The organism is Bacillus sp. L75 (genome assembly GCF_003676355.1).
In the GTDB taxonomy this organism is placed as follows: Bacteria; Bacillota; Bacilli; order Bacillales; family Bacillaceae; genus Bacillus; species Bacillus velezensis.
Genome location: NZ_ML064913.1, coordinates 1 through 56,414, shown reverse-complemented (window position 1 = coordinate 56,414; position 56,414 = coordinate 1). Strand labels below are relative to the sequence as shown.

Genomic DNA, 56,414 nt, shown 5'->3' with positions numbered 1-56,414 from the left:
GGCCGGAAAATAAGCGGGCTTTATATGTAATTCAATGTCAGCCGGTTTCAGCCGTTTCAGTAATCTGCCCCGCAGCAGCCGGTCTGTTCCCGAAGTGCTGACAGGCACAATCGGGAGGTCGAAACGAAGGGCCAGTTCCTCCGGATTGATTTTGCCGTCTTCGGACAGAATCAGACTTTGCCCTTTTTGCAGACGGACTTCCGCCTCATGAAGCACTGCATCCCGGCTGTCTCCGCCACAAATGACACCCATCAGCCGCAGCCAATTTCCGAGAAACGGCATCCGGAAAGCTTTCTCGCCAGCGATAAAACCAGCCGGCTCTTCAAGATGTCCCGCAAGCAGCAGAAGATCAGCCGGGCGCAATCTGGGATGCACATACAATACGGGGCCGTCCGGTATCGGCTGATCATGATGAATGCCGATTGCCGATCCCGACACGTCAATGCAGCCTCTCATAAAGGCTTTCGGCCGCTCATACACCAGCCTCATCTGTTTTTGAAAAGAAAGCCGCGGGTCAAGCTCTTTTTGATTGATATATTCCTGAATATTTTTCATGAACATAAATACAACGTACATCACAAGGCAGCCGTAACGAATCAATTCTTGTCCCCCTGCTTAAACTTTCTCGTATACAAGGTACTCATAATCGTAAGGGTTTTTTTCATCTTTTACTCCCTGTTTGCGGGATGTCAATTCCCATTCAGCTTCATTAAATTCCGGAAAAAAACGGTCTCCTTCAAAGACATGGTGAATTTTTGTCATGTAGAGTCTGTCCGCATAAGGAAAGAGCGCACTGTACAGCTGGGCGCCGCCGATCACAAAGCATTCTTCATCCGCCGGGATCAGCTTGAGCACTTCCTCAGCCGAGTCGGCGGTAATACAGCCCGGGAATAAAGATTCGTCCCGTGAGGTTACAACGATGTTACGCCGGTTCGGAAGCGGGCGTCCGATTGATTCAAACGTTTTCCGCCCCATTACAATGGTGTGGCCCGTCGTCACTTTTTTGAAATATGCGAGATCATCGGGAAGGTGCCAAGGCAGATCGTTATCTTTCCCGATCAGCCGGTTTTCATCCATCGCAAAAATAAACGAAATCATACGCTGACAGCTCCTTTTATGTGCGGATGCGGGTCATAATCCTCAATGATAAAGTCTTCAAACGTAAAATCAAAAATAGAATCAACATTTCGCGCAAACCGCAGTTTCGGCAGCGGACGGACATCCCTTGTCAGCTGCAAATTCACCTGCTCCACATGGTTTTGGTAAATGTGGACGTCTCCGAATGTATGAACAAACTCACCCGGTTCAAGCCCCGTCACATGCGCGATCATCATTGTTAAAAGCGCATAAGACGCAATATTAAACGGCACGCCGAGAAAGACATCCGCTGAGCGCTGATAAAGCTGACACGACAGTTTTCCGTCCGCGACATAAAACTGAAACAGGCAGTGGCAAGGCGGAAGCGCCATATGATCAATTTCGCCGACATTCCAGGCGCTGACGATTAAACGTCTGGAATTCGGGTTTGTCTTGATGTCATGAATCAGCCGGGAGATTTGATCGATGGTCTCGCCGTCCGCTCCGCGCCATGAACGCCATTGAGAACCGTAAACCGGTCCGAGCTCTCCGTTTTCATCCGCCCATTCGTTCCAGATGCGGACTCCGTTTTCCTGAAGGTAGCGGACATTCGTATCTCCTTTTAAAAACCAAAGCAGCTCATGCGCGATGGATTTAAAATGGAGCTTTTTCGTCGTAAGCATCGGGAAACCTTCCTGAAGGTTAAACCGCATTTGGTAGCCGAACGTGCTGATCGTACCCGTTCCCGTACGGTCTCCTTTTTTTTCTCCGTTTTCTAACACATGACGGCACAAATCTTTATATTGTTTCATTTTTTTCATCCTTTTAAAGTAGTCTTTTAGTAGTGTAACACAATAAAAAATCATTTCTGCAAAATTTCTCAGAAATGATTTTTTTATTTCTTCTCGCTATTACACGCTCATCCAGTCAGGCGGCGTATTGCGGTCCCAGTAAATGCTGCCGAGCTCATGATGTGATTGAAATCCGTCTTCAGCGGTATGGTAATGAAAATTAAACCAGTAGCCGTCTTGCGGAGGATGATCCCGGCGGACGTGGAACCTTAAAAGATCTTCACCCGTCAGCCTGTTATACACATGAAAAATTTTTTCAGTTTTTCCGGCCGACGGTTTGCTGGAAATAACCACATCCTGATACGCTTCATCATCTTGAAACTTGGCTAAATGTCCTGTGATCACATCTTCGATTTTCGGCAGAATTTCACTTCTGTAATCATCTTCAATGACCGGAGAGATTTTGCTGCCGAATTTTAAAAATGATTGATTTTCAGCATCACCGAGAAGCTGCTGCTGATACGATTGAAACAGTAATTCAGGCTCCCGCCCTGCCTTCTCTTCTCCCGGCAGAGCGTGTTCATCATAAAAAGCGGTGTAATCATTCTGCTCAAGACTGCTCGACTGTCCTGAAGGCTTGTCTGTCATCAAAGCAGCCGGAGGAGACACGAGTCCGAACGTTACAATGGTAAACAGAACCACAAGGGTCTTTTTCATCCACAATTTCATGACAGATTGTTCCCCTCTGTTTTATTGTCCTCTTTTCCTTTATTTTAGCATAGATGAAAGCGCGGCGTCATGTCCGGCAGCGTATTATCATGCAATATGGGAAATTGGTAACTGTGACCGAGCGGATAAACCGCTTACAATAAGAAGGAGAAAAAGGAGGGGATGAGATGATTAACGCTTTATTTGCGACTGTATCACTTCTCACGCTGCTTTATTTTGTCGTTATGGAAATCACTGATTAACGAAAAAGAAGCCCAAGATATCATGAGCTCACATGGATGACACCAAAGTGGAAAAGCGCCGTCTTTCTTTTCAGCACCTTGAAGCCGTATCGTTCAAACCGCGGGCTTTTCCAATGGTCTTTAAGCACTACGCATTTTTTCGCCGCCCGGACGGCTTGCGTGATGCACTCTTCGTTAAAACCCTCTTCTGCCAGCGCGCGGAGTGGTGCAATGCCGTCTGACGTTTCAACAGGTTCGTGAAACATCGGGTCAAAATAAATGACATCTACCGATGAATCAGGAAGCTCCCGCAAATAATCGGCGCAGTCGGCATGTTTGACCTGAATGCGTTTCATGGCGGTTTGGAGCTGCTCCATTCCGGTTTCCCACGTTTGAAGTCCTGTTTCAACAAGCAATGAGACAAGCTTGTTTTTCTCCAGGCCGATGACTTGTCCGCTTTTTCCGACTGCCAGGCTTGCCAAAATCGCATCGGATGCCAGCCCGAGCGTACAATCTAAAAAGGAATCCCCTTCGCGTAATCCGGCTGCTTTTAACAACGGCTCGGCTTCCCCTCTCAAAAACCGCTTTGCGCGGAACATCGCTGTATTCGGGTGAAAAAAGAACTTCTCCCCTTGCTTCGTGTAAAGTTCGAACCGTTCCTTTCCGATGACTAAAAGATCGCTAGCCGCTCGTTCCAGCATTTTTTCAATGGGCTGTTTATTGCGGCTGCAGTAAGTATCACCCAGCCTGACACTGAGTGACTGCGCTGTGTGTATCGTATATTCGCTTGGTCGGTAACTCGTTGTGATCATCTTTTTCTCCAAAAAGAAAATGCCCGGAATTCGGGCATTTCAGCAGTGCGCATCGAAGGCATCCGTCAGATTTTTCATAATTTCCTCCATGTCATGCCCTTCGATTTCGTGACGGGGAATAAAATGAACGACCTCTTTCCCTTTTAACAGCGCCATTGATGGCGAGGAAGGTTCCTGCCCTGTAAAGTATTCACGCATTTTTGCAGTTGCGTCTTTATCTTGACCGGCAAATACGGTAACCGTATGATCAGGCGCTTTTTCATGCTGTAAAACAGCCTGAGTCGCAGCCGGACGGGCAAGACCGGCTGCACAGCCGCACACGGAGTTGACAACGACCAATGTCGTGCCCTCTGCCTGTTCCATAAAGCTTTCTACTTCTTCAGCAGTCGTTAATTCCTGAAAACCCGCACCCGTCAGCTCACGGCGCATCGGCACGACCAGCTGGCGCATATATTCTTCATAAGCCATTGACATAAAAAAGCCCCCTCTAAAATCCTTATATGAAGTCAAGGATACTATAGAGGGGGCCGGAATTCAATTGTTCAGGCCTCTGTTTTATATTTTCATGATTCCGCCCGTATTGGCGCTTGTTACGAGTTTGGAATACCGGGCCAGATATCCTGTTTTTACTTTCGGCTCGAAGCCTTTCCATTCGGCCTTGCGTTTTTCCCATTCTTCTTCAGGCACTTGTACGTCCAAAATCCGTTTTTCTATGTCAACGATGACATGGTCGCCGTTTTCTACGAATGCGAGCGGGCCGCCTTCAGCCGCTTCAGGCGATACGTGCCCGATTGAAAGGCCCCGGGACGCTCCTGAAAAACGGCCGTCTGTAATAAGCGCCACTTTCGGGCCAAGCCCCATTCCGACAATCTGAGACGTCGGAGCGAGCATCTCCGGCATGCCCGGGCCGCCCTTTGGCCCTTCATAACGGATAATGACAACATCTCCTTCTTTTACTTTGCGGTTTATAATGCCTTCAAGCGCGGCATCCTGGGAATCAAAGACGACAGCGGGGCCTTCATGTCTTGTAATCCCGTCCTGCACCCCGCCTGTTTTGATAATGGCGCCGTCCGGAGCCAGATTCCCAAACAGGACGGCCAAACCGCCTTTTTCGGTAAACGGATTGTCAAGCGGATGAATCACGTCATAATCCTTTACTTCATGACCCGCAATTGTTTCTCCGAGTGTGCGGCCTGTTACAGTCAGCGCGTCAAGATGAAGCGCCCCTTCTTTTTTCGCCAATTCATTAAGGGCAGCCGACACACCGCCCGCTTCGTGCAGATCTTCAATGAAGACGTCCGAGGCCGGCGCCAATTTCGATAAGTGAGGCACTCGTTCAGCCACTTCGTTAATGCGTTCTAAAGAGTACTCAACCCCAGCTTCATTGGCAAGCGCAAGCGTATGAAGCACTGTGTTGGTTGAGCCGCCGAGAGCCATGTCTAACGCAAACGCGTTGTCAATCGCTTTTTCGGTGACGATATCGCGCGGCTTAATGTCTTTTTTGATGGTCTCCATCAATTGGGCCGCTGATTTTCTCACAAACTCTCTTCTCTCCGGTGAAGTTGCTAGAATTGTTCCGTTGCCCGGAAGCGCCAGACCGAGCGCTTCAGACAGACAGTTCATGGAGTTTGCCGTAAACATGCCCGAACAAGATCCGCACGTCGGGCAGCCGAACTGTTCCAGCTCCTGCAGGTCGCTTTCACCGATTTTCCCGGCTTGATATGCGCCGACGCCTTCAAATACTGAAGAAAGCGAAATTTTGCGGCCGTCGCTTGTGCGGCCGGCTGCCATCGGCCCCCCGCTGACAAAAATGGTCGGAATATTAATCCGCATAGCCGCCATCAGCATTCCCGGCGTAATTTTGTCGCAGTTCGGAATGCAGACCATTCCGTCAAACCAGTGCGCCGAGACGACCGTTTCAACTGAATCGGCAATGATTTCGCGGCTCGGCAGCGAATATCTCATGCCGATATGCCCCATTGCGATTCCGTCATCTACTCCGATCGTGTTAAATTCAAAAGGCACACCGCCCGCTTCCCTGATTGCTTCTTTTACGATTTTTCCAAATTCCTGCAGGTGAACATGCCCGGGAACGATATCGATGTATGAATTACAGACCGCGATAAACGGCTTACCGAAGTCCTCTTCTTTTACGCCGGCAGCGCGAAGAAGGCTGCGGTGCGGCGCTCTGTCAATTCCCTGTGTGATCATGTTGCTGCGTAATTCTGCCATGGTGATCCCCCTACTGTTTTTAGACTGTGCACTATTTTTAAAATTTTCAGTTTATTCTAGGGCGCGTTCTGCAAATTTTACAGTGTCTTTGCCCTGTCTCGCTTTTCTATTCTTTCTGTATTTCGATAAAAACCCTCCAACAATTAATATTGTACTTACTATATAGAGTTTTGAATCATTTTTCAACAATATTCTAAATAATTTTTATAAAAAGTGAATTCAAATAAAAAAGGTGCATGGGCGCACCTTTTTGTTATAACTGTTCTTTTTTTCTGCTTTCAGTCATCTGTTTCCAGACTGAACCTTTCGCCTCTTCTCCGTGCTCAATCCGTTCAATCGCCATTTTGACTTGCAGGCTGACTTCGAATTCCGGATCGTCTTCCGCCGCTTTTAATGCTTCCAGCGCGCTTTCATCGCCGACCTCATATAAAAACATGGCCGCGCGCCAGCGCACGAGCTTGCTTGAGTCACTGAGCGATTTCGTCATGGCCGGGATGGCGCTCGCATCGCCAAGATCCGACAGACAGTCACCCGCCGTCCTTCTGACCGTCACCGTTTTGTCTTCAAGCGCTTTGTATAACAGCGGAAGCACAGACGGCTTTTCGATCATTCCCAAATAAACGACGGCTTGTCTTCTGATCGAAGTCTTCGGATCATACAGCGCCTTTTCCAATACTGGTAAATCGTCTTCATCCGGATCCATTTGCTCAAGATGGGCATAGCGCTGTTTCCAGTCTTCATCATCGAGCATGTCCAAAGTCACTTTATAAGCTTTCCGCTGCACTGCAGGTTTGGCCTCACCCTTTTGCTGTGCGGCTGCTTCTGTCAGGCGTTTGAGCCGCTCATCACTGTAGGCGGCCTGAAGCTCTTCTGTGACATCGTGTCCGATTTCGGTAAAATCCCCGAAGCGCACGCCTTGTTCTTTCCAAGCCCGCTCAAATACAACATTTGAAGCTTCGGAACGCAGCTTTAAGATGGCTTCTTGGAAACGTTCCGGAAGGCCGAAGCGCTCTTCACGTTCGCCGTCCGTCAATTTGACCTGCATCGGGATTCCGCTGAACATTTGTACGAAAACCTTCACTTCACCGAACGATTCCTGTTCAGAACGGCTCTCAGACTGCTCCGTATGTTCCATTCCGAAGGCGGAACGGACCTGAGGCAGAATTTCCTTCCAGTCAAAACGGGCGTTTCTCTCCACAGCCAGGAAATCGGCAACGTGATAAACGCCCTTTACTCCTTCGATGTTTAAAATATCACGTACGACAGCCGGAGCATCATCTGCCTGACCGGGCTTGTAATTGTTGCTTTTCCCTGCCGGAAGCTCTTCAGTCAAAATCACTTTCATCGTGTTCGGACTCGGCGTCGGTTCTATTGATTTAATCTTCATATTGGTCCTCCTATGCGCAATCTGACACTTATTCTAACATAGTCGGCACAAGCGTTCTATTGCGCCGCTTAGCTTTTGCAAATGCCGGCCTCTTTTTGGATACGGGCGGCGAACTGCAAAAGAAATTGATGCCGCTCCTCTGCTAAACCGGCCCCCGCTTTTGTATTCATTAAGCCTTTAAGCTTGATTAATTTATCCTCTATATGGGCCAGCACACTTGTTTGAGTTCCGTACATCGGGTGACCCTTCGCCCCGGCAAACATAAAAGCCCTGCCGATGCCCGCTGCGCCGATCGCATCAAGCATGTCTGCATCCTGAACAACTTTCCCCTCCAATGAAAGCGGCCGCTTTATCAGCAGTTCCCTGTGTCTGAATGACATTCTCGTGATAATATCCGCGATCTCCTGAATGGAGCCATCCGCAATGTTGAAAGCAGCCAGCCGTTCTGTCACTTCGCCTGCCGTCAGCCTTTCGCTTTTTTCGAGCTTGGCGTCAATCAGATCATGAACCAGCGCGGCCGTCTCAGTGATAAATAAGTCGGCGCCTTCTTCTTTTGCAATGTACACAGAAAGTTTTGCGACCCGGGAAATATGAAGCCAGTCATGGCCCGTTCGTTCATTGATAAGCTTTTCTCTGACCCAATTCCTGACGCTTTCCAGCTGCTCTTTTTCGTTCATCGTATCACCTCTTATCGGGCCAAAAGCCTCTGCACCGTATCTTCAAGCTCTTTTGGGTTGACGTTCGGTGAAAAACGCCCGGTGACTTCACCGTTTCGGTCCACGATAAACTTAGTGAAATTCCATTTGACCGCTTTTGTGCCGAGCATCCCCTTCGCCTGTTCCGTCAGATATGTGAAGAGAGGATGAGCGTCTGCTCCATTGACATCAACTTTCGCAAACATCGGGAATGTGACTCCGTAGTTTTTCACACAGAAATCTTGAATTTCCGCTTCGTTTCCAGGTTCTTGGTTCATGAATTGGTTGCAGGGAAATCCCAATATTTCAAGACCTTCCTCCCGATATGTATCATAGAGCTCCTGAAGCTGCTTGAGCTGGGATGTGAACCCGCATTTGCTTGCTGTATTCACAATGATCATCACCTTGCCTCTGTAAGCCGATAGCGTCATGTCTTCGCCTGTTATGGTCCGTACGTTTATATCGTAAATTGTCATCTGCGGCCCTCCTTTTTACATTCTTCATTTATTTTACCTGTTTTACACTGCAAAACAAACGGCAACCGCTTTTTCCTTCCACTTAACGGAAAACGTTTTTTTCGAGGAACCAAACGGCTCTTTACCCGTCATAATAAAGAGCCGCTCCGAATTTATGCCTATTTGCCGCTTTTATCCCCGTCATTATGCGTTAAATGCGGTTTATTACGCCGGGATGGATTGAAAAATGGCTTAAAAATTTCTATAATGAAGAAAATTAACGGGGAATAACGGAGGTGGCATGTTGCCTATTAATATACCAAATCACCTGCCCGCTAAGCAGGTGCTTGAAAGTGAACACATCTTTGTAATGGATGAAAGCCGGGCTTTTCATCAGGATATCCGGCCGCAGAAGATCGTGATTTTAAATCTGATGCCGAAAAAAATCCAAACGGAAACCCAGCTCCTCAGGATGCTTGGGAATTCACCTTTACAAGTTCACTTTACGTTCTTAATTCCGAGCACACATACTCCAAAAAATACGGCAAGGCAGCATCTGGATGAATTTTATACGGATTTTTCCAGCATCCGCCACAAACGGTTTGACGGAATGATTATTACCGGGGCTCCGATTGAGCACCTGCCGTTTGAAGATGTTTCTTACTGGGAAGAATTGAAGGAAATCATGGAATGGAGCAAAACGAATGTCACTTCAACCCTCCATATCTGCTGGGGCGCTCAAGCCGGTTTATACTATCATTACGGCATTGAGAAAGTGGAGCTGCCGAAAAAAATCTTCGGTGTGTTTGAGCATACCGTTCTTAAAAAACATGAGAGATTGGTAAGAGGATTTGACGAGCTATACTATGTGCCCCACTCACGGCATACAGATATTAATACGGAGCAGCTGCAATCGGCTTCGGATCTGGATGTGCTCAGCGTTTCAGAGGAAGCGGGGGTCTGTTTAATCGTTTCAAAAGACGAAAAACAGATTTTCTTAACGGGTCATCCGGAATATGATACCGATACGCTACTTCAGGAGTATGAGAGAGACATAGAGAGAAATCTTTCAAACGTAGAAGCTCCTAAGCACTATTTTGCGCCCGGCGGGAAAGAACCTGTTAACCGCTGGAAAGCTCATGCAACGTTATTGTTTATGAATTGGCTGAATTATTACGTATATCAGGAAACCCCGTATGAATGGGATTAATTTTTGTTTTGAGTGATACGGTGACAAAAATATGATAAAATACTCTTGATTCAGTATGCGTATAACAAAACTTTAAAATAATGGAACATATCAATTAAATTTAGTTTAAATATGTTGCCGCGCTTATTATAAAATGATGCACTTGTGTTATGTTTATCTATAGACAATAACTCCTTACGATGCATGAAGCTTGCTTGTTGTTGATTACATTGAGGTGAATTTACTTGAATACCAATAAAAAAGTATTAATTTTGACTGCAAATTACGGAAACGGGCATGTTCAAGTGGCCAAAACGCTCTACGAACAGTGTCTGCGTCTCGGCTTAGATGTGACGGTTTCCAATTTGTATCAAGAGTCAAATCCGATTGTTTCAGAGGTTACTCAATACCTTTATTTAAAAAGCTTCTCAATCGGGAAACAGTTTTATCGTTTGTTTTATTACGGAGTTGACAAAATCTATAATAAACGCAAATTCAATATTTATTTTAAAATGGGAAATAAACGTTTAGGCCAGCTCGTCGAAGAGCATAAGCCGGACATTATTATCAATACATTTCCGATGATTGTCGTACCGGAATACAGACGGAGAACCGGAAAAGTGATCCCGACGTTCAACGTTATGACCGATTTCTGCCTTCACAAAATCTGGGTTCATGAAAATGTTGATAAATATTATGTCGCCACAGATTACGTGAAGGAAAAACTGATTGAAATCGGCACTCACCCGAACAACGTAAAGATCACGGGCATTCCCATCAGGCCTCAATTCGAGGAATCGATGCCGAAAGAGCCGATTTATAAAAAATACAATCTCTCTCCCGACAAAAAAGTTCTTCTTATTATGGCGGGAGCGCATGGTGTGCTGAAAAACGTAAAAGAACTGTGCGAAAATCTCGTTCATGACGATCAGGTGCAGGTTGTGGTGGTATGCGGCAAAAACAGCTCGCTGAAAGAATCCCTCAGCAGCTTGGAAGGTGACAATGCCGACCGGCTGAAAGTTCTGGGCTATGTAGAAAGAATTGACGAGCTGTTCCGTATTACAGACTGCATGATCACGAAACCGGGCGGCATCACACTGACGGAAGCAACGGCGATCGGAGTACCCGTTATTTTGTACAAACCGGTTCCCGGACAGGAAAAAGAAAACGCCATTTTCTTTGAAGATCGCGGTGCGGCTGTCGTGGTCAACCGCCACGAAGAAATTTTAGAGTCGGTCACCTCCCTTCTTGCGGATGAGGAGAAGCTGAACCGGATGAAGGACAATATTAAAAGCCTTCACCTCCCCAACTCTTCTGAAGTCATTTTGCAGGACATTATAAAAGAATCTGAAATGATGGCCGGGAAGGCAGATATGGCATTATCGTAAAAGAAAAGCACACGAACGATTCGTGTGCTTTTTGTTTTTTTCCGGTTAAGCTTTGTGACTGGAAAAATAAAGATAAAAAATAGGGAGCGGCTGCTTGACGTCCGCTCCCATATGGTGTATAGTTGAACCATCATTTAACAACGTTTACATACGTACGGTTGGATGATGACAAAATTTTTTTTAGCACGAAGGTGCTACAGTACTAGGAGGAATTAAGCAATATGCAAAACGGTAAAGTAAAATGGTTCAATAACGAAAAAGGATTCGGCTTCATCGAAGTTGAAGGCGGAGACGACGTATTTGTTCACTTCACTGCTATCGAAGGAGAAGGATACAAATCATTAGAAGAAGGACAAGAAGTTTCTTTTGAAATTGTCGAAGGTAATCGTGGACCTCAAGCTTCTAATGTTGTAAAACTCTAAACTCAATACATGTTGATCAGATGACAAATAGAGGAGAGGCGTATGCCTCTCCTATTTGATTGCCGTCTGAATCTCAATTGCAACAAGATTCTGCTTGCAGCGCTGCTCGATTTCTTCAATTTGTTTCTCCATTGACGGCATTCCTTTTTTTGCCATTTCCGCTAAACTTCCCAAATCACCGTATATTTCTTTAAATGTCTGCTGAAGGATTGTTTTTAAATCTTTATCATTCACGGCTGGTTTTTCCCTTCTCTCCCAAGATACCCTGAATAATAGTAAATAAGCCCTAATTAATCAGGTTCAATAGTTATATCGGCTTATTTTCTATATTTTTTTCTATTTTCCGTACATATTTCTAAAAAAAATCTCCAAACTATTTGCGGAGGTGTTTTTTAATGGACTCTGAATTTTTTCCAAACGGACTGACGGATAAACGCCAGCTTGAATTAGCGGTGGAAACGGCCCAGAAAACAACGGGAGCGGCTACCCGGGGCCAAAATTCAACTTTGGTGGAATCTGCTTACCAAGCGATTCAGGATGCCAGAACGATGTCACAATCCAGTGAACTGCAAGCTCTCGACCAGGGTTTTCTGCAAAAGCAGCGAATGCTTCTCGACGATTGCCAGCATCAGCTCGATGAATTCGAAAAATAAAACCGCAGAAGCTGCGGTTTTATTTTTTATTGATTTGTCAGCACCTTGCCGTAGGCTTTCAGCTTCTCCCCCACTGTGCATTGGTTGATGCAGAAAGAATGAGCGTGCGTTTTTCCAAACTCTTTGCGGAAATGCTTTTTTACGAAACAGTCTTTGCAATATTCATCCTGAAGCTCTGTCAATTCTTTATAAATGCTTTTTTTATCCAATATCAGTCATCTCCGTTACCTTCTAATGTTATGCGGCTTTCAATCTGCCGGTCCGAGAGAATTTTTCTGGCAAGGTCATCCGCTTCTTGATTTTCCTTTCGGCTTACGGCTTCATATGTCGGTGTCAGCTTTAAGGATTCGAGCAGCGCTTCAATTTTATCCAGCCATTCGTTTTGCGTTTCATCATAACACGGCCAGCTGCCGTCAAGCTGATGCAAAACGACGAGGGAATCCCCTCTTATCGTGATTGAATTTCTGCTTGCGCCAAGTTCCTGCACTTCCTTAAGCGCTTCGTATAAAGCGGCATATTCCGCCTCATTGTTCGTCTGAAGCGTTAAGCTTTTGTTTTTCCGTATGCGGTATCGCTTGCCGCCGAGAGAATAATACACGACAATTCCGAGTCCGGCGCGTCCGCTTGTTTTGTCAAAGCCGCCGTCGAAATACACTGTAATGTCGTCAGGTTCGTGCGCAAGCTCTTCAGTAAGCTTTTCTAATTCTTTAAGCGTCCAGCTCGCGCCTTTTTCATCCTCAAAATAAATGTCTTTTATATAAGGAAAGCGGCTGACTTCTCTTGCAAGCATGCGCGCTTTCGGAACGGTCAGCCAATCTTCGGAAAAAAACGCGACAGGGCCTGTTCCTTTTGCTTCTATTTCGATATACGGCTTAAGATTCATTGAAATCACCTTACCATTCATTAGTTGACGGGCGTGTGCTATAATCAAACCATTCTCAAATTGAAAGGAAGTCAGCAGGTTTTGTTTAACGATGTGTTATGGATCTTATTTGCGGTCATTCATTTTATCATTGTTCTTCTGTTTTATAAAGGATTTGGCAAAACGGGCCTATTCGTATGGATCGGTTTCGCCACGGTGTGCGCCAACTTGCAGGTTGTCAAAACAGTCGAGCTGTTCGGGCTTACGGCGACACTGGGAAATATCATGTACGGCACCGTTTTCTTCGCAACGGATGTGCTGAATGAAAAATACGGTCCCAGGGAAGCGCGCAAAGCCGTCTGGCTCGGGTTTTCCACTCTACTCGCTTTGACATGCGCCATGCAGGGGGCTCTTTTATATAAACCGGCTGCATCAGATATCGCACAGCCTGCCCTTGAGACGATTTTCGGTTTTCTGCCGCGTGTTGCGCTCGGAAGCCTCTTGGCTTTTATTTTCAGCCAAACGATAGATGTTTATGTATATTCAGCCATTCGGAGAATCTTTCCTTCAGACAGGCTTCTCTGGCTCAGAAACAGCGGAAGCACGGCGCTCAGCCAGCTGCTGGATACATTTATCTTCACTGCCGTGGCCTTTATCGGCGTTTATTCCGCGGGAGTATGGTTCAGCATCTTCATTTCAACTTACCTGATTAAATTTGCGGTATCACTCATTTCTGTCCCTTATGCGTATGCGGCAAAACGAATGACACCGAATGGAGAGTGACGGATGATGCCCGCTGAAATTTATGTAGACGGTGCAAGCGCCGGAAACCCGGGCCCGTCCGGTATCGGTATTTTTATTAAACATGACGGGAAAACAGAATCTTTCTCAATTCCGATCGGCGACCAATCAAATCAGGAAGCTGAATTTCTCGCTTTAATTGAAGGAATGAAGCTGTGTGCCGCCCGCGGATATGAGTCCGTGTCATTCCGGACGGATTCGGATATCGTGGAGCGGGCCGCAGATCTTGAAGCGGTTAAAAACAAGGCTTTCCAGCCGTTTGTTGACGAAATCATCCGCTTAAAGTCCGGATTTCCATTGTTTTTCATTAAGTGGATTCCCGGCAGACAAAACCAAACAGCCGATCAGCTTGCAAAAAAAGCGATTCGGCTGAATAAATAACCGGAATGAAATTGCGTCTCACTGTTCATCCTACAAATGAGGTGAACAGCTATGAGAAAAGAAAATAAAGGCCAGCTGACCGGGGGCGTGAATCCTCAGGGAAATATGGAAGGAAATGCGCATAAAGACCCGAAATCAGCCCTTGAAAACAACGCAAAAAAAAGCAATACAAAACGCTAGAGGGATCAGCTTATCTCTCTGGCGTTCAGCTTTTCGAGCATCCTTTCAATTCCTTTTATCTGATGACGTCTCAGCATTAATGCAGCCTCTTCCATCTTTAATGAAAAAAGCGCTTCTTCAAGCGTACAGACTAACGGCACCTCGCAATGTATTTCAGCAAGCTGCCTTGACAGCTCCAATTCTTTCAAGCTTTGCTGAATTTTCGTTTGCTGGCCCTTCGGCAAGAGAGCGAGGCTTTCTAATAACCGGTCTATGTTTTGATATTCACGGATCAGCTTGTACGCCGTTTTTTCCCCGATCCCTTTAACGCCGGGATAGTTATCGCTCGTGTCTCCCATCAGCGCCTTAATGTCAATCAGCGCTTTTGGCGGAACTCCCGTTTCTTCTCTGAATATCTCATCTGTATATACCTTATAATTGCCGATACCCTTTTGCAGCAGCGCTACTCGAACTTGATGATTCAGCAATTGAAGCAGATCTTTATCACCCGTTACAATCGTAATTTCCGCTTCCCCGGAAAATAGGGCAGAAAGCGTACCGATACAGTCATCCGCCTCATAGCCTTTTATGCCGATGTTTAAAAAACCGAGCTCTCGCGCTGCTTCTTTCGCTAGATCAAATTGCGGAATCAGCTCTAGCGGCGGTTCACTTCTGTTGGCCTTATAATCTTGAAACAAATCATTGCGGTACGTTTTGCTTCCCATATCCCAGCAGCAGACGACATGTGTGGGCTGAAACGTATCAACCGCCGTAATAAGATGCTTTAAAAAACCGTTGACGCCGTTTGTGGGAATTCCGTTTTCATTTATCATAAAATTGCGATGAACGGCCGTCGCGAAAAACGAGCGGAACAAAAGCGCCATGCCGTCAACGAGCAGTAATTTATTATTCATATATCGAAACTCCTTTTTATTCAATGTTCCTATTTTACCAAAGAAGGCGGTAAAAAAACAGCATCCCCCCATTTGGAAGATGCTGCCGTCACGTTATTCACCGTGTCTTTTATTGCTTGCCATCAGCTTTTCAGCTTCACGGCCGGCATAAGAATCAAATTTCTGTCCGAAGCCGTTTTTCTTTTTGGCATTGTTATTCTGCTGAGCATTTCTGTTTCCCAGTTTTGTTCTGCCCATGGTCATATCCCCCTTTAGAGAAGATACGGATAGTATGTACAGCAAGCGCTGATGACACACGCGGCAGGTTCATCCATTACTGTCTGCTGACGAATTCTTTCACCATCTCTTCACTTACGAATCGTCTTTGCGGCACGATGCCCTTTTTCGCCAGCTGGTTCATTTTTGCGGTGATGCCATTGATGGCATCTGTCGTGAACGGTTTATTCTGTCTGCATTTTACAATTGCTTCTTCAATGGCCTGTTCACGCTCATAATCAAGCTGTACAAATGTTTTGACGTGCTGATGCTGTTTTGCGGAATGTGCTGAAATTGCTTTATGGACTTCTGACATAAAAGGTTTCATCTCGCTTTTTTTCATTTTAGTCTACCATGACTGTTATCTGCCCGCCAACCGGATTTTTAAATTTTCAGCATTTCATCTTTCTTTTTCCATGCTTTTTCGGCTTCGTAAAGGTGTTCAATTTCCCTTGCACTCGTATTTTCCGCAAGACCTTGTAAATAAGTGTCCCGCTGCTCGCGGATCTGGGACAGGCTTTTATCCGCCATGTCTTCTTGCAGACGGCGCACCTGCTCAGCATATCGCTCTGAAAGGCTTTCTTTCTCCTGCTCAAGCCACTTTTCTGTCACTTTTTGCAGGCTGAGCCTGAGCCCTTCTACAAACGCTGCTTTTCCGTTCTGTTCAAAAAACTGCTTCGGTGATTTAACTTCCTTTACGTGATGTGAGAATGCCGAGACGTCAATGACCGGAGCGACCTCTTTCAGCTGAACGGCAAATTCGTTTTCACCGCTCACATAAATGGAGAAATTTCCGTCTTCCATAAGCTTCTTCTGACAGTTTTCCATCCATTCCTCAGTCATATGACGCTCAATAAAACCGGTCATCCGGATATCGAGCGTTTTCAGCTCTTGAATATATTCAAAACGGAATTCCTTGAGCGCTTCATTCAGCGCCGCTGATATATTTTGTTTCCAATCACCGTTTTGAAGACCCGGATGGAAGGCGGTTTTCAGCATATCATTCGCATAAAACGTCAGGCGATGTTTAATGTGATAGAGCTGTTCTTTCGTATCTTTCATCACTTTTCGAATGATGACCTCAGACGTACGGCGCTTTGAAATGTCAGCGAGAGCTTTTTCATAGGAAGACTCCAGACGCTGTTTCTTTTTCTCTTTTTCTTCTGCCGACTGGTGAAGAGATTCGTGAAGCTGTTCCACCATATCGCACAATTTGCCCGCCTCTGTTTTCAGCTGGGCGCAGCTGGCCCTCATTACATCTTCCTCAATAAAGTGCTCAAGCCCGGTTCTTACATCAGAGAACCTGTTATAAAAAGCTTCTTTTTTACCCGCAAGCTCTTCTTTACTTGAAACATGATATAATTTCGGCCGGTTAATTCCCTCTTTTGAGAGTTCTGAGCGGACATAGTCTTTGACGGTTTCCAGCTCGCTTTCGGTTTTGGCCAGATCGGCGGCGTTAATGACAAAAAACATTTTATCCATGCCGAATGATTCTTTGACGAGGCCGAGTTTCTTCAGAAAAGACCTGTCTCCTTTTGAAAAAGAATGCTGATAGTACGTCATATAAAAGAACGCGTCAGCATCTTTTATATATTGAAAGGCAAGTTCCGTATGGCGCTTGTTTATACTGCTTGCTCCCGGCGTATCAACAATGGTGATGCCTTTTTGCGTGAGAGGCGAATCATAATACACGGTGACTTCTTTTACGCAGCAGGCCGTTTTTTCTTCGGCTGCGTACGGTTTTAAATCTTCAACCGGCACCGTCAGTGTCAGCCTTTGACGGATCTGTTCTTCGTACGTATCAAACGCCTGCAGCATCGTCTGAATCACCGGGATGAGTTCATCCGGAATTTTTCCCTTTTTAATGGCATAATTCCATCTCTCTTTCAGTGAACGCCCCTTTACATCAGCGTCTTTCAGCTCAGTCAGCTGAAGCATTTCAGCGTCCAGCTCCTCCTCCGTTTTAAAAACGATCTCCGCAGATTTATGCGGTTTGCCGTCTTGCGGTTTCGTTATTTTGTTGATCGTAGCCGTTGTGGGCGTCGGTGATGATGGCAGCACGTATTCACCGACAAGCGCATTTGCAAATGATGATTTACCGGAACTGAATCCGCCGAATAACGCCAAGGTAAACTGGCGGTTTTCAAGCCGCTCAATCCTGCTTCGAAAGGCTTCTGCCTGTTTTCCTAATATGCTCGAGGATTCAAGAATCCCGGCAAGCTCATAGAACCGATCAGTCTGCTCTTTTATAGGAAGTTCCTTCATCGCATTTTTTTCGGGCTTGCTTACTTCATGCTGTACAGCCTCTTTTGGTTTCTTTTGGACGGGCGCTTTTGCAAGGCGTTTTTTTCGCGTATACCAGTCGCCGCTTCCCGTATCACAGGTCAATTCTTCTTCCCACAAAGCGCGGACGCGGGCTGCTTTTTCCAAGGCATTGCGTTCTTCTTTTGCCGATTGCGCGAGCTCATCCCTTATTTTCTTTTCTTTTTCGAGCCGGTTTTTCAAGTTCTCAATGAGCGGTCCGTTTTTTGTCTGAACATAAGCGGTCAGCTCCTCAATGAGTTCCGCTGTCTGTCTTTTGGCTTCCCTTCTGATCATTTCAGCGAGGTCTTTCGTATAAGTTAATACGTATTCAGATGAAAAGGCCGCTCCCTGCTTAAGGGCCTGAGCGGTGATATCATCAGAAAGCGGTGTGCGGTACGCCTGGATTTTCTTGATCAGTTCGTCCGAATCCGCTTCATACCGCTTGGCCGCTTTCGTAAATGTGTCGATAATATGCCAATCCGCTTCCCCTTCCGTTCTTTTTTTAATATCGGCAAAAAATTCAGCATGCCTTCTTTCTTTTTCCGAAGCTGTTTTCGCTTTTGAAAAGAATAATCCGGTTTTAAATGATGGCTGCTGTGATTCAATATAAGCAGATGCAAGCACCCTCATCTCAAAGGGTGTCAGATTAGCGTTTTGCAATATGTTCTGCACGTCTTTTCTGATGTCTTTCTCTGCTGTTTCAGCCTGTTGAACGGCTTTTTTAAGCTCATCTTCAACAGAACGGACAAGTGCTTCTTGTTTGTCAAACTGCTCTCCGCTGCCGTTTTTATCTTCTTTTACGAGCATCTCTGTATGCTCTTTGACTAAGTGTGCGACTTTTCTCTCCGTTAAGGACCATAAATTTGTTTTTGCCTGCTGTTTCAGCTTCTGCAGATGTTTTTTCAGCTGTTCCATGCCGTTTAAAGGATGGTCAGGCTCAGTGACAGACGTAAAGAAAAGCGATTCTTTCGGTATTCCCGCGCCTTCAAGCATGTCTTCCACCTGCCTGCGGTACTCTTCAAACTTCGTTTCAGTTTCATCATGTCTGTCAATTTGGTTGACGATCAGAAACAAATTCGGAATACGGTCTTTGATGGAGCTGAGAAACAGCATATTTTCTTCTGAATGGACGTGATTATAATGAACGACGTAAAATAAAGCGTCAGCCTGATGGAGAACTGAAGCGGCAGATAAAAAATGCGCTTCGTCCGTCGAATCAATTCCCGGTGTGTCAATGTAGGCCGCATAAGGCTCTGACTCCTTAAAGCCGGCATAGACTTCCACCGTTTCAATTTGCTCACCGTCTTTACAGAATTGCTGCACTTGTTCTTTATCGTAACTTCCTTTGATCTCTGCATAAGCCCCGTCCGTCGTATGAAGCACGACTTTATCTTCACCGTGCCGGATGACAACGAGGTTGGCGCTTGTGGGAATCGGGCTTGTCGGCAGTATGTCTTCACCGAGCAATGTGTTTAATAAAGAGGACTTTCCGGCCGAATAATGCCCGGTAAACGCGATATAAACCTCTTCATCAGCCGCTTTTTTCATAATGGCCGCGAGCTGATCGGCCCGTTTTTCATCCTGATGATCCAAAAATTGTGCGTATAAGGCACCCGTTCTGCTGAAAATCTCCCTGTTATGGCGTTCTTCTTCTGTCATGTGTCTTTACCCCTTTGTGTCTGTCGCATCAAATGACGTTTTTCATTTTTAGAAAGCTCTGAAAAAAACCTCTCCCCCATTTTACACAAGAATGGCTCACTTTTCTTCAGGAAACGCAAAAAAGCCGCCGATATCGGCAGCTGATAAAGAAAAAACACCCGCGGCAGGAAAAACCGCAGATGTTTAAGAAGACATCGATTTATTCGAAACTTTTTTCAATACGAAACCAATTAAAACACTGTATGTACAAACGGCTGCAAATAAAAATAACATTGTCATTTTCGGCACCACCTTGAATGAGAATCATTTTCATATTTACATCTTATCATGAGTGAGAATGATTTTCAATCTCTATTTTGCGGTGTTTTCTTCTAGCGCTTTCTCTTCGGCGCGAATCCTCACAGTGAGCATGCAGGCATTGAGAATCGAAAAGAGAAACAGTGTCCAATACGCTCCGTATAACAGCGGCAGAAAAATAAATTCTAAGATGACGACCGCGTAGTTCGGGTGCTTCATCCACCTGTACGGCCCCTTTCTGACAAGCTCCGCATCCGGCACGACAAGGATTTTCGTATTCCAATACCGCCCTAATGATAATAGAGCCCAATACCTGATCCCCTGTACAAATAAAATAATACATATAATGGCGGCCCACCTTGGAGAAAGCGTTTTTTGAAACGCCGCCACCTCAGCTGTAAGAGAGACGAAAAAGAGCACGTGCATCAGGACGAGAAAGGGATAATGTCCTTCTCCGTATTCGACTGCGCCTTGCTTTTTCACCTTTTGCTCATTGCGCCGGGCCACGATCATCTCCGCAATCCGCTGGGCCGCAACCAGCATGATAAACAGCCAAAACATTAAGAAGCCCCCTTTTCCCAGCTGAACAGCAAAAGCTCAGACGAAAATCCCGGCCCGAGAGCGCCGATCAGCCCTTTTTCGTTTTCTTTCTGCCGTCCGTTGAGCAACTGTTCTTTTATCACATGAAAAATAGTTGCGGAAGACATGTTCCCGTGTTTTTGCAGCACCTTCCGAGATGCCGCAAGCTGCCCGGTGCCCATTGAAAGACTCGTTAAATAGGCGTCAATGACCTTTTTCCCGCCTGGATGGGCAAGAAAGGTTTTAATGTCGTGAGTACTGACACCATATTCAAATAAAAATTCATCAACATTGTCCTTCAGCCACTGTGAAACCAGGGTAGGAATGTCTCTTGAAAAAATGACTTGAAAACCGCTGTCGGTGAATTCCCAGCCCATCACATCTTCCGCATCCGGCATCATCACCGATTGAGTGGCGAATATCCGCGGAAGAAGCGGCTGTTTGACGTCGTTTCGGTTCGCCTTTTCTCCTCCCATTAGTACTGCGGCAATCCCGTCCGCAAACAGGGAAGTTCCGATTAAGTTGCTTTTTGACTTGTCGTTCGGCTGAAACGTTAAGCTGCAGAGTTCAGCCGCGATGACAAGCACGTATGCTTCAGGATACGCGCGGCAGTATTCGTACGCCCTGGACAGGCCGGCCGCTCCGCCCGCGCATCCTAAGCCCCAGATCGGTATCCGTTTTGTTTTCGCAGAAAACGGAAGCTGATTCATCACTTTCGCTTCAATGCTGGGTGTCGAAAGCCCGGTGCTGGAAATAAAAAAGATCGCATCCACTTTTTCATATGGAAAGGGATTTGTTAAACAATCCGGGTTTGTTAAACAATCAAGTGCCGCATCCGCACTGTGCTTGACGGTTTCTTCCGTATACAGCCGGTTTTTTTCTGAAAAACCCCGTGCCGTTTTATACCATTCAATCGGCCGGACAAACTGCCTTGATTCAATTTCGCCGTTTTGAAAGGCTTTTAACAGCCGATCAATATCCTTAAATGAATCGGCAAACATCCCTCTCGCAAAATCCGCCGCCGTTTCTTGCGAGACATGATACTTCGGAATGCTCGTTCCGACAGATAACACATATGCCATGCCCATCACCTCTTTACATAAAGGTTTCCGCTTTTTTCCTGAATGTATGCATAAGTTTGAATCGAGGATTTCACTGACATGCCATTTTAATAGGAAATTGGCCCTTTTGAATAAGAAACCGTTCGGCTATACTTGATCCATTCATAAAAAAGGTTGTGATTGGGATGCTGACACCTGTCATTCTTAAAGGGTCACTCGTTCAGTTAGAGCTGCTGACGATTGATCACTCTCAGGCACTTTGCGAAGCAGCTTCAGAAAATAGGACGACTTATGCTTACACCCATGTCCCTGACGGAATCGAAGAAACAAAGCGTTATATTGAGCGTGCGCTTTCCGATTATGAAAAAGGACTTGCATTGCCTTTTGCAGTACGGAGTCTTGAAACAGACCGAATCGTCGGAAGCACGCGGTTTATGGTTGCGGAAGTGTTTACGCGGCCGGCGGACGCAGCTCCGGAAGTGTGTGAGATTGGCAGCACATGGTATGCCTCTGCCGTGCAGCGGACTGGTGTCAATACGGAATGTAAACTTCTGATGCTGACTCATGCGTTTGACGTGTGGCAAGCTGTCAGGGTGACGCTGAAAACCGACGTTCGCAACCAGCGCTCACGGACTGCGATTTTGCGGATCGGAGCCCAATTTGAAGGGATCCGCCGCGCACACATTCCGGCTGTCGACGGCGGTCTCAGAGATACCGCCTACTACTCCATCCTTCGGGAGGAATGGCCTTATATCCGGCAAAACCTTTCTGGCCGGCTCAAAGCATATAACTGAAAAACCTGCCGATATACGGCAGGTTTTTTTACATATTCGGATCATATAGGTATAAATTGAGATCGATCCGTCCGTCTGACGTGACCGCTACCCCCTCAGCTTCAAGAGACAGCTTCTGTACAGAAAACATCTCTTCGTCTCTCAATCCGATTTCGCCCTTTGCATTGATGACCCTGTGCCAAGGAAGACGATGCTTTTTACTCATGGAGTGAAGAATCCTCACAACCTGCCTCGCTCCCTGCGGACTTCCCGCAAGATCGGCAATTTGACCATACGTCATCACTTTTCCTTCAGGAATCTGTTTGATAATGGCTACCGCCCGTTCCGTAAATGTCATGCAACTCCCCATTTCGCAAGAGCAGATGATTTTTGAGAAAATCAGCCACTTCCTGATCTTATATTTATAGATGATAATTGCTTCATCATCATACTTATTTCATCTCTGCGTTTAAATAGATTATCTGTTTGTTCACAAAAAATTAACAAAGATAAGCATGTACTTATTTAACATAATATGTAATAATACAATTGTATTAAAAAAGAAAAGGAGTGTTTACAATGAAAATGAAGAAAGCTTTAGCCGGCTCAGCCCTATCACTCGCTTTACTCTGTTCTGCCGCCCCTGCTTTTGCCGCAGGTCCTGCTGATACACCTTCTGCAGAAAGTAAAACGAAGGAAGTATCTGCTTTGGCGACGTTCATACTTAATGGTTCCGGACCTGATTATCCTACTTCAATTTACCGGAATGGAATCACCTATTATTTAGACAACATCACCTTCCATGGTGCTGATGGCACTTGGACAGCCGTCTACAAAAGCTGATTTTTCATGACGCGGAATGTTTGTTCTAAGCAACAACTAAAAATAATCCGTATGTTACCGTGCCGATAAGAGAATAAATGATTGCTAACATGTACCTAAGAAGTGTCAAAATTGAAAATTGTGACAGATTCTGAATTATCTCTTGCTCTACTTGTATCGGAATCTCCTGCTTTTGCAACTTCTGGAGGATATGAACAATTGGTATCTAAAAGAAGTTTCTTTCTGGAACGGAATCTGGTATGGGAATGATGAGCACTGTTACTAATATGAAGGGGGCTTTGCCCCTTTTTCTAGTTTCACTGCCTTTTATAATTGATCCTACATATAGCACCTAGTTGCGTAATTTCATTTCACCCGATGATCATTATCAGTTGTACTGTTTTCTGCTTTTAGACGCAAAAACACATAATCTAAAATTCTCTCCTGCCATAGGTTTTTTGATCGGATCCTGCAGCACTTTAGTGAATCACATGTCTATCCAAAAGCCGAGCCTCAACTCTTTACGAAGAATCAATCCAGATCCTTCAGAACATTTCTATGGACGCTTGAGTTCCCCAGCTCATGTTAAGGTAACTCTATTCTTGATATATGCTGACGTAAACAAAAGGCCATGGAATGTTTTTCCTCCCCTCTTTAGTTATCAAACCTTCTTTTGGACGAGGGGCGCAGGACATCCCCGATCAGAAAAACACCTAAAATGAATAAAATTAAATGTAAGGGCAATAATTCTTCGTGAGCAAGTACCCCATAAAACCTCTTACTTGCTCTTTTATTTTTGATAAAACACAACCCAGGGTGATAACATGAGATTTGCTTGGGAAGAATTAATTATAATTGCATTCGGAATGATTTTACTGAGAATTTCAGGGAGAAAATCCATAGCACAAATGACCATTGCACAGACAATGGTGATGATTTCAATCGGTACGATTATCGTTCACCCCATTTTAGAAACCAGTTTATTGAAAACATTAATCGCTGCGTCTATCCTTTTTAGCGCTTTGATTTTGATGGAATGGTTTCAAGTAAAAGTAAACTGGTTGAATCTTTTTTAACCGGAAAACCTAAATTCGTTATAGAAGACGGCCAACTCAGAAAACTTAAAGAAGCTGAGACTGACAGCAGATCAACTCGAAATGCGTTTAAGACTTCTTGGCATTTCAAACATAAACACAATTAAATATGCCAATTTATAAGCTAATGGACAATTAGGTTACGAATTAAAAGATGACTGTAAGCCTTTAACCATCAAAGACCTTAAAAATGTGATCGATCCAAAATGTCTTAACAAAGAGCCTCAGCCTCAAAAAGATGATCAAGCCAATATATTCGAGGAAATCAAAAGTCACCAGACCCAGCATAAGCCAAAAAATCTTGAATAATTCGCTGATTAGTAAAGCCTTTTGTTATTCGCCGAATCAGACCGTTAACCGCCGATCAAAACCGGTTTACAAGAAACAAAAAAAGCATCTGAAGCAGATGGCTTTTTCAATCGATATTGCGACGATGAAAAGAGTCGGTAATCCCCGTATTTTTCGAGAGGTCCTTGTATGCGCCTGAATATGCTTTTCAGCCGCCTATCCCTACCGCCGCCCTTAGCCATAATGTTAGTCAGTTTGTTTTTATAAAATCATTGATTAATTGATCAGTCGTTAATATTGTGGCAAATTCATCATGCAATGTTGCCAGAGATATATTGTGAATAGTCTCTGCATCATAATATGTATCATTTTGATCTCTCATTCCGAAGGCTGCTGTTGCATCTGAAATCAGGTATGTATCAAATCCTAAATTACCGCTCATCCTTGTGGTTGTTGAAACACAGTGCGGCGTAGTCAAGCCAGTGATTACGACAGTTGTTATATCATTTGCTTTTAAAAGCTCTTCTAGATTAGTCCCAATAAAGCTGCTGTTTACTTTTTTGGTTATAATGACTTCTTTTTCCATAGGTTTAACGATTTCCTTTATAGCAACCCCCTCATTTTTTGGATAAAATAAAGAACCAGGTTTATCAGAAATATGTTGTATGTATATGACTGTCCATCCTTTTTCTCTCCATAATTTCAGTATTTTGCTGATATTTTCTTCCGCCTTTACGTTATTTCGGTCTCCCCACTTTTTATCATCAAAGGCTTTTTGTACATCCACAATGATTAAAGCTTTTTTCTTTTCTGCCATCAGATAACCTCCTATATTGAAAATTCGCATTTATAACATTTTAAATAAAGATTTTACTTTTGTACAATTGTTTCAGTGTTAAATTTCATATCGCACCTTCCCCGTTGGAAAAGCGCTGGAATAGCTAAAGCAAACACTGACTCAAAGGCTGCAGCTCACCAGAAGCCAGCAATATTCAACTCTTTTTCTCTATATACTTATCAATATTCTGAAATAAGCCGCAACAGTGAATGAAAGCATCGCTCCTATCGCCATCCACTCCCCTAACTACATTCACGCTCACAAAATATTAACAAAAAAACCCTTGGTTCTTTTTGTATTGTATGTAATAATACAAGTGTATCAAAAAACAAAGGAGTGTTCAAAATGAAATTAAAAAAAGTTTTAACTGGTTCTGCCTTGTCTCTCGCTTTACTCGTTTCCGCTGCCCCTGCTTTTGCATCTAGCCCTGGTCATACAAATAGCGACTCAACTCAAACAAAAATTTCGACACAAGCGACCAGAGATTCTTTTACAATGGATTACCTTCATAGATGGGATATCCCAAATACAACTGTTAAGAATGGTGTTACATATTACCTTAAGAAAGTAGAGATAATCGAAGGGTTCTATCGCGCAACTTTTGAAGGATGGATTAATTAAAAGCAGGGGCTTTCCCTTCTTTTACTCTCTTTTGTAAGAATTCGTGCACAAGATACTCGTTCACGTACATATAGTTCGGGACGGTTTTTCGGCGAAATAAGGCGGATGCCTCATCACTCAATTTGTTTCTATTCAAACAATGAAAATAATAAATGAAAGAGGATGCCTCGCAAAAAGTTCAGCAAACTTTCGGAAGCATCCTCGATCTGGATAAAATAAGATGTTATTTTAAAGAAAACGGATCACTAACCCTCTTGAACCCTTGTCACATCAAGGGTTTTTTTCGTTTTGGGAATCATATTATAAATAAGTTGTTCATTTACCGCACACTTTCATAACGTGTTATTTCCCTTTAAATTCAAGCTTTTGAGCACTTCTAAAGCAGAAACAAATTCACGCATTTTCATCCTTGAATGTGATTTTTGTTATTTTTGTGTTATTTTTTTAAATGACTTATGCAATTTTGGTTTCCTTTGTTTAGAAGCAAAGCTAAAGTGGTTCTGAAAAGGTAACGGACTTAGCATAAATAAAAGCAGACTTGAATTAGATCTTTAAAGATCTAATTCTAAAATGAGATATGAGAAAAAAAGCTCACTTAAGTAAGCTTTAAGGTTTATCTTGACTATTCGTAACATTATATTTATAATTAGAATATAATAAACTAAACTTAGTTACGCAGGGGAGCAATGGCAATCACACTTTGTGATTAGGCGTTGTTCCCTTTGTTTTTTACAATATCATAGAGGAGTAACAGCCTTCTTAATTGAGTTGAAAGCTTTATTTCACCTTTCCCTTTCAATTCAGTCAAAGCGTTTATTAAATAACTTTTTAACTCTTCTAAATTTAAACGTCTAATATTATAGGATAATGTTTCGTATATATTTACTTCTTTAGTTTTTAATTCTGTTATTTCTTTTAAATTATTACAATTTTGCCGTAAGACAGACGAAATAACAATCTTGTTATAATGCAGATCGAAATTAGAATAATAATCGATTTTTTGTATCAGCTTTTCTTTTTCCGTCTTATGTAGGCCACTCAGGTTAATAAGTTCTTCATTTAAGAACTTATTAATTGGAAACCTTGATCTAGAGGCCTGGTTAACAGCAAACCTCATGCGTATTTCATTCCCTATTTCATCTTTATCAGAAATATAGTCTAAAGAATAAGTAATGATATCGGGTATTTGAAATATATACTTAGAATCGCCTAAAGCAACCGTTATATTCTTATTTTGAAGGGCTTCTTGTATATTATCAATTTCTATTGGTGAAATTAATACAGAATCTAGAGTTCCCTTTTTACCCCTATCAATTATCAATTCCTTTATTACATGCTGATATTTCCTTACCTCTGTAGGGGCAACACCCTGATTTATTTCGCTTAGCTTATCAAAGACAAGTTTGAAGTTATCAGTTTTGATAACTTTTAATTTGCATCCTAAATCTCTATCCCTTTCAACTTCTTCAACTAATTCATTAACTCCTTCTACACGTTGTATGAGCACAAGTCTATTTTCAAGAATCTCTATTTCTTTATCGGTCAATGACCTAGTGAATTCTTTAATTATTTTTCTAATATTTATGTCTGTTAAAGAATATCCCATAAAAATAATTGGCGAATGCATCATGGTAGAAATTATTTTAGCACTTATTAATACAGAATTTTTATCAAAGTTATTATAATTCCTCTTCAGTTATTATTATGTCCTCTGGGCTATCCGCACAACCATGTAATTTATAAAGTTCTGCATATCCATAATTTTGTAGAAAAAAACCTTTTTGCCCAATAAATTTGGTTAATCCATATGTACTATATTCGTTATAAGAATTCTCAATAAAATTGTCATAATTTGTGGTTAACACTATTTGTGTTTTGGATAGCATTTTTTTAAAAGAATTGTATTCCATTTGCATTTCATCAATTAAATCATAACTTTTAAATCTGATAGCGATTGCTTTTTTAAAAGGAGAAACTCTTGAATTAAAAGCATCTTTAGGACTAAATTTATCTATTTTTATTCTTTCTTCGTTAAAAGCTTTATTAAATTTATTCTCCAATAATGTGCCCATTTCAATATTTGAATAATGATCTAACTCTTTTTCTGAAAAGCTAGGATTTTGATTTCTTTTTTTATCTCTTATATTATTAAATACCCCATAAAAGCTTTGTGGCTCTTTTAGTTGATCCCAATACTCATTTAATAATGAAGGCCAATCTGGAAAATTCACAAGAAAACGCTTTGAAATTCCTGACCCTATAAAAACCGTGGGGAATTCATTTTCTTTAATAAACTCATCTAATATTGTCGTCATTGAGACCCCTCTTTAATGATTTTATTAAATGATATCATAAATCTGGTTAAATATTTGATGTTTTCTTTTAAAAAGTCCTGCATGTTTCAGGACTTTATTCATCATACGGCCGATATTTCTTCCGACCAGCTTCCAGTTCTTTTTTCTTCTCCTCTAAATCAGTTCGAAGAAATAAACTGATGCCGCTCAATTTTTTAATCGGGTTCAGCTTACCACTGCTTATAAGCTGGCTTACTCGCTGGCGGTTCACTCCCAGCAACTCTGCTGCTTCTTTGGTAGTGAGGACTTCACGTCGAATGAAGTCCTCGACCTCCTGACGGTTGTTTAAATGATATTCCATGTTATCTTCTCCTTATGATGTCTTTTAGGATAGCATACACTGTTAATGCCACTACAATAGCCATTACAGAGGTTGTAAATAAGTTTGTCCAAAACGAACGCACACCAATTGCTGCAACACTCAAAAGGATTAACGAAAAGATGAATTTTTGATTTTTCTTCATTTTTTATGCTAGACTGATTATAATAATATTGAGAAGCGAGCCGCTAACTCGCTTCCCTAACTATTTAATCCTTCTTATTTTTCTTCTCGTTATCGTTTGATTGTTGGGCAATCCATCCGATAGATACAACGTAGAAGATAATTTGAAGGATTTTTATCATGTTGTCTAGCATTTCCTCACCTCCTTATATATTTATTATACACATTCTATAAACAATTGTCTATAGATTTCATGAAATAATTCCCTCTGTTTCATTTTTTTCAATTCGTTATTTCTTCGCTTAAATAAACTATGGATAAACACCCTCTATTCCTTTAAAATGGAATCATCGTTTAAATTTAGGGGGAAGTTATGATCTTATTTATGGGGTTTCTAACAATTTTTTCGACAATAGGTTTTGTAATAGGTTTAATTTATTTATTTTTTCGTAGGACAAGAAAAAAAGGTTATTGGTTAGTCCCTATAACTTTGATTTTCGGCATTATTGGTTTTTCTTATATGTCCAGGCCAGTTGAAGGTACAGATGACACGGAAGAACAACCTGTTTCATCAACGAGTATTGAGCCGAGCAGCTCTAATATTCAAGATGAATCAGATCAAAGCGAAGATGAATCAGCCGCTCACCATAATGTAAACTGGTCTGAGCGAGTCCAAGGCACCACTTTTAAGATTGATCAAGTAAGCATTGTAAAAGAAGCGTTGGACTCCGGTGCTGAGGGGGCCATTGCTGTTCACTTTGTCATTGACAATGGAAGCAAAAAAGATATCTCAACTTTCCCGAACCAAGGTACCCTCCTTACCAATACTAAAGAACAGATAGATGCCAGTTTATCACTCAGTGAAGATATTGGTGGAGAAATTATGTCTGGAGCAAAAAAAGAAGGGTATGTGCTTTATCCAATAAAAAAATTGAAGGATCCCAATGAAATCAAATCAGTCAGAATAAAATGGGATTTTTGGCCGGATAAAGATGTGACTACAAATGTAAAGGATTTTGATATTAATTTAACTTGGTGAGGAATCGTAATGTAATCAGTTATAATGGTCATCATACATAAGAATAAAGTTGAATTATTAAGAAGCCCCTTTCAAAATGAAAGAGGCTTCTTTTTATTCGTTTAACAAGGCAAACCATGCTTTCTGATAAACTTTTTGGCCAAACCCTTTAAATATAGACTTCGTGCTCTTAGACAAACGCTTTCTTGTTTTTTCTTCAGACATGATTTTTATTACCCTGTCTGCCAATTCATTTTGGGTTTTAACAAGATAACCATTTTTCTCGTTCTGTATCATATCTTTAGGGCCGTATTTAATATCATATGATGTTACTGGTGTACCTGCGGCTAAGCTTTCAAGAATGGTTAGTCCAAATCCTTCAGATTTTGAAGTGAGTATGGAACAAGCTGCTTTTTGATAAACCTCAATTTTGTTGTCTGTAAATCCTTTTAATTCAATATTTTTCGTTAAGTTTAATTTTTCAATTAGTTCTTGAAAGTATGTTTCATGCTCACCCGCGCCATAAACTTCGTATTTCGCATCTGGAATAACATCAACTACTTTTTTGAATGCCTTTATAGCTTCCTCTAGACCCTTCTCTTTATGATAGCGGGACAAAGTTACCGCTAGGTGCGGATTAACCTTAGAATTATCCTTCTCAGTGTCAGGTTTACTTATTCCATGTGGAATAACCCGATAATTCAATCGCTCTCCAAACTCGTTTGAAAAGTCATTTTTTTGTTCCTCAGTCAAAAACACAATCTGATCAAATTTATCAGGGTTCTTGAATAAAGCATTATATTGTTGACTTAATTCAAATTCACCCTTCTCATTTAAATCGTAATGATTAGTGTGCAACACAACAACTTTTCTCACATCAGATAATCTTTTATCCAATAATAAACTAAAATTTTTAGGGTTGTCAGACATGATGATTGGTGATTCAATCTCTTTTGTTCGATTAGCTATCCAATATGCCGCCAGGTCTTCTAGGTTCTTAAATTCTAAAGGCTCGGGATAGAAAAGATTGCAGCGGAATATCTCTTCATCTTTAGGCTTTAACCATGTTGTGAGATAACATTTCCCATCCTTTCCGAAATAACGATCTAACTTTGGTTTGTTGCTGAACAAATCCATTTGGCGTTCACGTACTAAATAACCCTCCTCGTTATATTCTTCTCTGCGAAGCCTGTGTCTAGCTTCATTCATGTAATCAATATATGCAAGCCGTCCATTGTTATCGAACTTTTTGTACTTTACATACAGACCATCTTTGAAGTAACGGAAAGCATTGTTTGCTTTAAAAACGATGAAGCCTTCTTCTTCTTTATTCGAATTCCCTTTTATACGATGATCTTCTTTACTGTTCTTAGAAGGATCTAGATCATTGAATAAATTATAAACCTTCACTCTTTCATCCAGTTCATTGGTATTATAAAGATTTTGAATGATACTTTTATGATTCTTTTGAAAAAGAATGGTTAGAAATTGAGTTTCTTTATACTCTGAAACGAGTGTATTCGCTCTATGTATTGTTGCTTTGGTCATACCGCCTCTTTTTGTATTTAAGGAATTAAATAAAAAAACCGGACTAACGAGAGACATATTTTATCCCCTTTTCATATTTTTTCACTAGATTATATTACTATAAATGAAATTTTAATGAAATAGTCATATAAAAAGAGAATAATTACAGGAAAACCCTCCTTGTATAAAGAGGGCTTTAGTTATTTTAATAATGATTCAATCTTAACTCTGGTTTTCGGCCCATAAATTCCGTCAGGAGTTAAACTATTCATCACCTGAAATCTTTTCACTGCATTCGCCGTCTTCGGTCCATACGCACCATCAATACCAAAGTTTTTTGCGTTTTTATCTGGATAATAATGAAGAGCCGCTAACGCAGTCTGGATCTGTTTTACAGACTCCCCTCGGGTTAACGGGTTTGAGACTTTAAAAATACCCGCAGGCAGGCTGAATTTTGATTTTTGAGTAGTTTTAGGCTTTGACGATGTTGCTTTCTTCTTGCCGCCGCTTTTCAGCTCGTTATCGCTTTTGATATAGGAGACATTCACATATCCATGGAATGTCTGGCCTTTAGAATTGGTGTATTCAACATATCCCCATCCGTTGACAGTTGATCCAAGCTGATATTTTACAATCGTGCCATTCGGCAGGTTAAGCACCATGGAAGAAGAGGCGCTCCGTTGTGTACGTAAAACAAGCCCATCACTTGAAACCACCGTGTTTTTGATGAATCTTCCTGTATCTGTATGGGTAACATCTGGATTTGATGCAGGCGCCGTTACAACCACACCATCCATTCGCTTTTCAACACGGCTCTTAAAATCGGCAAACCCTTTAGAGTTGCTTACCCACGGAGCCGGGCAGATTTTATGTGTAATATCGTAATGTCGAACAATATCATTGGTTGGGTCAAGTTTATACATTTTGCACAGCTCGGCACAAACTTGTTCTGCACGGGCAATGGTATCCGGATGAAAAGTGCCGTTCTTTTCAATGCAAAGCTCCACGCCGATAGATAAGAAATTTGCATTCGGTTTCAGCGCAGCGACACCCCGGTAAGGCTGCCCGTTGACGAATTGCTGAATGTCATTCGCATGATAGGCAACCTCATTCAACGGAATGATACAAATAGCCTCTGTACGATCGACAAAGATATGTGCAGATGCAAACGTCTGTTTTTTCTCAGATAGATTTCTGTTCTGTGCGGGGAGCGTTTGGCCAAAATATCTATAATGATTGGCAGCAGACGCGCCGGGGTTTGCCGTGTAATGTACAGCCAGTTTCTTCACGCCGTTGTTTTTGATTCCCGGCCGCGTCCATTTATTAATATCAATATATTGGTTTCTGTATGCTGACATAAAAATCTCTCCTATTCTGTTTTTAAATACAAAAAAGCAGCCGGATTAACCAGCTGCTTGATCGTCTTTTTCTGTTTTCTGATCGTTGTCGCTTTCAATTACATGGAGCCGGTCAGTGATGACGGCCGGAATTTTAACGCCGATCTGTGCCAAGTTTTCCGTGATGGACAGGCCCTCATTTGCGATATAAAAAAGAACGGTTCCAAAGGTCAGAACACCGTTCAAATTTGTTATCGTGTCAATAATGTTGGCGACGATGACCACCATAAAACTGAGCATCTTCCGCACATATCCAAACCATGCACTGCGGCTCCGGAGCTGCTTCATTTTCCACGCTTTGATAATGCCAGTAATAACATCCAAGATGCTGAGGATCAGAAGCAAGTCAAGGTATTTCACCTCCCCGAATAGATATGTTCTTGCTATCTGTAAGCTTTCAACATTCAACATCACTTGTATTCCCTCCATTGTTAATCACCTCCTTCGAGGCAAAATAAAAACACCTCTAGGGTGTTTATTAGCTCCCGATCCCGCCCACATCCACACTGATTGGCTGTTCTGTAGCGGGATAGGTTAAACCAGTGATTTGTTTATATTGCTCTTCAGTAATTCTGTTCAATTCAACAAAACGGGCGACATTCGCGTTTGTATAATAATTCCGGCCCCAGCCATAAATGGTCTTGATATTTGTAAACCAATCCATTATGCTTTTCCTCCCTCTGCCAACATAAGAAGCAAGTCAGCCAATATTCTTGACTGTTCCTCGGCTGCGCTTTGAGTTTCTGCCAACTGCTCCATAATGACAGCATTCTGCCGTTTTAAAATATCAACAGCCGTTGGTCCCTGAACATTTTTTGCGTGCTCTAATATAGAATTCTTTTCTTCTCGTGTAGCCGATTCTATCCATACCTGTTTTTTAGGATCAAATTTCGCCTTAAAAAATGAAGGTGGTTGAATTAGCGTGCAATTTTCAGGAATAATATAATTTCCTTGCTCATCTACTTCGTCAATAATAGAAGGTCCGATAAAAATAAAATCTTCTCCATACTTGTATGCTTGAATCATGTTGCAGTTCCTCCAGTTTGTAGCGGCACAGATACATCTATATAAAAACCATCTAATCTATTTGAATCAAGTGGCGTTGGATATTTAATCTTTAAGTCACCATCATCGTATACAATCAAATTTGCCGTTCCCCCTGTTCCGCTTAGAGCAACCGAAACGACAGCCCCTCCTATCGGCGTGTACTCAACTGGTATTGACCCAAAAATAATTTCTGCATCTACCCTTACGTGACCTCGTAATAACAACAAAGAACCCGATTTTGCATATATTGGCGTGCGTGTCCCCACGGTAGCACCGTTTTTCAGCGTAATATTTTGCCACACAGGATTTTCAAAATCATTATTTGTAATGAGCCGTTTCCATCCTTTAAAAACACCGTTAGTATGAACCGTAGCATGCCATAAAGTATTATCATAGCTACGCCAAGCTATGATAGACTTTCTTCCGGAATCGCCTTCGATAACATCATAGTTAAACCATGAGCTATCATTCACAACAGGATTGTTTTTAACTGATGTGCCATTCGCATAATAATAACCTGAACTTAACGCTAGAACGTCTGTCTCATTTACTAATTGTGTTCGTTTTCCGTCATCATTTGTCAACTTCGTCATCTGGCCGCCATTCCACTTGTCTTTTTCAATTTTTGTTACGTGAATGTCCGTTTTATCGGCATGAACATCGACTTTTGACTGCGCCCCTTCCACTGACTCAAACTCACGCCATGACGTCCAAGAATCCGAGCCTGAGATTTTATTACGCATAAACTTTCGGCGGCCTGACGACGTTGAGTCGCTGCTGCTATAGGACGTATATTCCTGATATGCATACGTTCCGTAGTTGTGGACGAACAGATACCCGTTATTATTCACGGGCGCATTTAATGCTGTCGTGGCACTGCTCATATAGTATAAGCCTGTATCCGTTACCGTATTGAAATCAGCACCGCTTAGATACTTCGCCAGCCCATTATCTTCCGTTAATTTAAAGAGCTGTCCTGCATTCCATTTATCCTTTTCAATTTTTGATGTATGTCTTTCTCCGTTGTTATCGTGTTGTCGAAAAGCATAGTAATCAGCCTGTTTGATATTATCGACTTTATCAAGTCCAACTTGTGCCGCAGTAACCTTGTGCGGGTTTGAAGTGTCAGAGGTGTGTTTGTCAAAATCCTCTTTCTTTGCTTGTACGTCATTTGTTACGGCAGATAGCCCTATCTGCGCTTTTGTTACTCCATGTGGGTTACTTTTATCCTTTGAGTGCTTATCAAGATTCGCCTGAACAGCGTCAGCCTTTTCTTGCGAGCCCTTTTTCGTTTCAACAGCTTCGAGATCGGCAAATTTCTCCCGTAATTCCCCAACGGTTTGACTGATTTCTTTAACGGTTTGGTTTACCCCGTCTCTCAGCGTTTCAAAGTCGTCAATGTAGTAGTCAGCTGTCGGAATGATGTTCTGATCTTCTAACGTTTTAGCGATAGAAAAGGTGAAAAATGAAGTTACCAGGGATTGTCCGTTTGTATAATATAGTTTGATTTCAGCCTTAACAGTTCCGTAATGCGTCAGTTCCTCATCAGACAAAATGTATTCAGCCGTACCATTGACTTTGTCTATAAGCGTAAGACTCTTTTTATAAAATGATCCGTCAGCATATAGCAGAACGATTTTTGCATCCAATGCTGACAAAGGCAACGGTACGCCATCCTTCACAAAAGAAAAGGACAGCTTGGCGCTGCCTGTATCTTGCGTCATAAATTGTATGTTAGTGGTTCGGCCGTTTGACCGTCCGGCATTAATATCGAATGACACGCTCCCCGTTTTATACATCTTTGATTCCTCCCTTAATGCTGCGGCGTAACTAGCATCTGCGCTACCCCGTAACCTTTTTTCACATCGAACGGAATTTTGATTTTCATAACAGTTCCGTATCCGGCGCTTTCCGCCTTTGTTGCAACACCATGGATGGCAGAAACACTATCGCCGACTGTTACCGTTTCGTCGATCCTAACGAAGACTTGACCGATCAAACCGATTACATGCCACTCGTCCCTTTCCTCTCTTGGTTTGTATTCCGCTTCAGGCTTATAATTCGGATTTTCAACAGGGATCTTAAGAATTTCATTTCCATCATTCACCTCACGATAAACCAGTCCGCCAAATTCATCGCGGAGATAACGATCATTCCAATAAAACGATGCTCCACCGAGCACAACGCCGGCTGTTTTTGAAACAACGCCAAGAATCTTGTCCCCTACATGAGCTTTACGAATCTTATCGCCTTCTAACGCAACAAGATAAGATGCCTCAATCTTTGAGCCATCGGCAGATTCAAAATACTCCGCTAAGTCCTTTAAATTAGACACACTTTCAATAGCGCCTGTAGCTCGAACAGTCCCATTTTTAGCATTAAGTTCAATCTTTTTATTCGCTTCTGATGCGCTGCCATCACCGTGCCCCATCGCAAGGGAATAAGATTTACTATTCTTTGTAGCCTTTGAAAACATAACACCCGAAGAAGCTCCGTCTCCGGTCGTATGCGAATCGTACGAAAACATTACACCATTTCGTGATCCTTCTGTAGATGCTCCACCTGCGTTACCAGCAATCAGATTTCGTTCACCCTTTGCAATTGTTGATCCGGTATTTGCAATGATAGCACTGTAATTCGTAAGTGGATGCCCGGAAGATGTTGCTGCGCGGAAACCACCTTTAACGTTATTAGGAACGACAGAGTGCTTTTGGTCACCTAATACTGCCGCGTTTCTATAGCCATAAGCCCTTACTGCAAGGATGTTCGTTTGAGTATTCGGCGATGTAATGCCCGCTATACCATTCGACCCGTGCAGTAAACCATTAACTAAATTTACATTGTATACGCCGCCTCCTATTCCGATCCCGTTAGGTGCTGATTCATGGCTTGCAAAATCGGAAATGAAGACATCATCTGTTCGTTGATCGCCGCCAACAATCCGAATGTCATATTCAGCAGTTTTAAATCCAGTTACTTGAAGATTGGTAACGTTTATCTTTCGACTTTTATATTGAAATGCAATAACTGAATCTCCTTTATAGTCGTATGTCGGATCCCCAATCGCTGTAAAACCAATGATTTTCACTCTCTGATATGCCGAAACAACTAGCGCCTTTGGAGCTAGTCCTTCATAAAGCGAATTGAACCTTGGTTCTCTTGACGTGCAGTCTACTAACGTCACATCACGTGCAGTCTCACTCCACGGATCCGTCGCTAAATGATGCCCAATGTGTCGCAAATCAAATGATCGGACGTCCCGAAAGGATTCATGACCTCGAATATGGACGTTACAAGGTGCCGGCCATTCTGCATGGGCCTTAACTTCTACCCCGCGGACGTTACCTTCAGTATAGTTATCAATCACCCAGATATGCTTAGAACCATCATCTACTTCAATACCGTTTGAATTGGCCCCGCCTTTACGATGTGCCTTCCCGGTAGGGTTTGTCATAACATTATGTGTAATGAAAACGTATTCGCTGTAGTGTGTGGTAATGCCATCGTCACCATAACCAGAGCCAACACAGCGGTCAATCCAAATATACCTACTGCCAGTTGCGGTATAGTTTTTAGCAGTTATATCATATGTCGGTGCAGTTATATCGAAGCAATGCAACCCCGGATTAATACCCTCAACTTCACGGATGATACCGAACTTGACTTGTGCAAATGTCAAGCAGCTTGAATGTATCCCGCCAGTCGCTCCTACACCGCCTTGACGTTCCGGATTCCAATCAAGAGACATACCTTCAACAACAATATTCCGGTTGCCTAACGTATGATCAGCATTTGTAACGACCCACTCGCTGGCCGGTGTATCTTCATGGAGCTTAAGTGTAGTGACACCCATACCTTGACCAATCATATATGTCCAAGATGGAAGTTTGACTCCTTTAACAACATATGTGCCGGCTGATAGCATGAGACGAACCTTACCAGTACCAATTGCCCTTTTAAACGCTTCTGAACTATCGGTTTCTCCGGTTGGATCAGCACCGAAGTCATCTACATTGACGGTTCGTTTAATCTTTTGGAGAAGCTTGTTATACTCTTTATCCAGCCGCTCCTTGAGCAATGGAGTTATATTTCCTTCAGCATCAACCCGCGCATCCACAACTTCTTTTACATTTGTTCCATCAGCATTTAAAATCAGGTTGCGTATCCGGTTATATAGACCATCGATATATGAGCGTAAAGAAAAGCCGCCGTGGTCAATTTGCTCCGACGAGTGGGCTTTATTGCTCTTTTTATGGCTGTTTATCTCGTTTTCAAGACTATTCAATCCGTTTTCAACGGTCTCAGCATCTGCTCTTTGTTCAGCAATATACCTTGCGTTTCTAGTGGTGTCATAATCCTTGATTAACTTGAATCCCAATGTGTCACTCTCCTTTCAAGACAAAATAAAAAACACTCTTAAAAAGAGCGCTTCTAAATCATCATTCTCAATTTTTGTACATAACGCTTTTGATCTTTTAATCGCTTTTCTTGCTCCATCCGGATATCCTGAATATCTTTACGGAAATTAGCAAAGTTCAATGTTGGCTTTGCATATGGATTTAAGGGCTTATATTGAATAGAAAGCAGCCGGACATCGTCTTCATAGGTTACGCCATAAACTGTATCAGCCAACACATGAAGTGTGTCTCCTTTCCAAAAATCATCTTGTATGTCAAGAAGCTTTAGCTCATAGATGTATTCATAATCCACCTCGATCTCCATTTTCGGGTAAGGATTCACGTATTTTTTAAGCGCCTCCATCATGCTGGACTCTTTTTTATAACGCTCGTCGCGCAGTGGCTCAGCCCACCGCGGCATGCCATCAAGCAGGAACTTATTTTCCTCAGGGTGCTTGTAAAGGACCGGCTCAAAGACGTACTCCGTTTTTTTGCTATCGGTACTGCTGTTTTCCTTTATTGCTCCGTATCCCCGTGCTCGGGTAGAGCAGCCGTCTGTCGATGTTTTAATTTTAATGCCGGGCATATTATAACGAGAGTCGAGAGTGTGATTGATACGCTTTCCCATCTTTTTATAAACGTATATCTTGTAATTATCCACATCAAGCTCTAAGCCGTAGTCTTCCACAATTTCGCTTATCAGCTCATTCGCGAACTTATCACCAAAATTCTCCTGCTCCACACTTTTAAATTCACTTTCCTTGTCTTTGAAAATGTAAGAGAATTTCGTCCCCTTCAATGTGAAATCAAGCATTTTTCGTACAGTCAGTGTGCCGCTGATCGTCTCTTCTACATAATGATTGTTCAAAACGGCAACGAAAACATGGCTTGCAGAAACTTTCTTGCTGAGTGTTTTTTCCTGATCAACCTCAACCATCGTAATAAAGTATTTTTGATGGTTGAATTTTTTTTCGTCCAAATAAAGGATATTGTCATTTATAAGCAAATCATATTCAATGCCATTATCAGCAGTCCGAGTGATCGTAAACTCTATATCTTTTTTTCCGGTGGTATCATCTAATAAATCAGGATCAGCACCGATGACTTCGACCACTTGATTTCCGTCTTGGCTGGAAACATGCAGCTGAGGGAAATAAACGTCTTTCGGCAAATTTTGATTCAGCGTAATGTCTTTACCATCATATTCTTTACTTGGTATGTCTGGCTCAGGATCTGGTGTGCCTGGATTACTCGGTTCGTCTGGTACTCCTTCTGATGTATCATATTTCGTTAATTTATAGGTGAAAATGAGGCTGTTCAATTTTGTTGCGTAATTTGGGTCGGTAGCATACCCGGCTTTGACGAGAGCCGCAGTTGCTTTCTGATAATCTGTTTCCCCGACAACAGCTTTATAATGGTTTTTGTCCCAGCTAAGGCCATTCAAGTACAGGTTCGCCAAGTCTTGTATAGATTCTTTCCACGAAGGGTACTTCCTGAATTTAGCCGGAACTTGTACGTTTTCTCCGTTGATAACTTCCCATGTTTGCATAATGACATATTGGCCGTTGTATTCGCCCTTCATACCGAAAAGATTATGCCCTTTTGTCGCCAATTCACTTGTGCCCCAAGCGCTTTCTAAGCATCCTTGTGCAATGATCAGTGATGCGAGAATACGGTGCTTTTTATATATTTGCTGGGCGTCGCCGGCAATCACTTTAATAAAATCTGTATTCGCCATATAAACCGCCTGCCTTACAAGTAGTAGAACCGTGTGTCAAATTCTATGACAAAATCATCGGCATTTTGAATTTCAAACTCATTCCAGCCAATTTCGAGATTCGGCAGACGTCCAGATGTTTTTATTGGTTTATTATTGAGCAGCGCGTACTGCTTTAAAAATGATACCTGCTGTGACTTCTTCAACTCCTGTTCAATCGTTAATTTCTCGCCATTAGTATGATTGATTAGCGTTACATTCTTCCCCTTGGCCTTCAATAGGACGTTATACGCGTGATCTAGTGGATTGATTTGGACATCTCCGGAATTAAAGACAGAGAAACGTTTCTGATTCTTAAAATAATAGGCCAGGTTGTCATCTGATTGCAGGTTCATACCAATGTTCCAGTTCTCTCCTGACTGATTCTGCGCTGTTTTGGTTGAATGCTTAGATTCTGCCATTCCGGTAATATTGGTAAACTCGACAGAAAAAACAGCATGTGTTTTCTCCTTTTCTTTGGAAATGCTGAAATTCCCATCACACATAACAAGGAAACGGCGATTCGGCCATAAGTCAGTAGAAATATAATAGGCAAATGGCTTCACCAATAAAGCATAGAGCTGATGCCTAAGCATATAAAAATTGTTGTGGATTTTTGAATTCATATATACTTCTACAGTGACTTTTCTTGATGAATAGGTCACATCACGTGGATGCTGTGCTGAGATAACACCATGACGCCGCGGGATCGTGATTGTTTCCCGATTGATAGCCGGCGACTCCGCCAAAAAACTCAACACTTCAAATTGCGGGAGCAAGCTGTCAAGGCTCTGCTCCCCCAATCCGTTATCAAAATCCAAAAATAGCCTTACCAAGCCGGCTTACCCCCATTTCTATATTGTTTTCTTCTATATCGGTCAGCGCTCGTTTGGTCTACTCGGGCCCCGTCAATATAAGTGTTGTTATCTTTTAAGACCAGCTGTTGCAGTAGCTGAATGTTCTGCTGGAGAGCGTCAATCTGCTGCCCCATCATGCTGATTTGCCTTTCTTGATTCTCCATGACCCGAGTCATATCGATATTGACACTTCTATCATTTTCAGGCTGTGCTGCGGATGCTTTTTGGAGTAATAGCAAAGCCTTTGAGATCATCCCTTCTTGCAGTGAAGGCAGTACGCCAAGCTCACGCCCAACCCGCGCCCACAATCCGATATTCCTTTCGCGGTATGCCGGATCTTTCGTAATGGTGGTTTCATCGTACCCTCGTTCGTTGAGGACGGCGAGCTTGGAGCCGCCGCGCCCCGGAGAAGTACCGCCCTTTGCATACCCCACATACGGACCGCCGCGCGCCATTGATTTCAAGCCGGGATGATTTGATATATCTCCATATCGCCCTTTGATGTAATTAATGGCCGCCAGAATGTTGTCCACCGGATTAAGTATGTTGTTATGACCCGGAAATGCGTTAGAGGAAAACGTACTCGGAATGGTCTGCATTAACCCCCTTGACGGGTTTCCTGCTCTTGCATTGGAATCTGTAAGGTTAATGGCATTCGGATTTCCTCCTGACTCTTTCATGGCAATCGTGATTAAGCCGGGAACCCATGAAAACGGGACACCAGCAATGCCGACCGCTTCCGATACCCATTTTTGGACCTGGGCAGATCCGGTTGCTCCTTTATAGGCATCTGCAGTAAAGAATCCCACATCCGGCATGACCCCTTTTAAGAATTGAAGGGCACCGCTTTTTAGCGTTTTGAGAATACCAGTCCCTAACCCGTCTATTCCGGTTCCTGTTTTAAACGGGATCATTCCTTTGAAAATGCTGCTGATTATCTTTTGCGGCCCTTTGATAATCATATCCATAACGTCAGAAGCGACGTCCTTCGTTTTGCCAATGACATTCTTGCCGACAGAGACAGCGCCTTTCACCAGCTTTTTCGACCCCTCAAACGCATTCTTGAAGAAGTTTCCGACCCCATTTGCATAACCGGGAAGTCCTGTGGCAGCTGCTTCTTTCGACTGAGCGTGCGGAAGAACAGACGTGCCGCGCGGAAGATCCCACACTTGCGGGCCGCCCATTCCGACAATGTAAGTGCCGATGCCGGGCGTGTGAGCAAGCTCCCATCCTTCTTCGCCGACTAATGCCCGGCCGCCTGGGTGGAAGTCTGTTCCCTTGGCATAGGCTAACCCCGGTGCGATTTGCATTGTAGAAGACTGGCGACTGTCGTAACCTGCTGGTTTCCATTCTGGAATTGTAGGCGCATGAACAAATTTTAAAAATGCATTTATCCCATCAGTAATGGCATTTACTTTGGTTGCCAAATCAACTTTGAATAGATCCCATTTCCCGAGCACTTCTCCTGTTTCCCAATCAACCTGATCAATATGCCCTTCAGCTTGCTTCTTCGCTTCCTTTACGACACCTTTATGAGTTTCTTCTGCTTCATTAATTGTCTTTTTGGCCTGACTCCTTGCGTTTTTAACGGTTTTATCGTGCTCTTTTTGAGAAATTGATCCTTTTACATAACGCTGCTCATCAGCGGCATCAATAACAGCATCACGTTGTTTCTCAGCTGCTTTAATTGTTTTCTCTTTTGCCTTGTTACTGTCTTTTATAACAGCAGCCGCTTGTTTAGCAGAAAGATTAGACGTCTCTTCTTTTAACTTTTTAGATATCTTTGTCTGTTCAGCCTTGCTTCGTGAAAGTGCAGTCTCCATTTCAGCAAGCATTTCGCCTTGAATTTTAGCTATTTCTTTATTTTCTTTGTCTGTAGTTTCCCGATTTTCACGGGCAGCAGTTCTATAAATTTCATCCACTCTGTCAACATACTTTTGGATCTTCTTTTGTTTTTTCTTGTTATAGGCATCTATTTTGCCAATGATTTTATTTTCTTCTTTGTCAGACATTTCGTTATTAGATGCATAAAATTCTTTCAGCACTTTAGTTGCATTGTTAGCGCTGGTTTTGTATCCGTTTTTCAAAGAATCTCCCATATCTTTAAAGCGCTTTGACATGTCATCTGCAATATCGTTCGTGATGGTAGCATTGGTCGCTTTCAGGGTGTTCAGCTTAGCAGTAACCTCTATGTTCATGTCTTCATAGGCGTTTACAGCTTTTGCTGTGGATTTTGATACACCGTCTCCAAATTCAATTGTTGCCGGGAGCACTCGTTTCTTTAAATTGTCGTAATACTTAAACCCGGCATCACCTAAAAGAGTCACCCCCGTAATAAGCGCACCGACTGGTCCGCCTAACAATCCGAGTCCGCCACGTAAAAGACCGACAACGGCAGTGCCTTTTTTGAGTATGTTAAAGAGACCGAAACCGCTTTTAGCAAGTTGCATAAATCCGCCGGCCCCTTTTACGGCATTTAATCCGGTTTTGATAATTCCAGCGCCGAACTTTAACAGCTCAGGAGCAAAAGTAAGAACGAGTCCGGCAATTGTTCCGATTGGACCGCCGAAAAGAGTTAGACCAGTACCGGCCACACGGGAAGCGCCGCCAAGTCCGCGCATCGCTTTCGAGCTTCTATTTGTCGATTGCTCCAGCCGGCCCACTCGCGTCGCTGCCACGGCGTTTGTTTGGTTGAGCCTTTCCATTCGGGTGGCTGCTATCGTTGCCGCAGTGGAAGTTGTCGCAATACCAGCTGCCGCTGTTCGGGATGCAGCACCTGCCGCAACAGCTTCAGTCGTATAAACGCCGAGACTTGCAGATGCCCGATTGACGTTACCGGTTAAATATCCTCCAGCCGTGCGGAGCATATTCCAGCCTGCGGCGATCCTCGGTAAAGCTCCAAGTACCAACAGAAAAGCCCCGCCCAAAAGAGAAAATACCGTAACTGCTCCACCTGTAATAGCGATGGTGCTCGCCACAGAGTGTGGTAAAGAATCAAACCATGTCACTAATGATGTCAGTCCATCAGTAGTAGCCCTAATAATCGGTATAAACTGGTTTCCCATGGTGATGACAGCGTTATTTGCTGCAGATTTCAGATAATCTACAGATCCAGCCAGATTGTCCATCTGCTCGTCAGCTACTTTTTCAGCAATGCCGCCGCTGTTTTCTATTTCCGCTGTAAATTCTTGCAGTTTATCTTTCCCTGCATGCATGAGTGTGATAAAACCTGATAGAGCATTCTGTCCGGCAAGCTGCTTGGCGATTCGGATCTGTTCTGTTTCAGTATAATTTTTTGTTTTTTCTGTGATCTGTCCCATAATGTCGGCCAGCGGGCGCATCTTGCCAGTAGAGTCCGTCACTTTCAGACCTAATTCCTCAATTGCGGACGCCGCCGGCTTAGGCGGAGCCGCCAAACGGGTTAGCGTTGCTCGGAGGGCTGTTCCGGCCATGTCTGCTTTAATACCACTATTTGCCATAATACCGGTTGCTGCGGCCAACTCTTCCATGCTTACGCCTGCTGTTTTAGCAGCCGGAGCAGCGTATTTCATCGTTTGACCAATCTCCTGCAAAGTAGCATTGGAATTTGTGAATGTATACGTCATTGCATCGGCAACGCGGTTTGTGTCCTCTGCCTTAATATGAAATTCGGTTAAGATGTCAGAAACGATATCAGCCGTAACGCCGAGGTCGGTTTGTCCGGCGGCTGCCGTTGCAAGCAAACCAGGCATAGCACCGATAATTTGGTTCGTCTTATAGCCGGCCATCGCTAAATACTGCATGCCTTCAGCTACTTGCCCATCCGTATACTGTGTGACGGCGCCGAGATGCCGGGCTGTTTCTGTTAATGATGCCATTTGATCATCCGTTGCGTTCGCCAATGCGGCGACACGGCTCATATCTTTCTCGAAGCTTGCTGCGGCCTTAACGGTTGCACCGATCCCAAGCGCTCCGGCGGCACCAATCCCCGCTAACGCCTTTCCTGTGGCTGTTGCGGATTTATAAACAGCGTTCAGCTCTTCTGATACATTCTTTGAATCCTTTTTAAAAACAGAAAAAACGCCTGCAGCCCGACTGCTGCTGTCTGACATGGTTTGAAACTCTTTGCCGACTTTATTCAGCTCTTTTCCGAGATTCTCATGGACCGCAATAGCATCATTCAAACGCCGCGCTTGAATCTGTGTCTCTCGGTTGTCTTTTCCTTTCTGCCTGACCAGTTCTTCATACCGTTGACGGTGTTCTTGGACTAATCTGCCTTGAATCTTATACTTATTGCTTAAGCCCTCCATCTGTGATTGCAAGAGCTTTGATTGGTTGCCAGCATTTTTATAAATGCTCCCGGCTGCCTTCATTTCTGAATTTGCCAGGCGCATCTGCCTTTTTAAGCCTTCAATTCCTCGGTTAAATCCTGTATCATCAAGGCCGACCTTAACGACCATATTTCCTATAGGTTGTGCCATATGTATCCACCCCGCTTTCCTGGCAAAGATTCAACAAAAAAGACAGGCTATAAGCCCGTCTAAAAGAAGACATCTTCAAATTTCACTTCTTCTGGTTTATTAGTTTCGGTCAGTATCTCTAAATAATGATATATGTCCATCTCGTCAATTGCGCTCATACTCCACCCTTGTTGTAGGAGAGTGGCGTAAATTTCATTTATTTGCTCGATTCCGCGCTCGTAGGTGTATTCTTCTCCATCTGTTCCGGCAAAAAATCCTGATCAGCAGCCTCAATTTCTTTATAGCCGGCAACTTCCGAGAGAATGCGGCTCACTTCTTTCGCAACTTCAAAAGATTCCAGCCCCTCAAATAATTGATCATAAGTAAATTGATTGCGGAATATCCCAACAATAAATTGCAGCTGTTTTTCGAGGATTTTGATGCTTTTCTCCAAATTATCCGCTGTTTTTTCCGCTTCTGCATTTAATCGTAATGCTTCAAGAAGTGTTTTTGTATTGGTCCGGGGTGCAATAAATGTTTTAAATTTCTTTTCATCTTCAAACCATAGTTTAATAGAAATATGTTTTTGAGCCATGTTGACTCCTCCTTTTTATACGAATACAAAGGGAAGCTCTTAAGCTTCCCTAATCCCTAAGTTAAGCACCTAGATCTGTACTTATTTTTTGATCGGAAGTGGATGATGTATAGGCACTGCCATACACTTTTTCATAAAACTTATCTAAATCGAAATTAGGAGCATCTTCATCCGCGATCACTTTATATACATCATCCTGGTCTCTTTCAAGAAATTCAGCTGACAACTTAGAAGTTTGAAAGTCCACTTTTTCTTTTTTTGTATTCCAGTCGTCATCAGGCAGCGTAAACCGACCTTGGACTAAGCCGACATATCGTCTTTTTCCATTAGCTTTCACACCAAAGAAAGTCATAGCAATCCAAGGCGGAGTAACATTCTTCTTAAATAAATACAGTCCGTCTGTGGTTTCCTCTATCCCAAACAAATTGACAAGGTGTTCTGGCGGAACATCTCTCATCTCTAAGTCTAATTTCGTTGAACCAGTTGAAACAGCAAGGTCAACTACCTTGTTATCAGCATATTGCTTTTCTGTAGATGAATCAGTTGCCATCTTTGCATTTATTGCATGTGGATAGTCGACAATCTTGCTGGCAACCCACAAGCCGTTTTCTTTTTTTAATGGTGCGTATTGAACGCCTTCTAATCCCACCATTGAGCTGTATTCAGGCATCATAAAACCTCCGATTATAGTAAAATGTTTGCCTCAAACCGATAACCTTTCCGAATGAGGCGCTCTGATTGTAAAAATTCATTGATAAGAACTGTCGTTTGAAAATCCAGTTTTCCCATAACATCCAAGATAGCCGCCATAATTGGATCACACGACTGGTTGTGATACACATCAATTTGATACAAAGTGCTATCTTTAATTGGATGCCCGTCTGCCCATTCAGTCGTTCTGTACTCTAATTCTTGAACCACAATGTAAGGAGGTTGGCTTTCCAAACCTTCTGGCACAGCCAGTTCATAGATGTTTTCAGGGCCAGTCAGCATCAAAAGCGCTGGATCTTTTTCCAGCGCTTCAAATACTTTATTTTTTAGTTGTGAAGATCTTTCTACTAGATTCACAGTTTAAAGCCTGCCTTTATGACTTTTTCCATTGCATCAAGCATCTTGCCATTCGCCTTTACCATACTCCGGTGAATAAATGGATTGGCAGCCTGATGGAGCGTGCCGAATTCCGGCAAGTGAACACGGAATTTTGTATCTTTTGTAGGGCCTACAACTGCGTATATCTCTCCGTCTTCGTCCCGCCTGATACGGCTGCCGACTATAATATCATCGTCAATGTGCGGATGACTTCCGCCAATGGAAGAGCGCGGAGCTTCCTCATTAATTTCCGCTGCCAAAACAGCCCCTCCGGCTTTTACTGCTGCTTTATGAATCTTTTCATCCTTACGGGCCAGTTCTGCGAAAGTGGACTCCAATTCTCTAAAACCTTTCAATTCCAGTTCGAAATTCATTTAACTCACCACATTTGCCTTGATCGTAATAAAATGGCGGCGCGAATAGTTCGGCAAGATAGCCTCAATTTCATATGAATCGCCCTGAAAGACGATTCGCATGTGTTCATTGATATCTTCACGGTGCCGGATTGTAAATTGAACTGTTTTTTCTTTTTGTATGGCCGCTGCAGCATAATATTCCCGGCCCTTTAAGCCCTCCGCCTTTGCCCAGCATTCAATAACTGTTTCCCAGCTATCATTTCCCTCAACAGGCAGACGGCCGCCGGGCTTCTTTTTTTGAAATTGAATGCGGTAACGCATATCATTCAGCATCTGACGCCCTCCCCGGCAATGTATATTTCAGCTGATTGATTAACGAGGTCAGCACACCGTCTAAATTAGATGTTGTACCAGCTATTTCCCTGTTCTCATACCAATGTGCCACAAAAGCATTTACGCACATGGCGGCCCGGGCTGATTGATTGGGAAAAGCAAGGCCCGTTGCCGAAGTGATGTATTCTTTTGCGGAGGCAATGAACGCGAGAATTAAATCGTCCTCCAGGTCACCATCAACCCGGAGGAATTTTTTCGCTTTTTCTAATTCTATTTTTTCAGCTTCTGTCATCTGGCATCACCTGCCTTTCATTCTGCAGAAGTAGTTGATTTCAGTTCATCAATTTGTTTTTGCATACCATCAAGTACAGCCTTCACTTCACTGTTCAGATGATCCATCATGACGCTGCCTGTTCCAATGTTATTGCTGCGAACTGATTTGTCAGAAAGCATTTCATGTACAATGCTGCCCTCATCAATAACTGCTGGATCACCTTTTTCGCCTTTAGGACCTTGCTCGCCTGTTTCACCTTTCGGACCAGCAGGACCAGGTTCCCCCTGCGGTCCTTGTTCACCCGGATCCCCTTTAAGCCCCTTTACAAAGAGTGGGTTTTCTTCACTATTGTCAGCAACAGAAATATCCGTAATAGGCGCTCCTTCCCCGTTGTCTCTTGCTGACGTTAGCACACCGTTACTTTCGTTTAGAATGTTGTTTAGTTTTGTCATCTTTTAATCAATCCTTTCAGTATTAGTTTCCAAGATCAGCAGATTGTTCAGGTGTTTCCACTTTTGCATCCTCACCAACAACAAGATCAGTTACAATGATTGCAGCTTCTGGATCCACTACTTTTCCGTCGAACCGCTCAATACCGCGGAAATATGTCTGATCCGTAAGAAAGGCATCTCCGCCAACATCTGTAGATTTGATTTCAAATTTTTGACGATCAAACATGAAGTAACCGCGTTTAAAGTCGCCGAAAAGAATGTGTGTTTTCTGTGTTTTATCATCCGTAAGGACTTCATCATAGATTTCAACCGGACGCCCAAATAGCAAGAAATTATCCTCATTTCTTGGATCCTCCGCTAAAATGCCGCGGCCGTTTTTGTCTTCGATATTTGCTAGGGTTTCAAACGCTTCAGTATTCATCACCCAAACAGCGTTACGTCGATAACCGCGCTTAATTTGGTTTTTCACTTTTCTTAAAAACTTAATCGTAATGAGTGACGGTGCTTTAATAGACTTGAATTTGCCGCTGCTAATGATACCTTCAACGTTTTTCTCTCCGCCGTCTCCATAAAAAATTTCATCATTCTCTGTTACAACGGCTGATTCAGACAGCCAGTCCACGATCTCTTGAACAAAATTTACAAATGAATCATTTAACAACTCACTGGAAACAGGCATGATTCCGGCGAATTTCTTGACGTTATACCAAATTTGATCAAATTCCATATTCTTCAGTTCTTTAATCTGTTCTTTCTCCGCTGTGTTATAAAGTTTTCCGGCAACGCCTTTACGAACCGTATAATTTCCGGATGGCGCAGTTTTCGGAACAACACGGATCAGATTACGAACAGAGTTTAGTTCCTGGATAGATTTCAAAATTTCTTTTGAAATATCATCCGGCACTGTATAGCCGCCATCTTTATCGCTGCCTGCAGATAATGAACGGTTTTCTTTCAAAACGCGTTCCATCATGTTTCGTTCTTCTGTTTCAAGATCATGGCTGCGGCCGGTGAGCACTTTCAACCACGCTTCCCGGTATTCTTTCGTCGCTGTTAAGATATTGCGCTCTTCCGTCTCTTTCTTTGGTTCACTTTTGATTTCTGCAGCAAAGTTTCGTTCTTCGCCAATCTCCGGAAGTTCTAAACTGCGGCCCTCTGTCATTAATTCAATTTGACTCTGCAGCTCTTTTGCTTCTTCAAGCATGCTGCGAGCTTCTTCAGGCTTTCCATCCTCCAAAAGATTTGAAGCCTCTTGTTTCTTTTGTGTGAATTTTTGTCTTAATTCACGTTCCTTTTTTGTCATTGCTACTGGCATTCGGGTATCCTCCTTAGATTTGAACATAAAAAATAGACCTATAACGTTAGGTCTAAAAGTTCCAATTCCATTTTTAGTTTTTCTATTGGCGCATCGCGCATTTCTTTAATCTGTTCAACTTTTTCTAAACTGCGTTCACCGATCACAGCCTCCGTATCGTTATAAGCAGGCGTTGTAACAAGTGATATGTCAAAAATACGCTCGATGTTATTGATTCGACGTTCATATACATCTTCTTCATCATTATGGCGCCATTCATCCGGCTCATTCTTGTTATAATTCAGTGAAAAGGCGAAGGAACACTGATTAATGACTCCGCTTCTGATATTCTCCATTAAATCTTTAGCATACGTCGTATCTGTGGGGGTAAAACGGAATTTTAGACCAATAGCATCTGTCTCTAATTCAAGCCGCCCAGCATCGCCAGAAACGGTGTTTCTCGCTAACGGATAATCCTGGCGGTGATTAAAAAGCGCTACTACGTTTGAAAGGTCCGTGGAAGCTAATGCATCCCGGCTGATGATTTCTTTAAACCATCCACCTAAACGCTCAGACCATTTTTCAAATTTTAAGGCGTAACCCTCAATAAAATCTCTTTTTTCTTCCCCTTCACCAGCAGAACGCAACTCAATCTTCGTTGTTAGGTGGCGAACTTCCTTGCTCATGTATGTCCTCACCTCCCTTAACGGAACCTGATTTGTTCATTTGATACTCCTCCAATGAATCAAGGAATGTATAGTTAAGCGATACAAGGTGCCTATCACCGTGTTCAATTGCGTTTTTCTCTTCAAAAGCACGAATTTCATTTATATTTAATGCACTGATCCGTTCCATAATTTCATAATACTCCGCCCTAGATTTCGCATCACCGCGCAGCTCGCTGTTTACATTGAATTTGATATAGAACCCGTCTTTAATCTCTTCATCAGTAAAGAGTTTCGTAATAATTTCCTGTTCAAAAGAAACCAACCACGGCTGCAGCGTGTTTTTCACGTATTCAATCGATTGGTGTTCAATATTATTGAATGTTGCCCGGTCCAGCTCATTGATTTTATGCAATGGAACTTTAAAAATAGATGCGATTTGTGCCTTATTAAATTTCATAGACTCCACAAACTGAGCTTCTTGCAACGGCATAGATATTGATTCATAAGAAAGACCGGCATCTATAATTGCAATGTTCCGCCCGGCATTCACCTTTTCCCATTCATCTCTCGCCCGCTGTTTTGCATCTTCGTCTATTAAAGTCGGAACTTTTAAGATTCCCCGTGGTGTCGCATCATTTTTATATAATTTTGCATTAAATTTTGTAGCAGCTGACTGCGCGCCAATATGCTCCCTTATAACTCCGATAGGACTCTTACCGTTGATCCCGTCTTCTGTCATACCCTTGAAATGCAGGATTTCATCCGCATACAATTCAACACTTTTTGAATTAATGACCGTTTCATACCACAGCATACCTGTATTTGGGTTTACATAGGCTTGCGTATTGGCGGGGTTTAATGGCAATAGAGCTGTAATAAAGCCATTCCGATCTGTTTTTATATAAGAATAGGCATTCCCCCATGTACAAGCATGAGTCATCATGAGCTTTTTCCAAGTAAAAGCCGTCATGTATTGATTCGGTTTGAGATAAAGCAATTGGGCAACAGGATGATCCATACTGCTTATAATATTTCCTTGCTTCTTTTTGAATGTATGGACGGCAAGCTTCGCAATGTCATCAGACAAGACATTTACACATGAAAAAACATCGGGGTGGATAAGTGCTGTTGATTCACTGACGCGTTCACCGCTAGCTGTTTTTGAGCCGCCGAACATATCTATAATCCAATCAGGAGGATTTGCGAGGCGCCAAGGCTCTTCATCATTTGATCTCTTAGAAAACAGCCCTTCCAAAAACAATTAATCACCTCCTTTTCTTACTGAGCAGCAGTGCATAAAATATAAAAAAGACACCTGTCAGAACAAGACCGATGTCTGTGTGCAAACGATATGCAGCTGCCAATATAAAAGCAGCACCTATGATAAAAAGAAAATCATTTAAAAAAAGCATTATGGCTGTCAGTATTTCCTTCACTCCTACACCACCTTTAGAAAGAAAATGAAGCTGACTTGATATATGCGTTTAAATCAACCTCATTATTGATTTGAGAAGCCCGTACATACGCATTCACAAGCGCGGCGGCCGGGTCAATCCGTTGAGTTGATTTTGATTTATCCAGCATGATGTTCTCTTGAGCATCCACTTTTGTTACAGCGTTCCCCATTGCCCAAGTTAGAAGATCATTTTTCGGGTGTATGATTTTTTTGGACTTGACCTTTGCTCTGAAGTCTTTTGTCGGCTCTGAGAGTGTTGCCACCCCTTGGCGGATTTCAACCATTACATATCCGTCTGCCTCCATTTGCTGAGCGAACTGAGTAGCGTTATATGGATCATATCCAATTTCCTTGATGCGCCAGCCATGTTCCTTCTCCATTTTCTTAATATACGCTCTGATATAATCGTAATCGACGACAGCTCCATCTGTTGTTGTTAACCAGTTCTTTTTCTCCCATACATCGTAAGGGACCTTGTCCGTGTTCATCCGCTCATGGAATGTATCCTCTGGCATAAAGCCGTGACTATCGACAGCAAAACTGCCGTCATCTAACGGAAAGATGAAAGATGCGGCGGTTAAATCAATCGTTTTTGACAAGTCAATGCCGACATAACATTCCCGGTTCTTCAGCTCAGGAAATTCATCCGAACCGCAATCAGCCCAAGCTTGCATATCCATATAACCATTCTCGCGCATATTAACCCAAATGTTCATATTCTTTGTCATGAAATTTCTCATTTTCTCTGGCACAGCAAGCGCTACTTCCAATTCTCCACGCAAATAATTCAGCCCGTGTTCGTTAGCTGCCACAATAGGGTTTGCTTTTATCCAATTGCGCTCATCTTTAATGTCATCGTCTTTATCTAATTCATTAATCATCACAAAATACTTTTCATTTTGCTCAACTTTATTGGGATCCAGTATACGTGAAACGTAATCGTATTCCACACGATAGGCGGGATTATTTAGCTCAAACCCTGCTGTCGTAATAATCATCATTAACGGTTGAGCACGAGCAGCCATACCAGAAGCGAGTACATCGTAAATCTCTGAAGTTTTATGGGCGTGATATTCATCGATGATGCCGCATTGCGGGTTGAACCCGTCCCCCGTTTTACCTGCATCTTTCGAAAGCGCCTCTATTTTTGACTGTGTTTTGGGATGTTCAATCTTACCGTAAGCAATTCGGTATTTCTTCTCCGGCTTATTCAAAAGGTCACTTTGCATAATCTGCGCTTTAATTTCGTTCCAGCAGATTTTCGCCTGTTCCGTTTTTGTTGCACCTATGTAAACCTCGGACATGTATTCGTCGTTAGCCATTGCCTCATAGGATCCAACACATGCCAGGCTTTGTGTTTTTGTGTTTTTACGGCCAACCTGCCAATACACTTTTTTAAATCGTCGATAGCCGTTATCCTTATGCACCCAGCCGTACACATTGCCAAAAATAAATATTTGAATAGGCTCCGGCACAATATTTTCACCTTGCAACGGCCCTTTCGTATGCTTGAATTGTGTCATCCAGTAAAGAAATCGACGCGCTTTCTCATCATCAAAGACGTACGGAAACTCTCTGGTACCTTCCCGGCTGATATCATTTAAAAAGCGCTGACAAGCCCATACGTGTTTTTCACATGCGACAATCTCACCCGATATAACGTCGCGTGAGTAATCAATAAGAAATTGTTTTATTGTCTTCATACATTACCAAACTCCTTTTCCGCAGCCGTCTTTTCTCGTTCCTCCTGTGTGCGGGTAATAGCGAGTTTTGCCCGGGCAGATGGCGTAAGGCCGAAATCATTCGCAGCTGATTTCATTTGATCATAGTAATTCTTTTGGCGCTTCAATAACGGATGCTCTTCACCAATCAACTGAATAGGATTTCCATCCTCATCATGTCCCTCGGTATGCACCATGATCCCATCTTTTTCAATGATTTCTGAAATGGAAACATACTGAGAGTATGCATTACAATAGGCGGCCAACATGCTGATATCTGCTTCAGTGATAATCTCCACCTCAGATAACAAAGCAGCAACCCTTTTAAATTCTTTTTTCGCCACTTTATTTAACCAGGGTGGCGCTTTAATATTGTCGGAACGCATTTTTATCTTTTTTTCGTGCTCAGCACGGGCAGCCAGCTCATCCGTATTCTTTTTGTTGGGATTACCTTGGATTAATTGAAGTGTTGCAGATTTAGCAGGTCTCGGCATGTTTTCACCTCATTTCTTTTCAAAAAAGTACGTTTTTTGCTTGTTTTTTTCATCAATCGTGATACGATGAAATCAATCATAAAACCAGTCGTATCAAGCCCTCTCGGCAAATTTGTCGAGGGGGCTTTTTGCTGTTTTCGGAACTTTGAAAAGCGGTGTTTGTTTACAGAAGGGGGATCGCCGTTCTCCGTTCGTTTCCCTTCCAGAGATTTGTTAGGGGGGGAGGGTCACTTGCCCTTACTGCCATGAGTCTTGTTATGACAGGCATTACACAAGCTTTCAAGGTTCTTTATGTCCAATCGTTTTGACCAATCTTGCTTTACTTCCACTATATGATGCACCATGTCAGCCGGAGTGAAGCAATGCGCTTTCAAACAATGCTGACAGAGATAATTGTCTCGCATCAAAGCAAGTTGTCTTGTTCGTTTCCATTCAGTTGATTTATAAAAACTTGTTATTGTTTTGTTTCTTGAATGTTTGTTGTAATGTTTTGTTTCTTCTTGTTGTTGTGTCTTGTGTGCATCACAGTACCTATCCCGAGTAAGGGCACGGCAACCACGGGCGGCACATTCCTTTAGGGGCTTGGGCGGCATGAACTTACATCCTTATTCCTTTGTTTCGGTGTGAATGCCAAAAAGAATTAAAGTTCATATACATTGATTCCCTCAATATTCTTTCATTCTGTCCTGCCATATTTATGCCCTTACATGTCTGCATCTCTTTTTCTATGCTCTCTCCATACTGTGCTATGAATCCCATCATGCAACCTCCTTACATTCCCTCTAAACCGACACCGTACTCAAGCCGTTAGCCGCCAATTGTCTCCTTGAGATTTACCGGAATCAGTTTACAGGGAATATAAAAAGCACCCCGAAGGATGCTCTAGAAATTCATATTAGATACCACATTAAAAATTGTTCCACTTAGTGTATAAAGTGATTGTAAAGTTGCACTGTCACTTGTAAATTGATTGATTTTATCCATGATACTTCTATACTTACTTACTGCCTCTTCTTGATTACTACTTTTTGTTATCTCTAACATTTCCACAATAAGTGCGAAGATTTCTTCTTGTTTGTCACTACTTTTTCTCATTAAGGTTGAAATCTCTTGCAAGACAGCAGTATTTCTTTCAATCCCCGAGAGCAATTGAAGAGTTTGATCTCTATATTGCTTCTCCGCTTCTTCCTTATGGATCTTTTCTTCAGCTTCTCTTTTCTTTTCCTCACTGATTTGTTCACTATACTTATGAATATGACTCAAATCAGGCGTAGGGTAATTCGGTAAACTAACATTTAATTTCGACAACTTTATATTCCCTAATGGATTGTTAACTCGTCCATTTTCGTTCCCCATCTCATCACCTCCCACCTTATTATCAGGTAAAGAGCACATGAAAGGAACTATTCGCAGAATTTGTCGAATGAAAGTCCTTTATTAATAAGTGGCAACCGTAAGACGAAAAAACACCATTTTATTATTGATGTAATTAACGTTTTCTTTTATAAGCCGCTATATCTGTTCTTAAGAAAAGACGATCTCTATTCGTTGTTTTGATTGGCTTCAGCGTTCCATGATCAACTAGCTGTTTAAGATTTTGTCGACTGCATCCGATGATTTCAATCGCTTCGGAGGTGGTTATGACTTCATTATCAAGGAACTCTCTCAATTCTTCGACATCATTAAATACAAACTTATCCATCCTTTGAATTCCTCCATTTCATAACTACATTTATAATCGTCAGCGTGAGCCAGATAACGGCTAGCACTATCGATATTATGTCCAGTACAGTCAGGTTGTTAAAGTCCATACGAGCAAATTGTAAACAGAACAAGACGAAAAATAACAGTGTTGTTGAGTCTAATATTTTTTTCATTATCTCCGAGCATGGAATTTTAATGGTTTTGTTTAAGACCCATTAAGATGTTATAATACAGGGAGGGGAAGTAATTCCCCTCATGGGTTATTTGCGACGTTTCTTCTTGGCGGGAGAACGTCGTTTTTTGTTTTTATCACCCTTTAGGTCTTTGATGTTCTTGATCAGTGTCGTAATCCCAACGAGAATTCCGACTAACCAAGCTGTATCCCTAAGGATGAATTCAACGATTTCCATGCTCGTTAACACCTCCTTTCGATACTTTAATTATAACACTTATATTTACCACCGTCAATATGAATATATGAAAAATATTGATTTTTTTCCAATAAATATTGTTCATTGCATAAAAAAAGCACCCTATTTTTCGGATGCTCATTTCCGTCTATTCTTTTGAAAATCCAAAATATCCTCTTTGAGAAAAAGCCTGTCCCGAGGCATTTCTTTCACTGGCTCCAATTCGCCGGTCTTTACTAACTGATTCAGATACTGACGGGTGAACCCTAATATCTCAAGCGCTTCGCTTGTATTGAGTATCTCTTCATTCAAGAATTTCTTAATTGCATCACGCTCTTTAGGCTTGTACATTTTTGAATCATCCTTTTTTCTCGCGATATTTCAAGTAAAGGGAAAATGCTTTTTCAATGATTGAAACAACAAACAAAATGATTAGACTTATATCGAGAGCCGTTTTTAACGGTCCCGCTGCCACATCCTGACGGAAGAACAACATATACGCCAGGGCAAGGAGAACAACAATATCGGTAGTAGACTGTACACTTTTCATTTTTTTGAAAGTGGCTGGCTTTCAA

65 protein-coding genes and 2 pseudogenes (1 of these 67 running past the window's edge) are annotated in these 56,414 nt (G+C 42.6%); 13 read left to right on the top strand and 54 right to left on the bottom strand.

Annotation, left to right across the window (positions count from 1 at the left end; translation table 11 throughout):
- From D5S11_RS16655 to D5S11_RS16610, 10 genes are all read right to left on the bottom strand, one after another.
- On the bottom strand, positions 1–600 hold the 5' portion of the coding sequence (locus D5S11_RS16655; protein WP_032866272.1) for a lysophospholipid acyltransferase family protein. 24 nt of this gene lie to the left of the window's left edge; only the first 600 of its 624 coding nucleotides appear in the window; the start codon lies at positions 598–600; the stop codon falls past the left edge of the window.
- 15 nt (positions 601–615) lie between these two features.
- Positions 616–1,098 carry a dihydrofolate reductase gene (locus D5S11_RS16650; RefSeq protein WP_108724877.1) on the bottom strand — a complete coding sequence of 161 codons (483 nt, stop codon included), beginning with the start codon at positions 1,096–1,098 and terminating at the stop codon, positions 616–618.
- Entirely contained in the window at positions 1,095–1,889 is a 795-nt protein-coding gene (locus D5S11_RS16645) for a thymidylate synthase (RefSeq protein WP_003153622.1), read from the bottom strand. The genes D5S11_RS16650 and D5S11_RS16645 overlap by 4 nt, the downstream gene beginning before the upstream one ends.
- A 99-nt stretch (positions 1,890–1,988) precedes the next feature.
- Complete coding sequence (locus tag D5S11_RS16640; RefSeq protein WP_007409526.1) at positions 1,989–2,597, bottom strand: YpjP family protein; 609 nt, start codon at positions 2,595–2,597, stop codon at positions 1,989–1,991.
- Positions 2,598–2,859: 262 nt separating this feature from the next.
- Positions 2,860–3,630, bottom strand: coding sequence for a class I SAM-dependent methyltransferase (locus D5S11_RS16635; RefSeq protein ID WP_007409525.1), 771 nt, complete (start codon positions 3,628–3,630; stop codon positions 2,860–2,862).
- A gap of 39 nt (positions 3,631–3,669) precedes the next feature.
- A complete protein-coding gene (locus tag D5S11_RS16630; RefSeq protein WP_003153619.1) occupies positions 3,670–4,104 on the bottom strand; it encodes a BrxA/BrxB family bacilliredoxin in 435 nt (144 codons plus the stop codon).
- Between the two features lie 81 nt (positions 4,105–4,185).
- On the bottom strand, positions 4,186–5,862 hold the full coding sequence (gene ilvD / locus D5S11_RS16625) for a dihydroxy-acid dehydratase (RefSeq protein WP_007409524.1): 1,677 nt from the start codon (positions 5,860–5,862) through the stop codon (positions 4,186–4,188).
- 253 nt (positions 5,863–6,115) lie between these two features.
- Positions 6,116–7,249 carry a conserved virulence factor C family protein gene (locus tag D5S11_RS16620; RefSeq protein ID WP_007409523.1) on the bottom strand — a complete coding sequence of 378 codons (1,134 nt, stop codon included), beginning with the start codon at positions 7,247–7,249 and terminating at the stop codon, positions 6,116–6,118.
- A 68-nt stretch (positions 7,250–7,317) separates the two neighbouring features.
- Entirely contained in the window at positions 7,318–7,926 is a 609-nt protein-coding gene (locus D5S11_RS16615) for an HD domain-containing protein (protein ID WP_007409522.1), read from the bottom strand.
- A gap of 11 nt (positions 7,927–7,937) precedes the next feature.
- Positions 7,938–8,420, bottom strand: coding sequence for a glutathione peroxidase (locus D5S11_RS16610; RefSeq protein ID WP_108724876.1), 483 nt, complete (start codon positions 8,418–8,420; stop codon positions 7,938–7,940).
- Positions 8,421–8,703: 283 nt separating this feature from the next.
- Here D5S11_RS16610 and metA point away from each other — a divergent pair, with 283 nt between their 5' ends.
- The 4 genes and pseudogenes from metA (at position 8,704) to cspD (ending at position 11,398) form a co-directional block, all read left to right on the top strand.
- A complete protein-coding gene (gene metA, locus D5S11_RS16605) occupies positions 8,704–9,609 on the top strand; it encodes a homoserine O-acetyltransferase MetA (RefSeq protein WP_003153608.1) in 906 nt (301 codons plus the stop codon).
- A 224-nt stretch (positions 9,610–9,833) separates the two neighbouring features.
- Positions 9,834–10,976, top strand: a complete 1,143-nt coding sequence (locus D5S11_RS16600; protein WP_007409520.1) for a diglucosyl diacylglycerol synthase — start codon at positions 9,834–9,836, stop codon at positions 10,974–10,976.
- Between the two features lie 94 nt (positions 10,977–11,070).
- Positions 11,071–11,182: pseudogene (locus D5S11_RS16595) on the top strand (hypothetical protein); the annotation flags it as partial.
- A 15-nt stretch (positions 11,183–11,197) separates the two neighbouring features.
- On the top strand, positions 11,198–11,398 hold the full coding sequence (gene cspD, locus D5S11_RS16590; RefSeq protein WP_003153604.1) for a cold-shock protein CspD: 201 nt from the start codon (positions 11,198–11,200) through the stop codon (positions 11,396–11,398).
- 51 nt (positions 11,399–11,449) lie between these two features.
- On the opposite strand, the gene D5S11_RS16585 is transcribed toward cspD, so the two are convergent.
- On the bottom strand, positions 11,450–11,632 hold the full coding sequence (locus D5S11_RS16585) for a hypothetical protein (RefSeq protein WP_012117812.1): 183 nt from the start codon (positions 11,630–11,632) through the stop codon (positions 11,450–11,452).
- 161 nt (positions 11,633–11,793) lie between these two features.
- On the opposite strand from D5S11_RS16585, the gene D5S11_RS16580 reads away from it, so the two are divergent.
- Positions 11,794–12,051 carry a DUF2564 family protein gene (locus tag D5S11_RS16580; protein ID WP_108724875.1) on the top strand — a complete coding sequence of 86 codons (258 nt, stop codon included), beginning with the start codon at positions 11,794–11,796 and terminating at the stop codon, positions 12,049–12,051.
- A gap of 26 nt (positions 12,052–12,077) precedes the next feature.
- On the opposite strand, the gene D5S11_RS16575 is transcribed toward D5S11_RS16580, so the two are convergent.
- Together D5S11_RS16575 and D5S11_RS16570 are read right to left on the bottom strand one after the other, a co-directional pair.
- Positions 12,078–12,260 (bottom strand): zinc-finger domain-containing protein, encoded by a 183-nt coding sequence (locus D5S11_RS16575; RefSeq protein WP_003153581.1) that lies wholly within the window; start codon positions 12,258–12,260, stop codon positions 12,078–12,080.
- 2 nt (positions 12,261–12,262) lie between these two features.
- Positions 12,263–12,934: a ribonuclease H family protein gene (locus D5S11_RS16570; RefSeq protein ID WP_108724874.1), complete on the bottom strand. Its 672-nt coding sequence runs from the start codon at positions 12,932–12,934 to the stop codon at positions 12,263–12,265.
- Positions 12,935–13,015: 81 nt separating this feature from the next.
- On the opposite strand from D5S11_RS16570, the gene D5S11_RS16565 reads away from it, so the two are divergent.
- The 3 genes from D5S11_RS16565 to sspL are packed head-to-tail and all read left to right on the top strand — an operon-like array spanning position 13,016 to position 14,275.
- The gene (locus tag D5S11_RS16565) at positions 13,016–13,696 is read left to right on the top strand and encodes a queuosine precursor transporter (RefSeq protein WP_012117815.1); all 681 of its coding nucleotides are present in this window, start codon (positions 13,016–13,018) and stop codon (positions 13,694–13,696) included.
- Between the two features lie 6 nt (positions 13,697–13,702).
- Complete coding sequence (locus tag D5S11_RS16560; protein WP_108725294.1) at positions 13,703–14,095, top strand: reverse transcriptase-like protein; 393 nt, start codon at positions 13,703–13,705, stop codon at positions 14,093–14,095.
- Between the two features lie 51 nt (positions 14,096–14,146).
- A complete protein-coding gene (gene sspL, locus D5S11_RS16555) occupies positions 14,147–14,275 on the top strand; it encodes a small, acid-soluble spore protein L (protein ID WP_108724873.1) in 129 nt (42 codons plus the stop codon).
- Positions 14,276–14,280: 5 nt separating this feature from the next.
- Here sspL and D5S11_RS16550 read toward each other — a convergent pair whose 3' ends face one another.
- From D5S11_RS16550 to D5S11_RS16520, 7 genes are all read right to left on the bottom strand, one after another.
- Entirely contained in the window at positions 14,281–15,168 is an 888-nt protein-coding gene (locus tag D5S11_RS16550) for a 5'-3' exonuclease (RefSeq protein WP_025284902.1), read from the bottom strand.
- A gap of 93 nt (positions 15,169–15,261) precedes the next feature.
- A complete protein-coding gene (locus D5S11_RS16545; RefSeq protein ID WP_003153570.1) occupies positions 15,262–15,405 on the bottom strand; it encodes a hypothetical protein in 144 nt (47 codons plus the stop codon).
- Between the two features lie 76 nt (positions 15,406–15,481).
- A complete protein-coding gene (locus D5S11_RS16540) occupies positions 15,482–15,739 on the bottom strand; it encodes a YpbS family protein (RefSeq protein WP_012117818.1) in 258 nt (85 codons plus the stop codon).
- Between the two features lie 68 nt (positions 15,740–15,807).
- Positions 15,808–19,386, bottom strand: coding sequence for a dynamin GTPase (gene dynA / locus D5S11_RS16535; protein ID WP_108724872.1), 3,579 nt, complete (start codon positions 19,384–19,386; stop codon positions 15,808–15,810).
- Positions 19,387–19,569: 183 nt separating this feature from the next.
- Positions 19,570–19,665: a Fur-regulated basic protein FbpC gene (fbpC, locus tag D5S11_RS16530; RefSeq protein WP_025284905.1), complete on the bottom strand. Its 96-nt coding sequence runs from the start codon at positions 19,663–19,665 to the stop codon at positions 19,570–19,572.
- Between the two features lie 72 nt (positions 19,666–19,737).
- Complete coding sequence (locus D5S11_RS16525; protein WP_032866277.1) at positions 19,738–20,244, bottom strand: isoprenylcysteine carboxyl methyltransferase family protein; 507 nt, start codon at positions 20,242–20,244, stop codon at positions 19,738–19,740.
- A complete protein-coding gene (locus D5S11_RS16520) occupies positions 20,244–21,344 on the bottom strand; it encodes a type III polyketide synthase (RefSeq protein WP_032866278.1) in 1,101 nt (366 codons plus the stop codon). The genes D5S11_RS16525 and D5S11_RS16520 overlap by 1 nt, the downstream gene beginning before the upstream one ends.
- 164 nt (positions 21,345–21,508) lie before the next feature.
- Here D5S11_RS16520 and D5S11_RS16515 point away from each other — a divergent pair, with 164 nt between their 5' ends.
- Positions 21,509–22,117, top strand: a complete 609-nt coding sequence (locus D5S11_RS16515; protein ID WP_032866279.1) for a GNAT family N-acetyltransferase — start codon at positions 21,509–21,511, stop codon at positions 22,115–22,117.
- A gap of 28 nt (positions 22,118–22,145) precedes the next feature.
- On the opposite strand, the gene D5S11_RS16510 is transcribed toward D5S11_RS16515, so the two are convergent.
- A complete protein-coding gene (locus tag D5S11_RS16510) occupies positions 22,146–22,454 on the bottom strand; it encodes an MGMT family protein (protein WP_108724871.1) in 309 nt (102 codons plus the stop codon).
- A 221-nt stretch (positions 22,455–22,675) separates the two neighbouring features.
- Between D5S11_RS16510 and D5S11_RS16505 the strand changes: the two genes are divergently transcribed.
- Together D5S11_RS16505 and D5S11_RS16500 are read left to right on the top strand one after the other, a co-directional pair.
- Complete coding sequence (locus D5S11_RS16505; protein ID WP_032866282.1) at positions 22,676–22,939, top strand: hypothetical protein; 264 nt, start codon at positions 22,676–22,678, stop codon at positions 22,937–22,939.
- Positions 22,940–23,742: 803 nt separating this feature from the next.
- Positions 23,743–24,321: pseudogene (locus tag D5S11_RS16500) on the top strand (DUF421 domain-containing protein).
- Positions 24,322–24,550: 229 nt separating this feature from the next.
- On the opposite strand, the gene D5S11_RS16495 reads toward D5S11_RS16500, so the two are convergent.
- Positions 24,551–25,117 (bottom strand): cysteine hydrolase family protein, encoded by a 567-nt coding sequence (locus D5S11_RS16495; RefSeq protein ID WP_007409506.1) that lies wholly within the window; start codon positions 25,115–25,117, stop codon positions 24,551–24,553.
- Positions 25,118–25,483: 366 nt separating this feature from the next.
- Between D5S11_RS16495 and D5S11_RS16490 the strand changes: the two genes are divergently transcribed.
- Positions 25,484–25,759: a hypothetical protein gene (locus tag D5S11_RS16490; protein ID WP_099566867.1), complete on the top strand. Its 276-nt coding sequence runs from the start codon at positions 25,484–25,486 to the stop codon at positions 25,757–25,759.
- Positions 25,760–26,465: 706 nt separating this feature from the next.
- Here D5S11_RS16490 and D5S11_RS20260 read toward each other — a convergent pair.
- From D5S11_RS20260 to D5S11_RS16480, 3 genes are all read right to left on the bottom strand, one after another.
- A complete protein-coding gene (locus D5S11_RS20260; RefSeq protein ID WP_234418067.1) occupies positions 26,466–27,305 on the bottom strand; it encodes a hypothetical protein in 840 nt (279 codons plus the stop codon).
- Positions 27,306–27,438: 133 nt separating this feature from the next.
- Positions 27,439–28,074 (bottom strand): SIR2 family protein, encoded by a 636-nt coding sequence (locus D5S11_RS20255; RefSeq protein ID WP_234418066.1) that lies wholly within the window; start codon positions 28,072–28,074, stop codon positions 27,439–27,441.
- 94 nt (positions 28,075–28,168) lie between these two features.
- On the bottom strand, positions 28,169–28,414 hold the full coding sequence (locus tag D5S11_RS16480) for a helix-turn-helix domain-containing protein (RefSeq protein ID WP_108724870.1): 246 nt from the start codon (positions 28,412–28,414) through the stop codon (positions 28,169–28,171).
- 514 nt (positions 28,415–28,928) lie between these two features.
- On the opposite strand from D5S11_RS16480, the gene D5S11_RS16475 reads away from it, so the two are divergent.
- Positions 28,929–29,594, top strand: coding sequence for a hypothetical protein (locus tag D5S11_RS16475; RefSeq protein WP_064107603.1), 666 nt, complete (start codon positions 28,929–28,931; stop codon positions 29,592–29,594).
- Positions 29,595–29,687: 93 nt separating this feature from the next.
- Here the strand turns inward: D5S11_RS16475 and D5S11_RS16470 are convergent, their stop codons facing one another.
- From D5S11_RS16470 to D5S11_RS16340, 29 genes are all read right to left on the bottom strand, one after another.
- On the bottom strand, positions 29,688–31,178 hold the full coding sequence (locus D5S11_RS16470) for a glycosyltransferase (protein WP_108724869.1): 1,491 nt from the start codon (positions 31,176–31,178) through the stop codon (positions 29,688–29,690).
- Positions 31,179–31,300: 122 nt separating this feature from the next.
- Complete coding sequence (locus D5S11_RS16465) at positions 31,301–32,458, bottom strand: N-acetylmuramoyl-L-alanine amidase (protein WP_061582152.1); 1,158 nt, start codon at positions 32,456–32,458, stop codon at positions 31,301–31,303.
- A 45-nt stretch (positions 32,459–32,503) separates the two neighbouring features.
- Positions 32,504–32,926, bottom strand: a complete 423-nt coding sequence (locus tag D5S11_RS16460; protein ID WP_060560140.1) for a phage holin family protein — start codon at positions 32,924–32,926, stop codon at positions 32,504–32,506.
- Between the two features lie 49 nt (positions 32,927–32,975).
- Positions 32,976–33,161, bottom strand: coding sequence for an XkdX family protein (locus D5S11_RS16455; protein WP_061582151.1), 186 nt, complete (start codon positions 33,159–33,161; stop codon positions 32,976–32,978).
- The gene (locus D5S11_RS16450) at positions 33,161–33,523 is read right to left on the bottom strand and encodes a hypothetical protein (RefSeq protein WP_061582150.1); all 363 of its coding nucleotides are present in this window, start codon (positions 33,521–33,523) and stop codon (positions 33,161–33,163) included. The genes D5S11_RS16455 and D5S11_RS16450 overlap by 1 nt, the downstream gene beginning before the upstream one ends.
- Entirely contained in the window at positions 33,520–35,343 is a 1,824-nt protein-coding gene (locus D5S11_RS16445) for a BppU family phage baseplate upper protein (protein WP_108724868.1), read from the bottom strand. Before D5S11_RS16445 ends, D5S11_RS16450 begins: the two co-directional genes overlap by 4 nt.
- A gap of 14 nt (positions 35,344–35,357) precedes the next feature.
- Positions 35,358–37,922: a peptidase G2 autoproteolytic cleavage domain-containing protein gene (locus D5S11_RS16440; protein ID WP_108724867.1), complete on the bottom strand. Its 2,565-nt coding sequence runs from the start codon at positions 37,920–37,922 to the stop codon at positions 35,358–35,360.
- 53 nt (positions 37,923–37,975) lie between these two features.
- The gene (locus D5S11_RS16435; protein ID WP_108724866.1) at positions 37,976–39,679 is read right to left on the bottom strand and encodes a phage tail spike protein; all 1,704 of its coding nucleotides are present in this window, start codon (positions 39,677–39,679) and stop codon (positions 37,976–37,978) included.
- A 14-nt stretch (positions 39,680–39,693) separates the two neighbouring features.
- On the bottom strand, positions 39,694–40,533 hold the full coding sequence (locus D5S11_RS16430) for a phage tail family protein (protein WP_108724865.1): 840 nt from the start codon (positions 40,531–40,533) through the stop codon (positions 39,694–39,696).
- Positions 40,527–45,014, bottom strand: coding sequence for a phage tail tape measure protein (locus D5S11_RS16425; protein WP_108724864.1), 4,488 nt, complete (start codon positions 45,012–45,014; stop codon positions 40,527–40,529). The genes D5S11_RS16430 and D5S11_RS16425 overlap by 7 nt, the downstream gene beginning before the upstream one ends.
- Before the next feature lie 196 nt (positions 45,015–45,210).
- Complete coding sequence (gene gpG, locus D5S11_RS16420; protein ID WP_061582144.1) at positions 45,211–45,588, bottom strand: phage tail assembly chaperone G; 378 nt, start codon at positions 45,586–45,588, stop codon at positions 45,211–45,213.
- A 61-nt stretch (positions 45,589–45,649) separates the two neighbouring features.
- Positions 45,650–46,258: a major tail protein gene (locus D5S11_RS16415; protein WP_061582143.1), complete on the bottom strand. Its 609-nt coding sequence runs from the start codon at positions 46,256–46,258 to the stop codon at positions 45,650–45,652.
- Between the two features lie 14 nt (positions 46,259–46,272).
- A complete protein-coding gene (gp17, locus tag D5S11_RS16410) occupies positions 46,273–46,656 on the bottom strand; it encodes a tail completion protein gp17 (RefSeq protein WP_014418191.1) in 384 nt (127 codons plus the stop codon).
- On the bottom strand, positions 46,653–47,051 hold the full coding sequence (locus tag D5S11_RS16405) for an HK97-gp10 family putative phage morphogenesis protein (protein WP_038458888.1): 399 nt from the start codon (positions 47,049–47,051) through the stop codon (positions 46,653–46,655). Before D5S11_RS16405 ends, gp17 begins: the two co-directional genes overlap by 4 nt.
- A complete protein-coding gene (locus D5S11_RS16400) occupies positions 47,052–47,366 on the bottom strand; it encodes a phage head closure protein (RefSeq protein WP_061582142.1) in 315 nt (104 codons plus the stop codon).
- A complete protein-coding gene (locus D5S11_RS16395) occupies positions 47,356–47,658 on the bottom strand; it encodes a head-tail connector protein (protein WP_014418194.1) in 303 nt (100 codons plus the stop codon). The genes D5S11_RS16400 and D5S11_RS16395 overlap by 11 nt, the downstream gene beginning before the upstream one ends.
- A 17-nt stretch (positions 47,659–47,675) precedes the next feature.
- A complete protein-coding gene (locus D5S11_RS16390) occupies positions 47,676–48,092 on the bottom strand; it encodes a collagen-like triple helix repeat-containing protein (RefSeq protein WP_108724863.1) in 417 nt (138 codons plus the stop codon).
- A 22-nt stretch (positions 48,093–48,114) separates the two neighbouring features.
- On the bottom strand, positions 48,115–49,407 hold the full coding sequence (locus D5S11_RS16385; RefSeq protein ID WP_047935864.1) for a phage major capsid protein: 1,293 nt from the start codon (positions 49,405–49,407) through the stop codon (positions 48,115–48,117).
- A 38-nt stretch (positions 49,408–49,445) separates the two neighbouring features.
- Entirely contained in the window at positions 49,446–50,072 is a 627-nt protein-coding gene (locus tag D5S11_RS16380; RefSeq protein WP_014418197.1) for an HK97 family phage prohead protease, read from the bottom strand.
- The gene (locus D5S11_RS16375) at positions 50,035–51,315 is read right to left on the bottom strand and encodes a phage portal protein (RefSeq protein WP_108724862.1); all 1,281 of its coding nucleotides are present in this window, start codon (positions 51,313–51,315) and stop codon (positions 50,035–50,037) included. The genes D5S11_RS16380 and D5S11_RS16375 overlap by 38 nt, the downstream gene beginning before the upstream one ends.
- A 4-nt stretch (positions 51,316–51,319) precedes the next feature.
- Entirely contained in the window at positions 51,320–51,490 is a 171-nt protein-coding gene (locus D5S11_RS19930) for a hypothetical protein (RefSeq protein ID WP_162839617.1), read from the bottom strand.
- A 13-nt stretch (positions 51,491–51,503) separates the two neighbouring features.
- Positions 51,504–53,213 (bottom strand): terminase large subunit, encoded by a 1,710-nt coding sequence (locus tag D5S11_RS16370; protein WP_038458898.1) that lies wholly within the window; start codon positions 53,211–53,213, stop codon positions 51,504–51,506.
- The gene (locus tag D5S11_RS16365) at positions 53,210–53,725 is read right to left on the bottom strand and encodes a phage terminase small subunit P27 family (RefSeq protein ID WP_064107585.1); all 516 of its coding nucleotides are present in this window, start codon (positions 53,723–53,725) and stop codon (positions 53,210–53,212) included. Before D5S11_RS16365 ends, D5S11_RS16370 begins: the two co-directional genes overlap by 4 nt.
- Positions 53,726–53,952: 227 nt before the next feature.
- Entirely contained in the window at positions 53,953–54,318 is a 366-nt protein-coding gene (locus D5S11_RS16360) for an HNH endonuclease (protein ID WP_046702277.1), read from the bottom strand.
- Positions 54,319–54,322: 4 nt separating this feature from the next.
- Entirely contained in the window at positions 54,323–54,484 is a 162-nt protein-coding gene (locus tag D5S11_RS20090) for a hypothetical protein (RefSeq protein WP_206504685.1), read from the bottom strand.
- 123 nt (positions 54,485–54,607) lie between these two features.
- Complete coding sequence (locus D5S11_RS16355) at positions 54,608–55,081, bottom strand: hypothetical protein (protein ID WP_108724861.1); 474 nt, start codon at positions 55,079–55,081, stop codon at positions 54,608–54,610.
- 133 nt (positions 55,082–55,214) lie between these two features.
- Positions 55,215–55,427, bottom strand: coding sequence for a helix-turn-helix domain-containing protein (locus D5S11_RS16350; RefSeq protein WP_108724860.1), 213 nt, complete (start codon positions 55,425–55,427; stop codon positions 55,215–55,217).
- A gap of 262 nt (positions 55,428–55,689) precedes the next feature.
- On the bottom strand, positions 55,690–55,839 hold the full coding sequence (locus D5S11_RS19925) for a hypothetical protein (RefSeq protein WP_162839616.1): 150 nt from the start codon (positions 55,837–55,839) through the stop codon (positions 55,690–55,692).
- Positions 55,840–55,977: 138 nt separating this feature from the next.
- Positions 55,978–56,190, bottom strand: a complete 213-nt coding sequence (locus D5S11_RS16340) for a helix-turn-helix domain-containing protein (RefSeq protein WP_043021764.1) — start codon at positions 56,188–56,190, stop codon at positions 55,978–55,980.
- Positions 56,191–56,414: the final 224 nt, after the last annotated feature.

Coding starts and splice junctions, on each gene's coding strand:
- D5S11_RS16650 (WP_108724877.1), bottom strand. CDS start 1,098: ATGATTTCGTTTATTTTTGCGATGGATGAAAACCGGCTGATCGGGAAA.
- D5S11_RS16645 (WP_003153622.1), bottom strand. CDS start 1,889: ATGAAACAATATAAAGATTTGTGCCGTCATGTGTTAGAAAACGGAGAA.
- D5S11_RS16640 (WP_007409526.1), bottom strand. CDS start 2,597: ATGAAATTGTGGATGAAAAAGACCCTTGTGGTTCTGTTTACCATTGTA.
- D5S11_RS16635 (WP_007409525.1), bottom strand. CDS start 3,630: ATGATCACAACGAGTTACCGACCAAGCGAATATACGATACACACAGCG.
- D5S11_RS16630 (WP_003153619.1), bottom strand. CDS start 4,104: ATGTCAATGGCTTATGAAGAATATATGCGCCAGCTGGTCGTGCCGATG.
- ilvD (WP_007409524.1), bottom strand. CDS start 5,862: ATGGCAGAATTACGCAGCAACATGATCACACAGGGAATTGACAGAGCG.
- D5S11_RS16620 (WP_007409523.1), bottom strand. CDS start 7,249: ATGAAGATTAAATCAATAGAACCGACGCCGAGTCCGAACACGATGAAA.
- D5S11_RS16615 (WP_007409522.1), bottom strand. CDS start 7,926: ATGAACGAAAAAGAGCAGCTGGAAAGCGTCAGGAATTGGGTCAGAGAA.
- D5S11_RS16610 (WP_108724876.1), bottom strand. CDS start 8,420: ATGACAATTTACGATATAAACGTACGGACCATAACAGGCGAAGACATG.
- cspD (WP_003153604.1), top strand. CDS start 11,198: ATGCAAAACGGTAAAGTAAAATGGTTCAATAACGAAAAAGGATTCGGC.
- D5S11_RS16580 (WP_108724875.1), top strand. CDS start 11,794: ATGGACTCTGAATTTTTTCCAAACGGACTGACGGATAAACGCCAGCTT.
- D5S11_RS16570 (WP_108724874.1), bottom strand. CDS start 12,934: ATGAATCTTAAGCCGTATATCGAAATAGAAGCAAAAGGAACAGGCCCT.
- D5S11_RS16560 (WP_108725294.1), top strand. CDS start 13,703: ATGCCCGCTGAAATTTATGTAGACGGTGCAAGCGCCGGAAACCCGGGC.
- sspL (WP_108724873.1), top strand. CDS start 14,147: ATGAGAAAAGAAAATAAAGGCCAGCTGACCGGGGGCGTGAATCCTCAG.
- D5S11_RS16550 (WP_025284902.1), bottom strand. CDS start 15,168: ATGAATAATAAATTACTGCTCGTTGACGGCATGGCGCTTTTGTTCCGC.
- D5S11_RS16545 (WP_003153570.1), bottom strand. CDS start 15,405: ATGGGCAGAACAAAACTGGGAAACAGAAATGCTCAGCAGAATAACAAT.
- D5S11_RS16540 (WP_012117818.1), bottom strand. CDS start 15,739: ATGTCAGAAGTCCATAAAGCAATTTCAGCACATTCCGCAAAACAGCAT.
- dynA (WP_108724872.1), bottom strand. CDS start 19,386: ATGACAGAAGAAGAACGCCATAACAGGGAGATTTTCAGCAGAACGGGT.
- fbpC (WP_025284905.1), bottom strand. CDS start 19,665: ATGACAATGTTATTTTTATTTGCAGCCGTTTGTACATACAGTGTTTTA.
- D5S11_RS16525 (WP_032866277.1), bottom strand. CDS start 20,244: ATGTTTTGGCTGTTTATCATGCTGGTTGCGGCCCAGCGGATTGCGGAG.
- D5S11_RS16520 (WP_032866278.1), bottom strand. CDS start 21,344: ATGGCATATGTGTTATCTGTCGGAACGAGCATTCCGAAGTATCATGTC.
- D5S11_RS16515 (WP_032866279.1), top strand. CDS start 21,509: ATGCTGACACCTGTCATTCTTAAAGGGTCACTCGTTCAGTTAGAGCTG.
- D5S11_RS16510 (WP_108724871.1), bottom strand. CDS start 22,454: ATGACATTTACGGAACGGGCGGTAGCCATTATCAAACAGATTCCTGAA.
- D5S11_RS16505 (WP_032866282.1), top strand. CDS start 22,676: ATGAAAATGAAGAAAGCTTTAGCCGGCTCAGCCCTATCACTCGCTTTA.
- D5S11_RS16495 (WP_007409506.1), bottom strand. CDS start 25,117: ATGGCAGAAAAGAAAAAAGCTTTAATCATTGTGGATGTACAAAAAGCC.
- D5S11_RS16490 (WP_099566867.1), top strand. CDS start 25,484: ATGAAATTAAAAAAAGTTTTAACTGGTTCTGCCTTGTCTCTCGCTTTA.
- D5S11_RS20255 (WP_234418066.1), bottom strand. CDS start 28,074: ATGACGACAATATTAGATGAGTTTATTAAAGAAAATGAATTCCCCACG.
- D5S11_RS16480 (WP_108724870.1), bottom strand. CDS start 28,414: ATGGAATATCATTTAAACAACCGTCAGGAGGTCGAGGACTTCATTCGA.
- D5S11_RS16475 (WP_064107603.1), top strand. CDS start 28,929: ATGATCTTATTTATGGGGTTTCTAACAATTTTTTCGACAATAGGTTTT.
- D5S11_RS16470 (WP_108724869.1), bottom strand. CDS start 31,178: ATGTCTCTCGTTAGTCCGGTTTTTTTATTTAATTCCTTAAATACAAAA.
- D5S11_RS16465 (WP_061582152.1), bottom strand. CDS start 32,458: ATGTCAGCATACAGAAACCAATATATTGATATTAATAAATGGACGCGG.
- D5S11_RS16460 (WP_060560140.1), bottom strand. CDS start 32,926: ATGGAGGGAATACAAGTGATGTTGAATGTTGAAAGCTTACAGATAGCA.
- D5S11_RS16455 (WP_061582151.1), bottom strand. CDS start 33,161: ATGGATTGGTTTACAAATATCAAGACCATTTATGGCTGGGGCCGGAAT.
- D5S11_RS16450 (WP_061582150.1), bottom strand. CDS start 33,523: ATGATTCAAGCATACAAGTATGGAGAAGATTTTATTTTTATCGGACCT.
- D5S11_RS16445 (WP_108724868.1), bottom strand. CDS start 35,343: ATGTATAAAACGGGGAGCGTGTCATTCGATATTAATGCCGGACGGTCA.
- D5S11_RS16435 (WP_108724866.1), bottom strand. CDS start 39,679: ATGGCGAATACAGATTTTATTAAAGTGATTGCCGGCGACGCCCAGCAA.
- D5S11_RS16425 (WP_108724864.1), bottom strand. CDS start 45,014: ATGGCACAACCTATAGGAAATATGGTCGTTAAGGTCGGCCTTGATGAT.
- gpG (WP_061582144.1), bottom strand. CDS start 45,588: ATGGCTCAAAAACATATTTCTATTAAACTATGGTTTGAAGATGAAAAG.
- D5S11_RS16415 (WP_061582143.1), bottom strand. CDS start 46,258: ATGCCTGAATACAGCTCAATGGTGGGATTAGAAGGCGTTCAATACGCA.
- D5S11_RS16405 (WP_038458888.1), bottom strand. CDS start 47,051: ATGAATTTCGAACTGGAATTGAAAGGTTTTAGAGAATTGGAGTCCACT.
- D5S11_RS16400 (WP_061582142.1), bottom strand. CDS start 47,366: ATGCTGAATGATATGCGTTACCGCATTCAATTTCAAAAAAAGAAGCCC.
- D5S11_RS16395 (WP_014418194.1), bottom strand. CDS start 47,658: ATGACAGAAGCTGAAAAAATAGAATTAGAAAAAGCGAAAAAATTCCTC.
- D5S11_RS16390 (WP_108724863.1), bottom strand. CDS start 48,092: ATGACAAAACTAAACAACATTCTAAACGAAAGTAACGGTGTGCTAACG.
- D5S11_RS16385 (WP_047935864.1), bottom strand. CDS start 49,407: ATGCCAGTAGCAATGACAAAAAAGGAACGTGAATTAAGACAAAAATTC.
- D5S11_RS16380 (WP_014418197.1), bottom strand. CDS start 50,072: ATGAGCAAGGAAGTTCGCCACCTAACAACGAAGATTGAGTTGCGTTCT.
- D5S11_RS16370 (WP_038458898.1), bottom strand. CDS start 53,213: ATGAAGACAATAAAACAATTTCTTATTGATTACTCACGCGACGTTATA.
- D5S11_RS16365 (WP_064107585.1), bottom strand. CDS start 53,725: ATGCCGAGACCTGCTAAATCTGCAACACTTCAATTAATCCAAGGTAAT.
- D5S11_RS16360 (WP_046702277.1), bottom strand. CDS start 54,318: ATGCCGCCCAAGCCCCTAAAGGAATGTGCCGCCCGTGGTTGCCGTGCC.
- D5S11_RS20090 (WP_206504685.1), bottom strand. CDS start 54,484: ATGGGATTCATAGCACAGTATGGAGAGAGCATAGAAAAAGAGATGCAG.
- D5S11_RS16355 (WP_108724861.1), bottom strand. CDS start 55,081: ATGGGGAACGAAAATGGACGAGTTAACAATCCATTAGGGAATATAAAG.
- D5S11_RS16350 (WP_108724860.1), bottom strand. CDS start 55,427: ATGGATAAGTTTGTATTTAATGATGTCGAAGAATTGAGAGAGTTCCTT.
- D5S11_RS19925 (WP_162839616.1), bottom strand. CDS start 55,839: ATGGAAATCGTTGAATTCATCCTTAGGGATACAGCTTGGTTAGTCGGA.
- D5S11_RS16340 (WP_043021764.1), bottom strand. CDS start 56,190: ATGTACAAGCCTAAAGAGCGTGATGCAATTAAGAAATTCTTGAATGAA.